This is a genomic window from uncultured Nocardioides sp., assembly GCF_947489365.1.
In the GTDB taxonomy this organism is placed as follows: Bacteria; Actinomycetota; Actinomycetes; order Propionibacteriales; family Nocardioidaceae; genus Nocardioides.
On record NZ_CANLDB010000009.1, the window covers coordinates 1 to 56,769 of the forward strand.

Genomic DNA, 56,769 nt, shown 5'->3' on the forward strand with positions numbered 1-56,769 from the left:
AACCGTTGGCCCGGCATGGCCGCGACCCTAACGGCGCGACGGTGGCGCGACCCGAAGTTGCACCCGCTTGTCCAACTTGCCAGCCCAAGCTCTTCAGCCGTCGACGACGACGGTCCGTCTGGCCCAACCTGAGGGCGCAGATGGGGGTACAAGACCGCGGTTCTTGGGCAGGTTTGTGCTCTATGCAACTAACTCGTTGCTGCCTTAAATTCGGTGCGCGCGCGAGGCCCGACTCCGGGGGGAGCGGGCCTCGCGTGCGTATCGTCAGACGGGCGCCGGCCACGCCTCGAACGGGATCAGCACCTCAGACCGCTCCCACCACACGCGCATCCCACCGCCCGGGTAGGCGACCGCGACCAGACCCCGCCAGTGGGGCTCGGCCGCGCGGGAGTGAGCGGGCCCGTCGTTCTCGACGAGGCGCAGCTCGAGCAGCAGCGCGATCATCGGCGGCTTGCGGCTGTTGGTGGACTCGTCGACCAGCCAGACGTGGCAGGGGGTCGAAGCTTGCCCAGATGGTCTGCGCCGCATCCGTCACCGGGTTTCAGAGGACTTTGTCGTGACAAAGTAAAGACGGGAGCGGCCCCGGTGTAGGGGCGACTCCCGTCTGAGCTGTCCGGCGCTAAGTCCGTGTACACACACTAGCCTACGGCCGTGGCAGCGCAACCCCTAAGTGTCCAGGATCTCGTCCCAGCTCGACTGCGAGAGCTGGTCGCCCTCAACACGCCTTGGCATAGGTCTCTCTGGCAACCAGGCTCGATCTTGATGCTGCGCGAGGTGCTCGAGTATGCGGACGGGTTTCGCGCTGGGGCGATGAACCAGGAGGGACTCAACTTCGTCTGCGCATCGGCCCGGGCCCAGGTTGAGCGAGACCATGGGCTCGGCCCACAGCCCGTGCGAGAGCAAATGCTGGCAATCCTTGCGCACGGCGCTGACAAGCAAAAAGGGGTGTTCGTCCAACACGTCGCCGACAGTCTGGCTCAACTGGTTCGGCGAAGTGAGCACGAGTACCTGAAGCGGTGGGCCGACGAGGTGAGGAGCGGTCGAGTTCGCCTTGAGGATGCGGAGATCCTGGCTCGTCTCGCGGCGGCCCATCTGCTTGACGCTGGTTTTGCTGCCCAACATGTGCACGGTTGGCTTGTGGCGAAGAAGACGGTCGCGCTCGACGAATTGCTGGAACTGGGCGACCAAATGTGCGCAGACCCAGAGCAATCTTTCGAAGTTCTCGTTCCCTTTGTCAGTCTGCCGTCCGCGGTCCGCACTGCTGCCGGGACCCGATTTCGGACTGCTGAGCAGACTGAAGCGTTCTTGGAGGAGCGCGGAGCGGAGAAACCACCGGGCAGGCAGGGAGCTGGTTCGCTGACTTTCGCAGTAACGGCTCGAGAGCCGTGGTCAGCGGTCGCCGTGGTCGATACCGAGATTCGCCGATTGAATGCCCGCGTAGCCGTGGCGCTGCGAAACAAGACGGCGACTCCGCTCGGTAAGGCCATCGTGCTGGACTCCATACACAGCAAGTGGCGCGACCTCGAACCCCGCGGTCGCGAGATTCTGGTAACTGGTATCGAACGCCATGGCCTCCTGCTTCCGGACGCGTCAGACGCCACCAAAGAACTAGACGACGCGTTCGAGTTGCTGGCGGCAGTCAGGACTTCGACCTCGTGGGCCTCCGTCGCAGCAATCTGGGCTGCGATTGAGGGGCTGTTGGGTCGCGCTACAGACAAAGGAACTTTGGCCGCGGATCGGATGGCGGCGGTTGTAGCAGCAGGTCTCGTTCGCACCGAGTTGGTGCTGCTGGCCACGCGTTACAACGAGGATGACGGCTCCGTCGGGACCATGTTGCGGGATGACAGCCGAACTTTCAGCGAGCGCGTCGACGATCTCTTCGACCTCATCAGTAGCAGGTCACCTCTGCCGGAAACCACCGTGGAGGACGATGCCGCCGTGATGCGACTCCAATCGATCGTTGATGACGCCGCAGTGCTTCGCCGCATTGAGGAGTACCTCAAGGCCGCCTTCCGGAGGCTTTATCAACAGCGCAACCTGTTGCTTCACGGTGGGCGCTTTGACTCGGTGGCATTACCGCTGACCATGCGAACGGTTCCTGCTCTAGCTGCGGCTGGCTTGGACCGCTTGGTGTTCTCTGTCTCAGAGAGGCGCGGCAGCCCTCCACTTGCGCTTGCTGCGCGGGCGCAGAATGAGATCGCGCTTCTCGGTGGCGACGGCGCTCGATCGCTGCCGCACCTACTGGACTAATGGCTTAGCGCGGCACCGGGAAGTTCTCGTTCGTCAGCCCTCCCCGCGGCATCTGCAGCTTGGTGCGGGTCTCGCCGTCGCGATGGGCGTTCCAGGCTCGGATGGTCAGCGCGAGGCCCTCGGTCTCGTTGATGCGCCCGCCGGACAGGCGTAGGCGGGTGACGCGGTTGCGCAGGACAGCGATGGGGTCGGTGGCGGCGAGGCCGTCGCCGTCTGCGACGCGGAGGAAGAAGGTCGTTGCTGCGTCGCCGTCGAGCTCGCTGAACAGCCAGTGACAGAGCCCGATCACAGAAGCGGGTAAGCGCTCCCTGGATGCGAGGCGGTTGGCGAGGTCGGCGCTGTTGCGGATCTCCGGGTGGCGGGTGAGCCAGTCGTCCATCTCGAGCGGGGTCGGTCTGATGGCTCCGGTGTTGGTGCGCATGCCCCTCTCCCACATCACGGCCCGTCGGCAGACCGCGGCGAGGGTGGCGGTGTTCTCCTCGCCGGTGAGCTTCAGAGCGTCGGAGTAGGTCCGCTTGGCGCCGGCATCGACGGTGGGCATCACGTCGGGGGTCAGACCGCGCACGATGACCATCGGCACGGTGGCACCGGCCTGCACGATCGCGTTGAGGCGGTGCTGGCCGTCGAAGAGCTGGCCATCGGCAGAGAACTTCAGCGTCTCGCCGTTGAGGCGCCAGCGGCCGGCCTCCATGTCTCTGGCGTAGCCGTCGACCACGGGCCGGCGCAGGTTGCGGTTGTTCGGGTTGCGGCTGAGCCAGGTCTCGGCGAGCGCGGGGGAGACGTCGATGATCTCGACGGCAGGTGAGTCAGGTGACTCACCTGTTAGCTCCCTAACAGATGTTGCAGATGCAACAGGTTGGTCGGTCATGGTGCCTCTCGGGGTCGGGCAGGTGTCCCGAAGCGGGACACCTCAGCGGACATGGCTCTAGCCCGCCCCGGTGTGGGGCGGGCTGATGGTGGGGCTCGCAGGGGGAGCAATGGCGTGTTCATCGCTGGGCGCTCCTGACCTCGGCGGCGGGGTAGCGCTGCTGGGCGCCGTCGTTGCGGTTGTCCCGGTCGGCGAGGTCGGCGTAGCGAGTGAGGGCCGCGGCGAGCATGCGTGCGTCTTCGGGCTCGAGCCAGGTGTCTGCCTGCATGGCGCTGCCGTCGGGGTTCTCGATCTCGGTCTGTCGGATGAGGAGCTGGACCTTCGTCGAGCCGTAGTTGCGGCCGGCCTTGGCGTAGTTGTCGTTGTGGATGAGCCGGACGGTGTTCTCGCAGGCGTCGGCGTTGGAGGGCCACATGGTGCCGAGGGAGTGGTGGGTGCCGTCGCCGGGCAGGTCCAGGACGCCGTGGGTGGGCTCGCAGGTGGAGAGCTGGCACCAGTCGGGGTGCGTGACGTCCTCGACGGTCGCGGCGGGGCGCTCCGGTGCGGTGGTCATCGCTGACGCTCCTGTCGTGAGGCGCGAGCCCGGGTGACCAGCTCGAGGAGCGCCAGGGCGTGCAGCTCCATCTGATCGGGGTGGATCAGCTCTCCGCCGCCGGCAATGCACATGACCTCGGCGTGGTGGGTCTCCTCGGGCGTCGGGGTTCCGTCGGGCAGCCCGATCATCGTGAGTGCGTAGTCCTCGCCACGGATGCGGCCGAAGTCGTCGCTGCTGTGGATGACGCAGCCCTCCCAGCTCTCGAGGTCGTCGAGGTGGGTCCGCTCGGGGACGGTGCACCAGTCGGGGCACCAGATGCGGACGGCGGTGGTCGTCATCGTGCCCCCTTGTCGTACTGCCGGCGCTGGTGTGCGACGAAGGCTCGGAGGCAGTTCTTGCAGTCCTCGGGCTCGGGCAGGGGCACGAGGCGGCCGACGGTCTGCAGGTGCTCTCGGGCGGTCGGCTTGCCGTCGATGAACTGCCAATGGCCACACAACGTGCGGCACTGAACGCCCATGTCTGCAGCGGCGTTCATGGCGCTGACCCAGAACAGGTGCTCGACTTGGCGGCGCTTGGGCCTGGCCGGTGTTGGCGTCTCGTTGGTGCCGGCCTCGGATGGGGTGGTGCAGACTTCGGTCATGGTGCTGGCCCTCCTTGGGGGCTAGTGCCTAGGCCCCGTGCGGTGGGCAAACACCGCTGCGGGGCCGTTCCAAGGAGCCGGCGCCAATGACACGATCTGGCACATACATGGCACGAGGCCGGCCCCTATTGCTAGGAACCGGCCTGTGACCTGCGTAAACGCTGGTGGGCGATACTGGGTTTGAACCAGTGACCTCTTCCGTGTCAAGGAAGCGCGCTACCGCTGCGCCAATCGCCCGTGTGGAGTTGTCGTGCAGAGGTGGGTACGGGATTTGAACCCGTGTACACGGATTTGCAGTCCGTTGCCTCGCCTCTCGGCCAACCCACCATGGAGGCCCAACCAAGAGAGTGCCTCTCCGAGCGGACGACGAGGCTCGAACTCGCGACCTCAACCTTGGCAAGGTTGCGCTCTACCAACTGAGCTACGTCCGCTTGCGGCTCCCAACCCTGCGGCTGTGAGTGCGTCAGGAACACTAGCCGATGCCTCAGGGGCCGCAAAATCACCCCCCTCCCCGAGCGCGGCGGCCCCGTCGCAGGCGGGAACGTGGCGGTCCTGACGCACCAGGTGGGTCAGGGACGACACGTCGTCCTCCTAGGGTGGCGCTCGTGCACGTGTGGGTGAACGGACAGCTGCTCGACGACCCGACCGCGCCCACGTTGCGCGTCGACGACCACGGGCTGGTGGTCGGGGACGGGGTCTTCGAGTCCGTCGAGGTGACCGACGGCAGGGCGTTCGCCCTGACCCGGCACCTCGACCGGCTGCTGGTCTCCGCCGCCGGCCTCGGTCTGGGCGGCGTCGACCTCGACGAGGTCCGCGCCGGGGTCGACGCCACCCTCGGCGCCGAGCACCTCGAGCGCGGCAAGCTGCGGATCACCGTCACGGGTGGCCCCGGCCCTCTCGGTTCCGCCCGCGGGGACGGCCCGCTCACCGTGGTGGTCGCGGCCGAGCCGATCGGCCCCAGCGACGCGTCGGCCGCGATCGTCACCGTGCCGTGGCTGCGCAACGAACGGGGTGCGCTGGCCGGCCTGAAGACCACGTCGTACGCCGACAACGTCGTCGCGCTCGCCGAGGCCCGCAAGCACGGCGCGAGCGAGGCGATCTTCGCCAACCTGGCCGGCCACCTCTGCGAGGGCACCGGCAGCAACGTCTTCTACGTCGTCGACGGCGAGCTCCGTACGCCCACCCTGGCGTCGGGCTGCCTCGCCGGCGTCACCCGCGCCCTCGTCCTCGAGTGGTACGGCGGCCGCGAGGTCGACGAGCCCATCGGGGTCGCCGAGGACGCCGACGAGGTCTTCATCGTGTCCACCACCCGGGCGGTGCAACCCGTCCACCGGTGGGGGAGCAGGGAGTGGTCGACCCCGGGTCCGGTCACCGCCGAGGCGCAGGCCGCGTGGCGTGCCCGGGAGGGGGAGGACGTCGACCCCTGAGCGATGCGTTAAGGTCGCGGTCGCCGCGCAAGCGGCTCAGCAGGGCGATTGGCGCAGTGGTAGCGCGCTTCGTTCACACCGAAGAGGTCACTGGTTCGAACCCAGTATCGCCCACCCTCCAGCCCGAGCCCCTGGTCCGACGACGCCGGTCAGGGGCTCCCGTGCTCCGTGACCGTTCGCGTGCTGCTGTGTACGGTCTGCGCCCATGGGGGAAGGACCGGAGGACGAGGCACGCCCGGACCGGCCGTCCCTCCCGCCGACCCAGCAGCGCGTGGTCGAGGCCGCCCTGCGGCTCAGCCGGGCTCGCGACGCCGTCGCCCTCCGGTACGCGGTCAGCGAGGGTGACGACCACGGTCGGGTCGTGGCCCGCGGACCGGACCTGCTCGACCACGTGATGGAGGCGTCGCGGGGGTGGCGGGACCTCGTGGCCACCCGTACGGCGGGTCCGTTGTCCTCGGCGGGGATGGTGCGCGCGCTGCAGAACAACCAGCGGATCCTCGGCGACGGCACCCGCATGCAGAGCGTCTTCGCGGACCACGGCTTCGACGACGACCTGCCGGACCTGCTCAGCGGGCACTCGACCCACTACCGCATGGGGCTCGTGCCGTTCGAGATGAAGATCCTGGACCAGCGCACGGTCATGCTCGAGGGTCCGACCGTCGACCACGGGCGCTCCGTGATGCTCGTGAGCCACCCTGCGGTGCTGTCGGCGGCCCTCGCCTACTGGTCGGCCGTACGGCGGGCCAGCGACCCGGCGGTCGCGGTCGCCGAGAGGGGTGCGGGACCGCTGAGCGTGTTCAGCGCCCGCCAGCGTGCCGTGGTCGCCCTCCTCGGACGCGGGGTGGCGGACGACCCGGCCGCCGACCTCCTCGGGATCAGCGTCCGCACGCTGCGCGCCGAGGTCGCGGCCGTGAAGGACCTGCTGGGGGTCGACACCCGGTTCGCGGCCGGCGTCGCGCTCGGTCGCCTGCACGCGGAGCGCTGACCGGCCCGCGCCCGTTGCAGGTTGCTGCAGTCCGCCCCGCTCCGGGCCGTGGTGGCCCGTCCGGTGCCGCACGATGGGACCGGCGACCCCCGCGACCCGAGATCGCGGGGCGTCCGCCGGGTGCGTCCCGGCCCGCCCTCTGTCACGGGGGTGAGGGCGGTCCGGGTCGCGGGCGCCCCGTCCGGTCCCCGAGACGCTCCTGGGCAGGTCCAATCTGGACTACGTTGGTCGACTTACACGTCCGCCGACGAAGGAGCACCAGATGACCCACCGTCCCGAGACCCTCGCCGTCCACGCGGGCCAGGAGCAGGCCGACCCCACCACCAACGCCCGCGCGGTGCCGATCTACCAGACGACGTCGTACGTCTTCGACTCCACCGAGCACGCCGCGAACCTTTTCTCGCTGGCCGAGCCGGGCAACATCTACACGCGGATCATGAACCCGACCCAGGCCGTGTTCGAGGAGCGCGTCGCCCAGCTCGAGGGCGGTGTGGGCGCCCTCGCCACCGCGTCGGGCTCCGCCGCGACGACGTACGCCGTCCTCAACCTGGCGAGCGCGGGCGACAACATCGTCGCCCTCTCCACCCTGTACGGCGGCACCTACGCGCTGTTCGCGCACACGCTCCCGCAGTTCGGCATCACGGTCCGCTTCGTCGACCCCGAGGACCCCGCCGGCCTCGCCGCGCACGTCGACGACCACACCCGCCTGGTGTTCGCCGAGACCGTCGGCAACCCGAGGATGAACGTCGTCGACATCCGCGCCTGGGCCGACGCCGCCCACGCGGCGGGTCTGCCGCTGATCGTCGACAACACGGCCCCGACGCCGTACCTGGCCCGGGTCTTCGACCACGGCGCCGACGTCGCGGTGCACTCCGCGACCAAGTTCATCGGCGGCCACGGCACCTCCGTGGGCGGCGTCATCGTGGACTCCGGCAGGTTCGACTGGGCGGCCCACGCCGACCGCTTCCCCGGCCTGACCGGGCCCGACGGCGCCTACCACGGCGTGGTGTGGACCGAGGCGGTCGGCGAGCTGGCCTACATCATCCGCGCCCGCACCGTCCTGCTCCGCAACACCGGCGCCGCGATCACCCCGCAGAACGCCTGGCTGTTCCTCCAGGGACTCGAGACGCTCCACCTGCGTATGGAGCGGCACAGCAGCAACGCACTGGCGGTCGCCGAGTACCTGTCGGGCCACCCCGAGGTGTCGTGGGTGAGCTACCCGGGCCTGCCCGACTCGCCGTACAAGGAGGTGGCGGACCGCATCCTCACCGGCAAGGGGTATGGCGGCCTGCTGAGCTTCGGCCTGAAGTCCGGCCGCGAGGGCGGCACCCGGTTCATCGAGTCGGTCGAGCTGTTCAGCCACCTGGCGAACATCGGCGACGCCAAGTCGTTGGCGATCCACAACGCGTCGACGACGCACTCGCAGCTCACCCCGGACGAGCTCGAGGCCGCGGGCGTGCCGGAGGACATGGTGCGGCTCTCGGTGGGCATCGAGCACGTCGAGGACCTGATCGCCGACCTCGACCAGGCCCTGATCGCCGCGAAGGCGTGAGCGGGCGCCACGGCGAGGAGGGCCTCGGGCTCGTCACCACCCAGCGGGCGGTGGTGGCGACGCCCGAGGACCCGCTGCGCCTGGCGCGGGGCGGGGTGCTCGAGCACGTCGAGGTCGCCTACGAGACCTACGGGACGCTGTCGCCGGCGCGGGACAACGTCGTCCTCGTCGCGCACGCGCTGACCGGTCACGCCCACGCGGCGGGCCACCACGGGGACCCGACGCGTCGCGGCTGGTGGGACTCGATGATCGGCCCGGGCCGTCCGGTCGACACCGACCGCTTCTTCGTCGTCAGCCCCAACCTGCTGGGCGGCTGCCAGGGCACGACCGGCCCGTCGAGCCCTGACCCGAGGACGGGTCGGCCCTACGGCCCCGACTTCCCGGAGCTCGAGACGACCGACCTGGTCGCCGTCCACCGCCGGCTGCTGGACGTCCTCGGGATCGGTCCGGTGCACGCCGGGGTCGGCGGCTCGATGGGCGGCATGCAGGTGCTGCAGTGGCTCGCCGACGAGCCCGGTCGCGTGCACCGGGCGGTGCTGGTTGCGGCGACCGCGCGGCTGACCGCGGAGAACATGGGGTTCTCCGCGGTCGCCCGCGAGGCCATCACGTCCGACCCCGACTTCCACGGCGGCCGGTACGCCGAGCACGGGGTGATCCCGGCGCGCGGGCTCAAGGTCGCGCGGATGCTGGCCCACCTGACCTACGTCTCCGCGGAGGGCCTCGAGGCCAAGTACGGCCGCGAGGGCATTGAGTCCTACCTGCAGGCCCAGGGCGACAGCTTCCTCGAGCGTTTCGACGCCAACACCTACCTAGTCCTGTGCCGGCTCCTCGACCGGTTCGACCCCTTCGCCGACCCGGCCTTCGCGGCGCGGGTCGCGTCGGGAGGTCCGGAGGTGCTCGCCCTGAGCTTCACTTCGGACTGGCGCTTCGGCACCGCGCACTCGGCGTACCTCGTGGAGCGGCTCGCCGCCGCCGGGCTCCCCGTCGAGCACGTGGAGCTGGCGTCGGCCTGGGGTCACGACTCGTTCCTGCTCGACCCACCCGGCTACCACGCGCGGGTCGCCGCGTTCCTGGCCCGGGCGGTCGGCTGAGCGTCAGGACGCCCGCGGGTCCTCCGCGACCGCCCGGATCTCCACCAGCGTCCCCGGGACCGCCAGCTCGGCCACCCCGATCGCCGACCAGGCCGGGTACGGCGCCGCGACGTACCGCTGCTTCACCGCCGCGAACGTCTCGAAGTGCTCCCGCAGCCCCACGTGGTACGTCGTCAGCTCGACGACGTCCGCCATGTCGGCCCCCGCGAGGGCCAGCGCCGAGGCGAGGTGGTCGAAGGCCGCCGCGAACTGCGCGGCCGGGTCGCCGTCCACGGTCCCGTCCGGTCGCGCGCCGGTCACGCCGGAGCAGAGCAGCAGGCCCCGGCTGGCCACCACGTCGGCGAAGCCCCAGCGCTCGGTGACGGCGGCGTTCGCGGGGGAGCGCAGATGGTCCATGCGGCCGATGCTGCCCGAAACCCCGTCGCCCGTCCCCGCGGGGCGCCGATACGATCGGCCCACCCACGAGCCGCGGCGCCGTATGCCGCAGCGCCACCAGGAGTGCCGCATGCCCGAGATCACCCTCGTCCACGCCGATGACCGCGAGGACCGCAGCGTCGAGGCCGGCACCCGGCTCTGGGAGCTGTTCCGCGACGCACCCGACGTCGTCGCCGCGCGCGTCGACGGCGAGCTGCGCGACCTGTCCCGCGACGTCGAGGCCGGCCAGGTCGTCGAGGGCGTCGCCATCGACAGCGCCGACGGCCTCGACATCCTCCGCCACTCCTGCGCCCACGTGATGGCGCAGGCGGTGCAGGACCTCCACCCCGACGCGAAGCTCGGCATCGGCCCGCCGATCCGCGACGGCTTCTACTACGACTTCGACGTCGAGACCCCCTTCACCCCGGACGACCTCGAGAAGATCGAGACCCGGATGCGCAAGATCATCAAGGAGGGCCAGCGCTTCGACCGCCGCGTCACCTCCGACGCCGACGCTATCGACGAGCTGAGCCACGAGCCGTACAAGATCGAGCTCATCGGCCTCAAGGGCGGCGCGGGCGTCGAGGACGCCGCGGAGGGCGCCTCCGTCGAGGTCGGTGCCGGCGAGCTCACCATCTACGACAACGTCCGCCGCGACGGCGAGGTCGCCTGGTCCGACCTGTGCCGTGGCCCGCACCTGCCCACCACCAAGCGCATCCCGGCGTTCAAGCTCATGCGATCGGCGGCGGCGTACTGGCGCGGGGACGAGAAGAACAAGCAGCTGCAGCGCCTCTACGGCACCGCGTGGCCGAGCAAGGAGGCGCTCGCCGACCACCTCCACCGCATCGAGGAGGCCGAGAAGCGCGACCACCGCCGCCTCGGGCGCGAGCTCGACCTGTACTCGTTCCCCGACGAGATCGGCTCCGGTCTGCCCGTCTTCCACCCGAAGGGCGGGGTGATCAAGCGGGTGATGGAGGACTACGTCCGCCAGCGGCACATCGAGGAGGGCTTCGAGTACGTCGGGACCCCCCACATCTCGAAGGAGCACACCTTCCGCCTGTCCGGCCACCTGCCGTACTACGCAGACGGGATGTTCCCGCCCATGGCCATGGAGGGGGCGAACTACTACCTCAAGGCCATGAACTGCCCGATGCACAACCTGATCTACCGCTCCCGCGGTCGGTCCTACCGCGAGCTGCCGCTGCGGCTGTTCGAGTTCGGGCACGTCTACCGCAACGAGAAGTCCGGCGTGATCCACGGCCTGACCCGCGTCCGCGGCTTCGCGCAGGATGACTCCCACTCCTATGTCACCAAGGAGCAGGCGCCCGGCGAGATCAAGCACCTGCTCGACTTCGTGCTCGGGCTGCTCCGCGACTTCGGGCTCGACGACTTCTACCTGGAGATCTCCACCCGCGACGACTCCAAGCCGGACAAGTTCGTCGGGGACGACGCCCAGTGGGTCGAGGCCACCGAGGTGCTCGAGCGGGTCTGCCGCGAGTCGGGGCTCGAGCTCGTGCCCGACCCGGGCGGCGCGGCGTTCTACGGGCCGAAGGTGTCCGTCCAGGCGCGGGACGCCATCGGTCGCACCTGGCAGATGTCGACCATCCAGTACGACTTCAACCAGCCCGTCGGCTTCGACCTGACCTACCAGGCCGCGGACGGCAGCCGGCAGCAGCCGGTGATGATCCACTCCGCGAAGTTCGGCTCCATCGAGCGGTTCGTCGGGGTGCTCGTCGAGCACTACGCCGGCGCCTTCCCGCCCTGGCTCGCGCCGGTCCAGGTGCAGGCCATCCCGATCGCCGAGCGGCACGCCGACTACCTGTACGACGTCGCGCGGCAGCTGAAGGCGCGCGGGCTGCGGGTCGAGGTCGACGACTCCGACGACCGGATGCAGAAGAAGATCCGCAACGCGCAGCTGCAGAAGGTGCCGTTCATGGTCATCGCCGGCGACGACGACGTCGAGGCCGGCGCGGTGTCGTTCCGCTACCGCGACGGACGCCAGGACAACCAGGTGCCGGTGGCCGAGGCCATCGAGCGCGTCGCCGCGGCGGTCGCCGCGCGCGAGCAGGTCTGATGGGCGCACGACGGGGCGCGGCGGCCGCGGCCGCCGTCCTCGTCGGTGCGCTCGCGCTGGCGGGGTGCGGCGGGTCCTCGTCGTCTCCGTCGTCCTCGTCGTCGGAGGGGGCCGGGGACGGCGGCGTCCCCAGCCCGTCCGGGGAGCCGGACCCCTCGCCGTACCCCACCCAGGCGACGCCGTCCCCGACCGACGGCGACCGCGCCGGCGAGCCGGGGGAGGGAGCGCAGGACCTCGCCGAGCAGGCGGAGGGACTGGCCGAGGAGTCCCGGATCGCGCCGCGCTCCGGCAACGTCCTGGGCAGCGACATCTCGTGGCCGCAGTGCCCGGTCGGGATGGGCATCCCGGAGAAGCGGACCCTCGGCATGCCGGGCCCGCTGCCCGCGGCGGAGTACGTCGTCGTCGGGCTGACGAACGGCCCCGGCTTCACGCCGAACCCCTGCCTGGCCGACCAGGTCGCCGACACGCGTCGGTCCGGGAAGCTGATCTCGGCGTACTCGGTCGCGAGCTACCCCGACGCCGCGCAGGTCGCCGAGCACGGCGACGACGGGCCGTACGACGGCTCGACGCCCGCCGGTGCGCTGCGCAACACCGGCTACCAGCAGGCGCTCTACAACGTGGCCTCGATGGACGCGACCGGCTTCGAGACGCCCTTCGTGTGGATCGACGTCGAGCCGGTGCCGGACTTCGAGTGGAGCAGCGACCTCGCGGCCAACGCCGAGGTCGTCCGGGGCATCGCCCGCGGCTACACCGACTCCGGCTACGGGATCGGCGTCTACTCGACCCCGGCGCTGTGGGCCGGCGTGGTCGGCACCTTCGAGCTGGGCGTGCCCGAGTGGCGCGCCGCGGGGGAGACCTCCGCGGCCGAGGCGCTGAGCCGCTGCGGCGACGACTGGGTCATCCAGGGCGGGGACGCGGTGATGGGGCAGTGGGTCGAGGCCTCCCGCGACCAGAACCTCACCTGCGACGGCGCCGCGCGCGACCTGGACCTGTACTTCCACCAGTACTGAGAGGTGCCCGTGAGGCGACGACTGGCCGGAGCGCGACCCGTCCTCGACGTCCTGATGGGGCTGGGTCTCCTCGTGATCGCGGTGCAGGTGGTGCTCGCGGTCGTGGGGGCGCCCGGTCTCTCGCCGCTCGCAGGGGTGCTCGTCACCGGGACCGGGGTCGTGCTGGTCACCGCCTGCTCGCTGCTGGTGGCGGTGGCCCCGGTGGCGGACGACGTCGGGCCCGTCGTCCTGGCCTCACCCGTCCGCGGACGGTGGGCCGCGGTGAACAGCCCCGGCCAGCGGCTGCCGAGCCACGGCACCCGGGCGCGGGGTCAGTACTGCGCGGTCGACGTCTGCGGGCCCGACACCCCCGGCACGCCGCCGGTGGTCTCGTGGTCGCTGCGGGGGAGCCGGCCGGAGGAGTACGCCTGCTTCGGGGCGCCCGTCCACGCCATGGCCGGCGGCCGGGTGGTCACGGCGTACGACGGCCGACGCGACCACCGGTCCCGCAACACGTGGCCGCTGCTCGCGTTCATGCTCGTCGTCGAGGGGCTGGCCCGGGAGGTCGCCGGCACCCGCGCGATCCTCGGCAACCACGTCGTCGTCGACCACGGTGACGGGACGTACGCGGCGTACGCCCACCTGGGGCGGGGGTCCGTCGCCGTCCGCGCCGGCGACGAGGTCGCCGTCGGCGACGTGCTCGGCCGGCTCGGGAACACCGGCAACACCTCGATGCCCCACCTGCACGTGCAGCTCATGGACCGCGCGGACCCCGACGCCGCAGCCGGGATCGCGATGACCTGGCGCGACGCCGTACCGACCGGCGAGCTCGACCCCGCCCTTGCCCGCTGGGCCAAGGACCCCCACCCCACCGCCCTGCTCGGCATGCCCCGCAACGCGGAGCTCTTCGAGACCACCACCCCTTGACCGCCGAGTCGGCACGTCTGCGCACGAATTCGGGGTCGAGTCGGCACGTCTGCGCAGTTGAACGCGGTCGAGTCGGCACGTCTGCGCAGGAATTCGGGGTCGAGTCGGCAGGTCTGCGCAGCTCACCGCACCGGTCGTACGCCGATCCGTCGCCGGGCGTCGACGACGGCCGTCCGGATCCGGGCCTCGAGCAGGACCTGGTCCGGTCCGAACAGGTCGTCGCGGACGACGACGACGAAGGTCCAGCCGTGCACGCGCGACAGGTACTCACGACGGCGCCGGTCGTGCTCGCGCTGGTCCGGGTCGGAGTGCCACTCCTCACCGTCGTACTCGACGGCCAGCTTGAGCTCGCGGTTGGCGAGGTCGAGGCGGGCGATCTCGACCCCGTCCTCGTAGACCTTCACCTGCGGCTCGAACGGCGCCTCGCCGACCTGGAGGCAGCGGAGTCGGAGGACGGACTCGGCCGGCGACTCCGCCCGGCCGTCGACCAGGGGCGCGATCTCGCGGAGCGTGGTCACCCACCGCATGCGGGCGTACCGCTCGACGCCGCCGAGCAGCTCCTCCGTCGTGAAGGCGCCGAGGCGCGCGACGGCGTCCATCCCGGCGATGGCGCGGTCGGGGTGCCTGACGCGGCCCAGGTCGTGCGCCGTACGGAGCGGGGTGGTGACGCGGACGCCGTGCACCGTGGTGACGTCGTCCGCGCGCAGGTTGCGCTCGCCCCCGTCCACGATCCCGGTGCGCACCCGCCCCCGTCCTGACGGACGGAAGAGCGACAGCGGTCGCAGGGCGAGGTGTTCCCCCGGGGCGAGCGCGCCGGTGGTCCCGAGCAGCCACGCCGCGTGCTGGTCGCACACGACGTTGTCCGGGGACGCGACCAGGGCGATCGCCTCGGCCCGCAGCGCGGGGGAGTCGCCCGCCTCGGTGGCGAGGTAGACGCCCTTGACCGGACGACGCAGCAGTCCCCGCTCGCACAACCGCGTCAGGTCACGTGCCGTGGGCAGTAGGTCGAGGGCCTCGCGCCGGGTGAAGGGCCGGTCCCGGGGGAGCGGCGAGTCGGGAGGGAGGAACGGCGCCGTGGGGGTGGCAGAGAGAAGAGTCATGGCGCAGGACTTCCCGGGCGTCGTACGACGGACACCTCGGTTCGCGGAGCCTGTGGACAACCTGCGCAGACGTGCCGACTCGACCCCGAAACGGTGCGCAGACCTGCCGACTCGACCCCGGGGAAGTGTCCGTGACGGCGTGTCTGCGACAGCGTGTCGATAATCGGGACGTGATGTCACGCATACTGCTGTACACGGGACGCGGTGTCGCGCTAACCTAACTGCGACACAGCGTCACGACACATGCGTCCCACGTCCCCGAACCACGAGGAGTGCACCATGACCGCCGTCGAGCAGGAGAACACCGGCGTCGCGTACGAGGACCGCCTGCGGATCCTCAGCGAGGCCAGCGTGGAGACGCACTTCGACGCCTTCGAAGACATCGCGTGGGACGACCCGGCGTACGCCGTGGACGCCGACGACCCGCGGTGGATCCTGCCGGAGGTCGACACCCTGGGTGGTCATCGCTGGTACCAGGCGCTGCCGCAGGAGGAGCAGATCCGCGTCGGCCTGCAGCGCCAGGCCAACGTCGCGAAGGTCGGCCTGCAGTTCGAGCAGATCCTGGTCGCGGGCCTCATGAACTACACGTTCGCGCTGCCCAACCGCTCGGCGGAGTTCCGCTACTGCACGCACGAGGCGACCGAGGAGACCCACCACACGCAGATGTTCCAGGAGTTCGTGAACCGCACCGGGGTCGACGCCCCCGGCGGTCCGCTCCTGTTCCGTCTGCTCGCGCCGTTCCTGCCGCTGTTCGCCCGCTGGACCCCGCTGCCGTTCTTCCTCGGCGTGCTCGCCGGCGAGGAGCCGATCGACCACCTCCAGAAGTCGATCCTGCGCGCCGGCAACACGATGCACCCGCTGCTGCAGCGCATCATGCAGATCCACGTCGCCGAGGAGGCGCGCCACATCGGCTTCGCCCACCAGTACGTCGAGAACCACGCGCCCCGCCTCAGCCGTGTCCGCCGCGCCGCGGTGGCGCTGATCCTGCCGATCCTCATGCGGTTCCTCTGCGACGTGATCGTCGTGCCGAGCCGCAAGGCGCAGGCGCAGATGGGTATGCCGCGCTGGGTCGTGAAGGACCTCTACTGGCGCGACCCCGCGTCGCGGAAGATGCTGCGCGACCTGTTCGCCGACGTCCGCATGCTGGCGGAGAACACGGGCCTCATGACCCGGTCCTCGCGCGTCCTGTGGCGGCTGCTGAAGATCGACGGCCGCGCCGCCCGCTTCCGCAGCGAGCCCTCCTCCGCCGCCGCCTGAGGCGGCGCCCGGCACGAGCCCCAGGAGCAAGGAACCGCGCCATGGCGTACGTCGTCACGCAACCGTGCTGCGCCGACGCCTCGTGCGTCCTGGCGTGCCCGGTCAACTGCATCCACCCCGCCCCCGGGGAGCCCGGGTTCGCGGAGGCCGAGATGGTCTACATCGACCCTCGCTCCTGCGTCGGGTGCGGCGCCTGCGCGACCGCCTGCCCCGTCGACGCGATCAAGCCGGACACGGCACTGGCGCCCGACCAGCAGGTCTTCGCCGGCATGAACGCGGACTACTACGACGTCTTCGCCCATCCTGACCGGACGCCGTTGGCGGTGGTGGGCAAGCAGCGACGGCTCCGCGGTGACCGCGGGGAGCGTGAGGTCGCCGTGGCGGTCGTCGGCGCCGGACCGGCGGGGCTCTACGCCGCCGACGAGCTGCTCAAGCACCCTGAGATCGGCGTCGACGTGCTCGACCGGCTGCCGACGCCGTACGGGCTGCTGCGCGCGGGCGTCGCCCCCGACCACCAGCACACCAAGCAGGCCGAGCGGCTGTTCGGCCAGATCGAGACACAGCCGGGGTTCCGCTACCTGCTCGGCGCCGAGGTCGGCACCGACCTGACCCACGACGAGCTCGCCGCGCGCTACGACGCCGTCGTGTACGCCGTCGGCGCGTCGGCCGACCGTCGCCTCGGCATCGAGGGCGAGGACCTCGCCGGCTCGCTCTCCGCCACCGACCTGGTCGGCTGGTACAACGGCCACCCCGACCACCAGGACCTCGGCCTCGACCTGTCCCACGAACGGGTCGTCGTGGTCGGCAACGGCAACGTCGCCCTCGACGCCGCCCGGATCCTGACCTCGGCGCCCGAGCGGCTGGTGGGCACCGACATCGCGCGCCCGGCGTACGAGGCGATCGCGGCCGGCGGGGTGCGGGAGGTCGTCGTCCTCGGACGGCGGGGTCCCGGACAGGCGGCGTTCACGGTGCCGGAGCTCGTCGGCCTGGTCGGCCTCGCGGACGCCGGCGAGATCGACGTCGTCGTCGAGCCCGGTGGCGCCGAGCTGGGCGACAGCCAGGCCGAGCGGCTGCTGGCCGACCTGCTCGCTCGTACGCCGACGCCCGGGCGCCGCCGCATCGTCCTGCGGTTCCTCACCGCGCCCGTCCGCGTGCTCGGCGAGGGTGGCCGGGTCAGCGGCCTCGAGGTCGTGCGCACCCGTCTCCAGACCGACCAGGACGGCGTGAGCCGCGCCGTGGCCACCGACGACACCGAGGTGCTGGCCACGGGCACCGTGCTGCGGTCGGTCGGCCACCAGGCCCGTCCCGTGCCCGGCCTGCCGTTCGACGACGCCCTCGGCACCGTCCCGCACCAGCGCGGCCGCGTCGCCCCTGGCACGTACGTCGTCGGCTGGATCAAGCGCGGCCCGACCGGCTTCCTCGGCACCAACAAGACCGACGCGATCGAGACCGTCACGAGCATCCTCGACGACCTCGACGCCGGCACCGCCGTCCGTCGTGACGCGTCCGCCGACCCCTCCGACCTCCCGCGGCTGCTGCGCTCCCGCGGCGTCGTGACCCACGGCCGCCGGGGATGGGACGCCATCGACGACGAGGAGCGCCGACGGGGTGCCTCCGAGGGCCGGCCGCGCAGCAAGATCACGGCGCGGGCCGAGCTCGACGACGTGGCTGCCCGGGCCAAGCGGTCGCGGCGTTACGCTGGTCTCGTCCGCGGGTGAGGCGGACGCCGCGCACCTGATCGGCACGTGGACGACATGGGGCGGCACGACGCGACCGGGACGGGGTGTGATGGCGACCAAGCAGCCCGCCGACGGGCGCCAGCTGCGCTGGAACCGCCACAACGAGGAGCGCCGCGAGCAGATCCTCGACGCCGCCCTCGAGACGCTCGAGGCCGCCGCGCCCGGCGTCGACGTCCACGTGCAGGAGATCGCCGAGCGCGCGGGCCTGTCGCGCACCGTCGTCTACCGCCACTTCGACGACCGGGCCGACCTCGACCGCGCCGTGCGCGCCGAGATCCTCGACCGGCTCTGGGCCGCGCTGATCCCGGAGGTCACGCTCGACGGCACGATCCCCGAGATCGCCGAGCGCATCGTGTCCACGTACGTCGGGTGGACCGTCGCCCACCCGTCCCTGCACCGCTTCGCCGAGACCGACTCGTCGGCGGGTGAGGAGGACCCGCTGCAGGAGGGCCTCGCGCGGATCGCCGGCCAGGTGGCCGACCTGATCACCACCGCCATCGACCTCCTCGGCCTCGAGCCGAGCGACGACGAGCGCGCCGCCGTCGACCCCCTGGTCTTCGGCCTGGTGGGTGCCGTGTTCGCCGCCGTCCGTCGCTGGATGTCGCGGCCCGTGCGCACCCCGTCGGCCCCGGTGTTCGTCTCCATGGTCACGGAGTCCGCGTGGCACCTGCTCCAGGGCTTCGGACGACGCCTCGGCATCGAGCTCGACCCCGACCAGCGGGTCGAGGACCTGCTCGCCGCCGCGGGCCAGGCGACGTGAGCACCGGCGACGTGAGCACCGGCGACGGGCAGGAGGACGAGACCCTCGTCCAGGACGGCATCGGCGAGCCCGACGACCTCGACCGGCTGTGGACGCCGCACCGGATGGCGTACATCCGCGGCGAGAACAAGCCGTCCGACGCCAGCGAGGGGGAGTGCCCCTTCTGCCGCATCCCGACGGCGGGGGAGGACGGCCTGGTCGTCCTGCGCGGCGAGCTGTGCTTCGTGGTGCTCAACCTCTACCCGTACGCGCCCGGCCACCTCATGGTCTGCCCCTACCGGCACATCGCGGACTACACCGAGACCACCGACCCCGAGGCCGCCGAGATCGCCGACCTGACCCGGCAGGCGATGCGGACCCTGCGGGCGGTCTCCGGGGCGGCGGGGTTCAACCTCGGCATGAACCAGGGCGCCATCGCCGGCGCCGGGATCTCCGCCCACCTGCACCAGCACGTCGTCCCGCGCTGGCCGGGGGACCAGAACTTCATGCCGGTCATCGGGCGCACCAAGACCCTGCCCGAGCTCCTCACCGACACCCGCGACCTGCTCGCCGCCTCCTGGGTCGGCGCCTGAGGCCGGCTCGGTGACGAGCCGGGCCCCTCGCTAGCCTCCTCCCACCATGCTCGAACGCTTCCGCGGGTTCTGGACCCGCCTGGTCTCGCCGATCGCGCACCTGCTGATCCGGCTCGGGGTCAGCCCGGACGCCGTCACGGTCGTCGGCACGCTCGGCGTCGTGGCCGGTGCCCTCGTCTTCTTCCCTCAGGGCATGCTCCTGACCGGCGTCCTGGTCATCACGGCCTTCGTGTTCTCCGACCTCGTCGACGGCCACATGGCCCGGCTCACCGGTCGGACCAGCCCCTTCGGCGCCTTCCTGGACTCCACGCTCGACCGGGTCGGCGACGGCGCGATCTTCGGCGGGCTGGCGCTGTACTTCGCCGGGCCCGGCGACTCGACCCTCTACCTCGTGCTCAGCCTGGTGTGCCTCGTGATGGGCTCGGTGACGTCGTACGCGCGGGCGAAGGCCGAGTCGCTCGGCTACCAGGCCAAGGGCGGCATCGCCGAGCGCGCCGACCGGCTGGTCGCGATCCTCGTCATGACCGGGTTGTCGGCCATCTTCTCGCTGCCGTTCCTGCTGTTCCTCACCCTGTGGGTGCTGGCCGCGGCGAGCACGGTCACCGTCGTGCAGCGGGTCCTGCTCGTCCGCGGGCAGGCGCTCGCGGGCCCTGCCGGCGACGCGGCCTGACCGGCGCCAGGGCAAAATCTCGTCACGTCACGGTAAAAACCCCACGGAAACCGCCGCACGCAGGTAGGTGATACATCACCCTGGATGTGCGCCCGGGACGTCTCGGTTCCCGGCACTACCTGGGGGGGTACGCGTGGTGAACACGCACGTCAAGAGGGGGATGCTGGCCGGAGGAGCGGCGGTCCTGCTGCTCGGAGGCGCCGGCTCGCTGGCCTACTGGAACAGCACCGACGTGGTGCCGGGAGGACAGCTGGACAGCGGTCGGCTGGCCATCGACGCCGCCGAGTGCGACAGCGCGGGCTGGTTCGTCAGCAACACGGTGGAGGGCGTCTCGGGGGAGGCGTTCGACCCGGACACGGACCGGCTCGTGCCGGGCGACGAGGTCAGCCGCAGCTGCACGATCAGGGTGGACGCCGAGGGCGACAACCTGCGGTCCGTCTTCGGCGTGACCGGCGGTGGGCTGGGCGGGACCACGATGGCCGTCGACGACCTGCAGGTCGAGGGCGGTCTGTCCCGCGGGGGACAGGAGGTCGACTTCGGGCAGCCGGTGCTGCTCGAGGACGGCGACGCCCTCGAGGCCAGCATCACGATCGCCGTGCCGCTCAAGGCCGACGAGGTCGACAACGACTCCATGCTGAGGTCGATCCGGCTCGGCGACATCACGCTGACGGCGACGCAGGCGACGACTGCGCGAGCCTCCGGCTGACCGCGGTGGCCGGCCGGAACAGGGCCGGCCACCGCGCCCCGGCGGGGGCGGGCGCCCGCCTCGCGCGGGCGCTGGGGGTGTCGCTGCTCCTGCTCGCCGGGATCGTGGTGGTCGTTGCCGTCGTGGTCCCGCGAGTGACCGGGTCGACGCCGTACACCGTCCTCACGGGGTCGATGACCCCCGAGCTGCCGGTCGGCACGCTGGTCGTCGTCAGGCCGGTGGCGCCCGCCGACATCGAGATCGGCACGGTGCTGACCTACCAGCTGCGCTCCGGCGAGCCCGAGGTCGTGACGCACCGGGTCATCGGCACCCGCCGGGGGGACGACGGCCGGGTGTTCCTCACCCAGGGCGACGCCAACCCGGTCCCGGATGCCGCTCCCGTGCTCGAGCAGCAGGTCCGTGGCGAGGTCTGGTACGCCGTTCCCTGGTTGGGGTACGTCTCCCAGGCCCTCGCCCACGAGCAGCGGAGGCTGCTCACGACCGTCCTGGCCGGTGGGCTCGGGACCTACGCCCTGGTGTCGTTCGCGAGAGCCGGTGCGAGCCGGCGCCGCGACCGGCCCGCCCGCCGTGCCGGCCCGGGGGTGCCGGCGTGAGCGGGCGGCACCGCGCGGCCCGGACCGCAGGGGGGCGGTCCGGGTCGCGTCCGGGGAGCCGGGCCGCGCCGTTGGCGGCGGGCGTCGGTGCGGTGCTGCTCCTGGTCCCCACGGCGGGCACGACCCTGGCCGCCTGGACCGACCGGTCCACCGTGGCCGGCGACGGGTTCACCTCCGGACGGCTCGACCTCGTGGTCGACGGGCGGACGGGGCTGGACACCACCCACGCCCGACCGGACCTGGCGTTGGAGGGCATGGTGCCGGGGGAGAGCACGGCGGCGACGCTGAGCGTGGCCAACGGCGGGGACGCCGACCTCGACTGGACCCCGACCGTGACCACCGGGGGTGGACTCGGCCCGGCGCTGACCGTCGAGCTGTGGTTGGGCGGGCGTGCCTCCGCGGACGACACCACCTACCCGCGGACCGAGACGTGCACCGGCGGCACGCGGCTCCTCCCGGGCCGGTCGGTGCGTGCCGACCGGGGGAGCACGCGGGACCTCTGCGTCCTCGCGACCCTGCCCACCAGCACCGACGACGCCTACCAGGGCCGGACGTCGGGCTCGGTCACGGTGCGGCTGGACGCCACCCAGGTGACCACGCCGTGACCTCCCGCGCGGGGTTGTCGGCCCTCGTGGTCACCCTGCTCCTGGTCGGGCTCGGCTGGGTCCCCGCGACCCGGGCGGCCTTCACCGACCGTGCGAGCGTCGACAGCGGCACCGTCACGTCGGGGTCGATGACGACGCCGGCGACGCCGACGGTCGCGCAGCGGTCCGGCACCGGACTGACCCGGGTCAGCTGGGCGGCGTCCCGTGTGGGCACCCTGGGTGGCGTGCCGACGGCCTACGAGGTCTACCGGTACGCGGGGGCGACCGGTGGCACGCCGGTCCTGACCTGCTCGGTGACGGTCGCCGACGGCGCGGCCCTCGCGTGCGACGACCCGTCCCGTGTCGGGGGCACCGTCCACTACGCCGTGCGGGCGACGTTCGGCGACCACTGGCGGGCGGAGTCGTCCAGGCGCACGTTCGCCGCCGACCGCACCGGTCCCGTCGTGGCGGTGGGCGAGCCGCCGGACGGCTTCCGCGGCGGGGCGAACGCCCTGCGCCGCGAGGTCAGCCGCGGCTGCGGGTCCGACGTGCCCGCCTGCGGGACCGCGACGGACGCCGCCGGCGTCTCCTCGGTGGTCTGGGCGCTGACGGTCGTCGGGACCGGTCCCCGGGCCACGACGCGCTGCTGGAACGGCACGCGGTTCACGGACCAGCCCGCGAGCGGCTCCTGTCCCCAGGCGGCGGCGACGACCAGCACGACGAGGGACGGCCTTCGGTGGACGGTCCCGGGCTCGGTCGAGGACGTCTACCGGGACCGCGGTGAGTACACCCTCACCGTCGTGGCCACCGACGCCTTCGCGAACGTGACGACCACGACAGTGAGCGTCACCGCCACCTGACGGACCCAATCATGTGCTCACCACAAGTTTTACCCGGAAGACGCTGACAGAGATAGTTGTATCGGCCTACCTTTGGGCACCTGCCGCGCGCCCGGAGTCGCGCGGCCCGATCCCGGGAGCGCCCGATGAGAAAGTCCACCAAGTCCGTCCTGGCGGCCGGAGCAGCGGTCGTCGTCCTCACGGGGGGTGCGGGCTCGCTGGCCTACTGGAACGCCACGGCCGACGTCGAGGGCGGTCAGGTCGAGGCTGGCGAGCTCGCGCTCGATGCGGTCGGCACCGGGGTCTGGGAGCTCAACGGGACCGCCGTGGACGACCCGGACACCGACGTCGTGCTCGTCCCCGGCGACGTCCTGACCTACACCGCCGACTACACGGTCGTCGCGGTGGGCAACAACATCCAGGCCACGCTGTCCGCGGTCGGTGGCGACGGGTCCGGCACCCTGGCGCCCTTCGTCGAGACGGAGCTGACGGCCACCGATGCGGCCGGCGACCCCGTGACCACCATCGGCGGCGGGGACAACAACAGCACCCTCAACGTCGACCTCGAGATCGACTTCCCGTTCGGGGCCGCCGTCGACAACGACTCCCAGGAGCAGGTCCTCGACCTCTCCGGCGTCTCGATCGTGCTGACCCAGACCGACGCGACCCCCTGAGGTCGGCACGGTCCCGACCCGGCTGACGATGACGACCACGGCCCCGGCGCCCGCCGTGCCGACCGGCGACGCCGTCCCCTCCCCCCGGACGGCGTCGCACGGCCGGCACCGGCGGCGTCGGGTGCTGTCCGTGCTCTGGTCCGGTGCGTGCTGGACGGTCGTCCTGGCCGCTGCCGCCGTCGTCGTGGTGGCCGTGCTCGTGCCCAGGGCCGCGGGCGCGACGCCGTACACGGTGCTGACCGGGTCGATGACGCCCACCTACCCGCCGGGCACGCTCGTCGTCGTCCGGCCGGAGCGGGCCGAGGACCTCGCGGTCGGCGACGTCATCACCTACCAGCGCTCCTCGGGCGAGTCGACCGTGGTCACGCACCGGATCGTGGCGGTCGCGACCGGCACGGTCGACGGCGAGCGCTTCTTCCGCACCCGCGGCGACGCGAACGACGCCGTCGACACCGACCCGGTCCAGCCGGTGCAGGTCAAGGGCGCGGTCTGGTACGCCGTGCCGTGGCTGGGGCACCTGAACAGCTGGCTGTCCGGAGGTCAGCGCCAGTGGGCGTCGTACGGCGTCGGCGCGGGGCTGGTCGTCTACGCCCTCGTCATGGGCGTCGGCGGCTTCCGCGACCGCCGTCGCCGGCGGCGGGGGGCCACGTCGTGAGGCCCGCGCTCCTCCTCGTGCCCCTGCTCGCGGCGCTCCTCCTCGCGGCCCCCGGGACGGCGTACGCCGACCCCGTCGACGGGCCCGTCGGGCTCAGCGCCGACGGCCAGGACTACGCCGACGCACTGGAGGGGCCGCTCTTCGCGGCGTCGCTCCGCTGGGTCCCGGGGGACCGGCGCAGCACCTCGTGGTGGGTCCGCAACGAGGCCACCGACCCCGCCCTGCTCGCCGTCGAGGTGCCGGAGAACGCGGTCCTGCCGTCCTGGCTCACGGTCGAGGCCCGCGCCGGGTCGACCGGGTCGACCGGGTCGACCGGGTCGACCTGGACGCCGCTCGCGACGGGCCGGTCCCTGGAGGCCGGGATCCTCGATCCCGGCGCCACCCGGAGGGTCGACGTACGCGTCGGGATGCGGTCCGACGCCGGCAACCGCACGATGACGGAGGCCGCCGACCTGCGGCTGCGCGTCCGGCTCACCGAGGACGACCGGGGCCTCGGCCCGGGTGGCGAGGGGCCCGGCGGGCCCGGTGGCGAGGGCCCGGGCAGCGGTGGACCGGGCGCCGAGAGCGCCGACCAGGACGGGTCCGGGGACGGCCTGCTGCCCGGGACCGGCTCCTCCCTCGGGCTGCTGTCCCTGCTCCTCGGGCTGCTGATGGTGGGGGTCGGCCTCGCCCTCCTCCGACGCCGCGACGACGACCCGCACCCCGAGCACGACAGTCCCGTCCCCGACCGCGAGAGACAGGAGGTGGCACCGTGAGCCGCCACCGCGCGGAGACGCGCACCCGCCCGGGGGGCTCCCGTCACCGGACGGCCCTCGCCCTCGCCCTCGTGGCCGCCCTCGGGGTCGGCGCCGGCGGCGCGGGGACGTACGCCTTCTGGAACGACACGGCGAACGTCACGACCGGGACGCTGCGCGCCGGCACGCTGGACCTGCGCGTCGACGACAACCAGGCCACCGGGCTCAACACGGGCTGGACGAAGAGCAGCATCGCGTTCGCCGGACGGACCCCGGGCGAGTACGAGGCCTACCCCCTGACCCTGCGCAACGTGGGGGACCCGCCCGGCACCTACACCCTGGCCGTCCTGCGCGGCTCGACCTGGACCTACCTCAACGACGCCGTGCTCGTGCAGGCGTACACCGGCGCGCCCGTCGAGGACACGACGTACCCGGTGCAGGACACCTGCTCCGGCACCGCCGTCGGGCCCGAGCGGCTCGTGAGCACCACCGCCGAGCTCCCGCTCCTGACCGCGTCCCGGTCGCTGGCCGCCGGCGGCTCGGACACGCTGTGCCTGCGCATCGGGCTGGCCACGACCGCCGGTGACGGCAACCAGGACAAGTCCGGCACGCTGGTGTTCCGGGCCGTCCTCACCCAGACGTCGTGACGCCCGTCCGCCGCCCGGCGCCCGTGGCGCTGGCCGCCCTCCTGGCGGGGGTGCTCCTCCTCGTGGTGCCGGCCGTCGTCCGACCGACCGGGGCGCTGTTCACCGACACGGCCGCCACCACGACCGGGGTGGTCGGGGCGGGGACGTTCCGACCCGCCCCTGCGAATGCGGTGTCCTGCTCGACGACCGGGCCCGTGCTGAACCCGGCGTCGACGATCACGTTCACCACCCCGCTCGTGGCCGCCCCGCCGCGGGGCACGGTCGAGTACGTCGTCCGGATCTACCGGACCGACGTGGCGCCCGAGCAGAAGATCGGCGCGGACGTCCTGATGACCGTCGGCGCCACGACGGCGACGGCGAGCTGGAGCGGCGGCGGTCTCACCCTGCTGCAGAACACCAGCTACCAGGCGCGGGTCACCACCCGCCTGACCGGGGCGGTGCTCGAGTCGAGCCCGATCAGGACCCGGAGCTTCACCAACACCGGCCTGCTGATCGCCAACTTCGTCTGCGGCACGGGCACGTGAGGCTCCCCGGTGGCCGGTCGGAGCGGCCTCGGGCTCGGCCCGCCGGTCGGTAGGATCGTCGGACACGGCGGGGGTCGGTGACCCCGGCCGACGCGCCGCGACGACGAAGGGACGAGGGATGTCAGGCCACTCCAAGTGGGCGACCACGAAGCACAAGAAGGCCGTCGTCGACCAGCGGCGCAGCAAGATGAACACCAAGCTCGTCAAGAACATCGAGGTCGCGGCCCGGATGGGCGGCGGTGACCCGGCGGGCAACCCGACGCTGTACGACGCCATCCAGAAGGCCAAGAAGTCCTCGGTGACGAAGGACAACATCGAGCGCGCCGTGCAGCGCGGCTCCGGCGCCGAGGCGGGTGGCGCCGACTACCAGACGATCATGTACGAGGGCTACGGCCCGGGCGGTGTCGCGCTGCTCGTGGAGTGCCTGACCGACAACAAGAACCGGGCCGCCATGGAGGTCCGCACCGCCATGACCCGCAACGGCGGCACGCTCGCCGACCCGGGGTCGGTGTCCTTCCTCTTCCACCGCAAGGGCGTCGTCGTCGTCCCGCAGGAGCAGGACGGCCGCACCCTCGCCGAGGACGACGTCCTCGAGGCGACGCTCGAGGCCGGCGCCGACGACATCAACGACCTGGGGGAGTCCTTCGAGGTCATCTCGGAGGCCACCGACCTCCTCGGCGTCCGCACCGCCCTGCAGGCGGCCGGGTTCGACTACGACTCCGCCGACGCCTCCTTCGTCCCCGACGCCCAGGTCGAGCTCGACGCCGAGGCCGCCCCGAAGGTGTTCCGGCTGGTGGAGGCCCTCGAGGACCTCGACGACGTCCAGAACGTCTACGCGAACTTCGACGTCTCCGACGAGGTGATGGCGACCGTCGACGCCTGAGCGCGTGTCGTGCCGGCGGCGTCGGCGCGGGCCGCTAGCGTGTGCGAACAGGTGTTCGTACGGCGAGAGGTGGCGCATGCGCGTGCTCGGGATCGACCCCGGGCTGACCCGGTGCGGGGTCGGCGTGGTCGAGGGGGACGTCGGACGACCGCTGCGGCTGGTCGACGCGAACGTCATCCGCACCTCGGCGGGCGTCCCGATCGCCACCCGTCTCGTCACCATCGAGGCCGGCCTGGCGGAGTGGATCGAGGAGCACCGCCCCGACGCCGTCGCCGTGGAGCGGGTCTTCGCGCGCTCCGACGTCTCGACGGTGATGGGCACCGCCCAGGCCAGCGGCATCGCCCTGGTCGTCGCGGCGCGTCGCGGCATCCCGGTGGCCACCCACACCCCGAGCGAGGTCAAGGCCGCGGTGTCCGGCAACGGCCGCGCCGACAAGGCGCAGGTCGGCATGATGGTCGCCCGCATCCTCCGGATCCCCGAGGCCCCGAAGCCCGCCGACGCGGCGGACGCCGTCGCGCTCGCCATCACCCACATCTGGCGCGGAGGCGCCCAGGCGCGGCTCGACGCCGCCCTCGCCCGCTCGGGAGGAGCACGATGATCAGCAGCGTCCGCGGCCCCGTCCTCGCCGTGTCGTTGACCGGAGCCGTCGTCGAGGTCGGAGGCATCGGCCTGCACCTCGCCTGCACCCCCGGCACCCTCGCGGGGCTGCGCGTCGGCCAGGAGGCCACGCTGGCGACGTCGCTCGTCGTCCGGGAGGACTCCCTGACGCTGTTCGGCTTCGCCACCGACGACGAGCGGGACTGCTTCGAGCTCGCCCAGACCGCCTCCGGGGTCGGCCCCAAGGTGGCCCAGGCGATGCTCGCGGTCCTGGGTCCGGACGACCTGCGCCGCGCCATCGCCGGCGAGGACGTCAAGCGCCTCACCGCCGTCCCCGGGATCGGCCAGAAGGGCGCCCAGCGCATCATCCTCGAGCTGAAGGACCGCATCGGCCCGCCCACCGGCGTGGTCGCGACCACCGGCGCGGGCGTCGCGGTCGCCCCCGGCGACGCGTGGCGCAGCCAGGTCCACGAGGGCCTCGTGGGGCTCGGCTGGTCCGCCAAGGAGGCCGACCGCGCCGTCGACGTCGTCGCCGACCAGGCCGGACCGACCCCCGACGTCGGCGCGCTGCTCCGCGCCGCGCTCCGCGCGCTGAGCAGGGCCTGACCCGGTGGACCGGACCGGGCCCGACCCCGACCTCGACGCGCTCGTGGCGGCCGAGACCGGCCACCTGCGTTCCCTCGTGTCGGCCGACGCCGACGGGGACGAGCGGGCCGTCGAGGCGGCGCTGCGTCCGCGCTCCCTCGACGAGGTCGTCGGTCAGGTGCGGGTGCGCGAGCAGCTCGGGCTCGTCCTCGAGGCCGCCCGCATGCGCGGCCGCGCCCCCGACCACGTGCTCCTCTCCGGCCCGCCCGGGCTCGGCAAGACCACGCTGGCGATGATCATCGCCGCCGAGATGGGCGCACCCCTGCGCATCACCAGCGGCCCTGCCCTCACCCACGCGGGCGACCTCGCCGCGATCCTGTCGGGCATGAACGAGGGCGACGTCCTCTTCATCGACGAGATCCACCGCACGGCCCGCCCGGCCGAGGAGATGCTGTACGTCGCGATGGAGGACTTCCGCGTCGACGTCGTCATCGGCAAGGGCCCCGGCGCCACCGCGATCCCGCTGGAGATCCCGCCGTTCACGCTGGTCGGCGCCACCACCCGGGCCGGGCTGCTGCCCGGTCCGCTGCGCGACCGCTTCGGGTTCACGGCGCACCTCGAGTTCTACGAGCCGGCCGAGCTCGACCTCATCGTCCGCCGCTCCGCGGACCTGCTGGGCGTCGACGTCACCCCGGAGGGGACCGCCGAGATCGCCTCCCGCTCCCGCGGCACGCCCCGCATCGCCAACCGGCTCCTGCGCCGGGTCCGGGACTGGGCGCAGGTCAAGGCGGACGGCGTCGTCGACGAGCGTGCGGCCCGGGCCGCCCTGGAGCTCTACGAGGTCGACGAGTCCGGCCTCGACCGCCTCGACCGCGGCGTGCTCGACGTGCTCTGCCGCCGCTTCGGCGGCGGCCCCGTCGGGGTCTCCACCCTCGCCGTCGCGGTCGGCGAGGAGCGCGAGACCGTCGAGGAGGTCGCCGAGCCCTTCCTCGTCCGGCAGGGCCTGCTCGCCCGCACCCCCCGCGGCCGGGTCGCCACCCCCGCGGCCTGGGCCCACCTCGGCCTCACCCCGCCCGTCGTCACCGGCGGCGACAGCACGCTCTTCGAGGGCTGAGCACCCGCTCGACCGAGACCGGTTCGCGTGAACGGAGGCGATCACTGTCGCTGACAGGCAGTGATCGCCTCCGTCGTCGCTCCGGGGGGTCGTACGGCGATGCGGGGCGCGGACAGCCCTCTCCTAGACTCGGACGGTCCCGCCCGCTTGTGAGAGGTCTACCCGTGGAGCAGTTCTCGGCCCTTCTGCCGATCATCGCGATCGTCGCGATCTTCTACCTGCTGGTGATCCGGCCGCAGTCCAAGCGCGCCAAGCAGCAGCGCCAGATGCAGTCGGCGCTGTCCGTCGGCTCCGAGGTGATGCTGACGTCCGGCATCTTCGGGACGCTGGCCGCCACCGACGACCCCGAGCGGGTCGACGTCCGCATCGCCGACGGCGTCGTCGTCACCGTGGCCCGGGCGGCCATCGCGTCCGTCGTGCCCGAGAAGGCGCCGCTGGACGAGCCGGCACCCGACGCGCACGTCGAGACCACCGACGACACCCGCAAGGAGCTCTGAGTGAGCGACCGCGGCACCGACGCCGCAGCCGCGCTCGACCGGGCGCAGGAGGCGATGGGGCGGCTCGTCGTCGACGTCCCCGACTTCCCCACGACGGGTGTCGTCTTCAAGGACATCACCCCGCTGCTCGCCGACCCGGCGGCGCTCGGTGACGTCGTCGAGGCCCTCGCCGCGGCCGGCCGCGACGCCGACGGCGCCACGAACGTGGACGCCGTCGTCGGCATGGAGGCCCGCGGGTTCCTGCTCGCCGCCCCCGTGGCGCTCGCGCTCGGCGTCCCCCTGGTCCCCGTCCGGAAGGCCGGCAAGCTGCCGCGGGAGACGTACGCCGTCTCCTACTCCCTCGAGTACGGCGAGGCCACCCTCGAGATCCACACCGACGCCCTCGGCGCGGGCGACCGCGTCCTCCTCGTGGACGACGTCCTGGCGACCGGCGGCACGCTCGCGGCGACCCGCGAGCTCGTCGACCGGTGCGGTGCGGCGACCACCTCGGTGGCGATGCTGATGGAGCTGACGTTCCTCCCGGGGCGCGAGTCGCTGGGCGACATCCCGCTCACCTGCCTGCTCGCGGTCTGAGCGTCCGGGACGCGCCTACACTGGAGGCGTGACCGACGACACCGGGCGCGCTCCCTCCGGGACCGCCACCGAGCCGCGGGACACCACTGCGCACGACGCGACCCGGGGAGCGGCTCCCGAGCCGCCGCGGCCCGCCCCGGAGCCGGTCACCTCCGCCCGCGGCATGCGCGCCCGCCTCGCGCGGATCGGCACGCGGAGCGGCGCGGGCGACAACCCGGTGCTCGGCCCGCTGTTCAAGGCGGTCAAGGTCCACCACCCCAAGGCCGACCTGGCCCTGCTCGAGCGGGCGTACACCACCGCCGAGCGGCTGCACGCCCACCAGACCCGCAAGAGCGGCGACGCCTACATCACCCACCCGCTCGCGGTGACGACGATCCTCGCCGAGATCGGCATGACCGAGCCGACGCTGGTGGCGTCGCTGCTCCACGACACCGTCGAGGACACCGAGTACACCCTCGAGCAGCTGCGCAAGGAGTACGGCGACGAGGTCGCGCAGCTCGTGGACGGCGTCACCAAGCTCGACAAGGTCAAGTACGGCGACTCCGCGCAGGCCGAGACGCTGCGCAAGATGATCGTGGCGATGGCCCGGGACATCCGGGTGCTCGTCATCAAGCTGGCCGACCGCCTGCACAACATGCGCACACTGCGCTACGTCAAGCCGGAGACGCAGGAGCGCAAGGCCCGCGAGACCCTCGACATCTACGCCCCGCTGGCGCACCGGCTGGGCATGAACACCCTCAAGTGGGAGCTCGAGGACCTCGCGTTCGCGACCCTGCACCCGAAGATCTACGACGAGATCGTGCGCCTGGTCGCCGAGCGCGCGCCGTCCCGCGACCAGTTCCTCGCCCAGGTGATCAGCGAGGTCGAGGCCGACCTCAAGGCCGCGGGCATCAAGGCGACCGTGACCGGCCGGCCGAAGCACTACTACTCGATCTACCAGAAGATGATCGTCGGCGGCCGCGAGTTCACCGACATCTACGACCTGGTCGGCATCCGCGTCCTCGTCGAGCAGGACCGCGACTGCTACGCCGTGCTCGGCGTCCTGCACCACCGCTGGAACCCGGTGGTCGGCCGCTTCAAGGACTTCGTGGCGCTGCCGAAGTTCAACATGTACCAGTCCCTGCACACCACGGTCATCGGCCCGCAGGGCAAGCCGGTCGAGCTCCAGATCCGGACCTACGGCATGCACCGCCGGGCGGAGTACGGCGTCGCGGCGCACTGGAAGTACAAGGAGGACGGCCGCTCGGGTGCCGACACCGAGCGTCGCGGCGACCTCGACGACATGACGTGGGTCAAGCAGCTGCTCGACTGGCAGAGCGACGTCGCCGACCCGGGGGAGTTCCTCGAGTCCCTCCGCTTCGAGGTCAACCAGACCGAGGTCTACGTCTTCACCCCGCGGGGCGACGTGATCGCGCTGCCCGCCGGCGCCACCCCCGTCGACTTCGCGTACGCCGTCCACACCGAGGTCGGCCACCACACGATCGGCGCGCGCGTCAACGGCCGTCTGGTGCCGCTGGAGTCGCAGCTCGACAACGGCGACAACGTCGAGGTCTTCACCTCGAAGGCGGCGAACGCGGGACCGTCGCGCGACTGGCTCGGCTTCGTGAAGTCGCCGCGGGCCCGCTCGAAGATCCGGCAGTGGTTCACCAAGGAGCGCCGCGACGAGGCCATCGAGCGCGGCAAGGACCAGATCGCCCGCCTCATGCGCAAGGAGGGCCTGCCCCTCAAGCGGCTGATGTCCCACGAGACCCTCACCGAGGCCGCGACCCACTTCCACCTGGGCGACGTCACGGCGCTGTACGCCGCCGTCGGCGAGGCGAACCTCTCCGCACAGGCCGTCGTACGTCGCGTGATCGAGCTGCACGGCGGCGACGCCGGGGCCGCCGAGGACCTCGCCGAGGCCGTCACGATCACCGGCCGCCGCGGCCGGTCGAAGCCCGCGGCGGCGGGGGACCCGGGCGTCATCGTCGCCGGTGCCCCCGACGTGTGGGTCAAGCTCGCCAAGTGCTGCACCCCGGTGCCCCCGGACCCGATCCTGGGGTTCGTGACCAAGGGCGGCGGGGTCTCGGTGCACCGCGGCGACTGCACCAACGCCAGCGCGCTGACCAGCAAGCCGGAGCGGCTGCTGGCGGTGGAGTGGGCGCCGACCGCGCAGTCGGTGTTCCTGGTGAACATCCAGGTGGAGGCGCTCGACCGTGCCCGTCTGCTCTCGGACATCACGATGGCGCTCTCCGACGTCCACGTGAACATCCTGTCGGCGAGCCTGTCGACCACCCGCGACCGCGTCGCGAAGAGCCGGTTCACCTTCGAGATGGCCGACGCGAAGCACCTCGACTCGGTGCTGCGCGCGGTCCGCACCGTCCCCGGCGTCTTCGACGCCTACCGCGTCACGGCCTGAGCGCCGCCGGTCCGGCTCCGGGCCGGTCCCGTGGGCTCACCCACCTAGCGTGGTGAGTCGCCGGTGAGCGAGGTGAGCCCACCGCGCCAGGCGTCGGCTCACCCACCTAGCGTGGTGAGCCGCAGGGTGCCCCGCTCACGCCGGGATCACCCTCGCCAGGAACTTCTTCCTCACCATCACCCAGATGATCGCCAGCACGACGGTGTGCACGAGGAAGCCCTGCCACCAGCTGGTGCGGTCGAGGCCGGGGACGTTGCCGACGGCGAGCACGAAGAAGACGTGGACGATGAAGACGTACAGGCTCACCCGGCCCAGCGGGACCAGGAACCAGCCGGCGACGCCGGCGATCGGCTTCCAGACGCAGGTCAGCAGCGCGTAGGCGACGACGATGACGAGCGCCAGGTCGAGCAGCCGCCCGCCCTGCAGCTCGGTGCGCTGGTAGAGGTTCGGGTAGAGCCAGTCGTACGCCGACCCGTGCTGCAGCCACAGCACGCCGAGGGTCGCGGCGTACGCACCGAGCGCGACCGTCACGGCGACGACGCCGGCCCGGCTGGTGAGCGCCCGGGTGATCTCGCGGCGGTAGCGGCCGACGACGAGGCCGACGCAGAACGGGACCTGCCAGATCGCCAGCGGGAAGACGTCGTCGAACTGCGACGGCAGGAGGTCGAGGCCCACCCAGCGGTCGAGCCCGTAGAGCGCGGCGCTGCCGAGCAGCACGGCCCACCAGTAGCCGCGCTGGATCAGCCACATCAGCGCGGGGACGAACAGCGACAGCACGACGAACAGGCCCATGATGTTGAAGACCCAGGGGCCCATCTCGAGCAGCAGGAGCTGGCGGACGGCGTACCAGGGCGGCGGGTAGTCGAACAGCCGCGGCGCGTTGACGTACAGGTCGTAGACCTGGCCGCTGGCCTCCGGCCCGCCGGAGCCGGTGCCGCGGTCGGTGAAGGTCGTGATCACCGAGGCGTCGACGAACGGCAGCAGGGAGATCAGGAAGACCAGCACGACGACGACCAGGGCCGTCAGGTACTGCTTGCGGGCGCGGAGCAGGGCCTGGACGGCGGCGACGTACTCACCCTGGCGGCGGACGGCGACGGGGTAGACCATCCCGAGCACGATCCCGGACAGCAGCACGAACAGCTCGGCGCCGGTGATGGCGCCGATGGCGTTGCGGGCCACGTAGCTGTACGGCCCGGCGACCTCGATGTGGGTCACGACGACGGCGACGATGATCCAGCCGCGCAGCAGGTCGAGCCGCTGGTCGCGGGGGTCGTCGGGGGTGGGGTAGCGCCACGACGGGACGAACCGGCCGACCAGCCCCGAGACCAGCAGCGTCACGAACGCGAGGACGACGAGGGCGGTGATCCACCCCATCTGGTCCCCGGCGTCGATGCCGTCGAGCAGGTACTGGTTGCTCGCCTCGTTCGACGTCTGCTGGTCGATGACGCGGGTGACCGGGCCGAGGTCGACGTCCGCGGCGCGCAGGTCACCCAGCAGCGCGTCGGCGAGCGTGGACGTGTGGGTGACCCGCCAGTCGACGACGGAGTCGCCGGTCTCGGCCTCGGCGCGGCGGACCTCGAGCCAGCTGACCAGCGCGATCCGCGGGTACGACGACCGCAGGTCGGGGTCGATGACCTGGCGCCACCAGGTGCGCTTGATGTCCAGGGGTCCGTCGTCGCCGGAGGCGTCGGGGTCGTAGAACGCGCCGGTGCGGACCGCCATCGGCTTGTCGAGGGCCTCGGCGAACCGGGAGTAGAAGCTCTCACGGACCCGGTCGTCGCCGTACCCGGCGGCCTCGTCGAGCCGGGCCGCGTAGGCGCCGGGCTCGGGGACGGTGTTGGTCTCCTCGTCGAGGCCCTCGTCCTCGTCGTCGCGCTCGCCGGTGTCGAGCCGCACCCCGTAGTGGTAGATCGACAGGCCCACCCAGTCGACGGCGTCGGTGCCCGGGAAGTAGGGCCCGTACGGGTCGTCGGCGGCGTCGACCAGGCCGTCGCCGGTGGTGTCGAGCCGCTCCAGGTCGCGGTCGCCCAGGCCCTCGATGCGCCCCGAGCTGCCTGTGAACGGGTAGCCCGAGCCGTACGACGGCGCCCAGACCATGGCCGCGTCCGGGGCGGAGGCGTGGACCACGTCCGCGACCTCGCGGAAGGCGTCGACGTACGCGCCGGGCTCCTGGCCCCACGGGGTCCAGGAGCCGTTCATCTCGGGCGCGAACCGCAGCAGCACCGTGGAGTCGTACTGCTCGTGGACGTCGACGAGCGTGTCGACGAGGTCCTCGGCGTCCTCGGCCGTGAGCTCCTCGAGGGGCACCGACGGCTCGAGCGTCAGCTCGGCGAGCGCACCCTGCTGCGCCGCCTGCTGCGCGAACTGCTCCAGCACCGTGACGTCGGGCGCGGCGAGCGGGTAGGCGACCTGCTGGGCGTAGACGGACGGCCGGGCGCCCAGGCGGTCGGCGTACTGGGAGGCGGAGTCGTCGGTCCAGTCGAGCTGAGGACCGAAGTAGGGCCCGTCCGACGGGGGCTCGACCGGGTCGGCCGCCGCGGCGGGGGTCACCGGCGCCAGCACGAGCAGCAGGAGAGGGGCGAGCAGCACGCCCAGCAGACGGACCGGCAGGCGGGCGAGCAGCCGGGGGAGGGCGGTGGTCACGGGAGGTCCCCCCGCTGCCAGCGCAGCCGCCACCGGTTCGTCTCGCCGTCGCGCCGGTAGTGCAGCTCGTCGGTGACCAGGACGGCCAGGGCGAGGCCGCGCCCGCCGGTGGCGTCCGCGGCGGGCATGGTCGCGCCGGCAGGGTCGACCTCCAGCGCGGACCCGTCGTCGGCGACCTCGGCGAGGATCTCGCGAGCGTTGACGTGGAGCTCGACGACGACCTCGCTGCCGCCGCGGCCGGCGAGGGCGTGCTCGACGACGTTGCCGACCACCTCCACCAGCGCCGTCTCGACGCGCGTGCGGTCGGCGGAGGAGACGTCGGGGACGTCGCGCCACACCTCGGCGAGCTCCTGCCCGACGGTGTCCACGCTCTCGACCCGGCCCGGGAGCCGGATCGAGCGCACGAGCTCGGCGTCCATCAGAACGCGTCCGCCACGCTGTCCCGGGGGCGCAGGACCTTGTCGAGGTTGGTCAGCGACAGGATGGTCAGGACCTGCTCGGTGGGCGCGGCGAGCCGCAGGTCGCCGCCCGCCTGGCGGGCCGACTTGAGGCCGGCGATCAGTGCGCCCAGTCCGGACGAGTCGACGAAGCCGGTGCCGGACAGGTCGACGACGATCCGCGACGTGCCGCCGCCGATCAGGTCGGCCACGTGGCCGGTGAACCGCTTGGCCGACACCATGGTGAGCCGGTCGAGCGGGCGGACGACACCGACGCCGTCGTCGGTGACCGTGACCTCGAAGTCGCTCACGGGGCGCTCCCTTCCTTGGGCTGGGGCTGGGTCTGGGGTTCGGTCTCGGGTTCCGGACCGCGGTAGAGCACGGCCTGGATGACGACGCTGAAGATGAGGAGGTCGTAGAGGACCCAGGCCACGTTGGCCCAGATCCCGAGGGGGTCGGCCTGGCCGACGGCGAGCCGGACCATGCCGAGACCGACGGCGACGACGAGCGCCCCCATCACGATCAGCTGCGGCTTCACCAGGTGCCACTGGGGTCCGTCGGTGACGGGCCGCTCCTTCGGCGTCACCGAGAAGTCGAGGTGGCGGCCCAGGAACACGTTGCCGAACGCCGAGGTCACCGACTTGATCCAGGTCGGGAACAGCACCAGCGAGTACTGCTGCCCGCGCCAGGTCGGCACCCCCTTGCCCACGACCAGGAACATCAGCTGGTTGACGAGGAGGAACGGGATCAGCCGGGCGAAGAACTCGCTCGACAGCGACTGCACCGGCAGCACGCCGAAGGTGAGGTACAGCACCGGCGCGGTCACGTAGACCACGGCCGCGAAGCCGGACAGGTAGCTCCACATCGTGGAGAAGTACATGAGCCGCTGGGGGATCGAGAGCCCCTTCACGACCAGGGGGTTCTCCCGGAACATCACCTGCATCGTGCCCTGGGCCCAGCGCAGCCGCTGGGTGAGCATCGAGCCGAGGTCCTCGGGCGCGAGGCCGTGGGCGAGGACCTCGTGGTGGTAGACCGAGCGCCAGCCCATCGCGTGCATGCGCATGGCGGTGGCCATGTCCTCGGTCACGGAGATCGTCGCCAGCGGCATGACCGGCTGCGCCTCGTCGTCGCGGCTCATGTCGACCGCGCCGATGAGCGTCCGGACCGTCTCCAGCGCCCCGAGCGGCGACCAGGCCCGCCGCGAGACCCGGTCGAGCGCGACCTCGTCGAGGACGGCGAGCGGGCTCGACTCCTGGGCGATCGCGCCCTCGAGGCCGGCGATGACCTCGAGGTCGGCGCGGACGGCGGTGAGGTCGTCGGCCACGAGCCGGTCGCTGACGACGTCGATGCGCTGCTGGAAGCCGTAGGTGACGTCGGCCAGGGCCACGCCCTGGTCGAGCTCGGCGCGGGCGTGCCGCACCTCGGCGGCGACCTCGTCGATGGCCGCGACCAGCCGCTCGTCGTCCTCGTCGAGCTCCTCGCGCGCCGAGCGCAGCACCCGGTCGGAGGTCTTGAGCGCCCGTCGTACGGCGGTCTCGACCTCGGCGGCGTACCGCGAGACCCCGAGCTGCATGAGCGCCTCGCGGCGCAGCACGGCGTTGGAGCCGCAGAAGAACGCGGCGTTCCAGCCGTCCTTGCCCTGCTGGATGGGGCCGTAGAACAGCGGCGCCTGGCTGCCGAGCGGGTCGTGCTTCGGCACGTTCACGAAGTACTGCGGGGTCTGCACCAGCGCGACCTCGGGGTCGGTGAACCAGCCGAGCGTCTTGTCGAGGATCTCCGGGACGGGCACCTGGTCGGCGTCGAGGATGAGCAGGAACTCGCCCTCGGTCTGCATCAGCGCGTTGTTGATGTTGCCGGCCTTGGCGTGCCGCGGACGGTCCACCCAGTCCTCGCTGCGGCGGATCCAGCCGATCCCGTGCGCCGCGGCCCAGTCACGGAGCTCGGTGCGCGAGCCGTCGTCCAGGATCCAGGTGCGGTGCGGGTGGTGGATGTCGCGGGCGGCCAGCGCGGTGTTCTGCACCAGGTCCAGCGGCTCGTTGTACGTCGTGACGAAGACGTCGACCGTCGCGTCCGGCGGCGGCGGTGGGGCCGCCCCGCGCCGCTTGACCTTCCAGACGGTCGTCCCGAACAGCAGCGCGTCGATGATGCTGTAGGTCTCGGCCACGATCAGCGGGACCGCGATCCACCACGCGTTCCAGTTGACGGAGAAGAGCCAGCGCCACACGACGTAGTTCACGCCGAGGACGACGGTGAGCAGCACCGCGACCCGGATGAGCCACTGGGGTGCGGGGGAGGGGGGACTGTCCCGAGACACCCCTCGACCCTAGGTACCTACAAGGACCTTGTACGCCGAATCGCGAGAACGGTGACGTCGTCCCGCGCGGGGTCGGTGTCGGCCAGCGCGCGGACCTGCTGCACCAGGGCGGCCGGGTCCGCCGAGGCCAGGGCCAGCCGGGCGATCTCGTCCACCTGCTCGAAGGTGCCGCCGAGGAGGTCGAGCAGGCCGTCGCTGGTGAGGACGAACCAGTCGCCCGGAGCCAGCGAGACCCGCGACTCGGTCCAGGTCCAGTCGCTGGTGATCCCCAGCGGCAGGTCGCCGCCGCGGAGCGGCTCGACGGTGCCGTCGGAGCGGCAGACCATGGCGAGGCCGTGACCGGCGTCGACCCAGCGCAGGTCGCCGCTGGCAGGGTCGAGCCACCCCACGAACCCGGTCACGAAGGCGTCGCTCGCGGCGAGGTCGCTGACGAGCAGCGCGTTCACCGCCGAGACCACCGTGCCGAGGTCGGCACCGGCCTCGTGCCGCCCCACGCGGCCCTGCGCGTACGCCGTCGCCTCGGCGCGCAGCGAGGCGCGCACGGTGGCGGTGAGGATCGCCGCGCCGGTGCCCTTGCCCATGACGTCGGCGAGCGCGAGGAGGTGCCCGGTGTCGCCGAAGCCCGCGTGGTCGTAGAAGTCGCCGGCGACGACGGAGGTCGGCAGGCAGACGGCCGCGGCGTCGTACCCGTCGAGCACCAGCGGCGGCGGCAGCAGTGCCTCCTGGACGGCGCTCGCGCGCTGCGCCTCGCCCTCGGTCTGCAGCTCGGTGTCCACCCAGCGGGCGAGCTCCCGCAGCAGCTGGGCGTCGCGACCCTCCCAGGGCCGCAGCCGTCGGTCGGCCAGCGCCAGCGTCCCGATCGCGGTGCCGTTGGCATCGTGCACGGGCTGACCGGCCCAGAACCGGACCCGCGGCGCACCGGTGACCGTGGGCGCCCCGGCGTACGTCGGGTCCTCACGGGCGTCGGGCACCACCAGCAGCTCCCCGGACTCGACGCACGCCAGGGAGAAGTCGTCGGTCGCCGGCGGCTCCGGCACCTGCGGGATGCGCGTCAGCGACTTGAAGAACGTCCGCTCGCCGTCGACGAGCGTGATCGAGGCGATCGGGACGTCGAAGAGCACCAGCGCGAGACGGGTGAACCGGTCGAAGCGCTCCTCGGCCGGGGTGTCGAGGAGGTCCAGGGCGTCGAGGCCGCGGCTGCGCCGCTCGGGCTCGGCTCCCGGGTCGGGCGTCACGAGAAGTCCGCGGACGCCCGCCTCGCCGCCTCCAGGAACGCCCGGCGCGAGGCGAGGTCCGCCTCGATGCGCTCGACCCGACGGCCGTCCCCGGCCGCCCGGGCCTGCTCCTGGTCGGCCTCGAGGGCGGTGATGGCGGACTCGAGCTTGGAGACCATGTCCCCGGCCCGCGCGGACTTCTCGGGGTCCGACCGCGACCACTGCTGGTCCTCGGCGCCGCGGATCGCGGTCTCGACGGCGCGGAAGCGGCCCTCGAGCTCCTTCATCCGGTCCCGGGGCACCTTGCCGGCCTCGTCCCAGCGGTCCGCCAGGTCGCGCAGCGCCCGCTTGGCGGCGTCGAGGTCGGTGACGGGCACCAGCGCCTCGGCCTCGCGCAGGATGCCCTCCTTGACGACCGCGTTCGCGCCGAACTCCTCGTCCTGCGCGCGGTTCGCGGCGTCCCGGGCGCCGAAGAACTGGTCCTGGGCCCCGCGGAAGCGGCGCCACAGCGCCTCGTCGACGTCGCGCGGCGCCGGGCCGGCGGCCTTCCAGTCCCGCATCAGGTCGCGGTAGCGACCCGACGTCGGGCCCCAGTCGGTGGAGTCGGCGAGCGACTCCGCCTCGGCGGCCAGCCGCTCCTTGACGGCCCGGGAGCCCTCACGCTTGGAGTCCTGCTCCGCGAAGTGGGCCTTGCGCGCCTTCGTGTACGCCGTCCGCGCGCCCGAGAACCGCTTCCACAGCGCGTCGTCGGTCGGCCGGTCCAGCCGGGGTAGGGCCTTCCACTTCTCCAGCAGGTCGCGCAGCCGGTTGGCCCCGTGGCGCCAGTCGGTGCCGGCGGCGATCTGCTCCGCGGAGACGACGATCTCCTCCTTGCCGGCGCGGGCCTCCTCCTGCGCCTTCGCCTTCTCCGCCCGCTTGGCCTCCCGCTGGGTGGCGATGACGGCGCCGAGGGCGTCGAGGCGCGCCAGCAGCCCGTCGAGGTCGCCGACGGCGTTCGCCCCCGCGACCTGGCCGCGCACCCGGGCGACGGCGGCCGCGGCTTCGTCCGGCCCGACCACCCCACCGGTGACCCGCTTCTCGGTCAGCTCGACCTCGAAGGCGAGTCCGTCGTAGCGCTCGGTGAAGAACGCAAGGGCCTCCTGGGGTGTGCCGGCCGGGTAGGAACCGACGGCGCGCTCGCCGTCCGCGGTCCTCACGAAGACGGTCCCGTCCTCGTCCACCCGACCCCACTCGTGGCTGGTCACGGGCTCACTCTACTGAGGTCGCGGCCGGTGGGCGTCGCCTCCGTCCGGCGGCCCGGTCGGTAGTGTGCGGCGGGTGCTGATCGCAGGCTTCCCCGCCGGACCCTGGGGCACCAATTGCTACGTCGTGGCCACCGCCGACCGCAGCGAGTGCGTGGTGGTGGACCCGGGCAAGGACGCCGCCGAGGGCGTCGCGCAGGTGGTGCGCGAGCGCGGCCTGAAGCCCGTCGCGGTGCTGGCCACCCACGGCCACCTCGACCACGTCTGGTGCGTGACCCCGGTCGCCGGCGCCTACGACGCCACCGCCTGGATCCACGGCGAGGACCGCCACCTGCTCACCGACCCGCTCGCGGGGATGAGCGAGGACACCCGCCTGATGATGCCGCAGCTCCTGGGCGGCAAGGAGCACACCTGGGTGGAGCCGGACGACGTCCGGCTGCTCGACGACACCACCACGCTCGAGCTCGCGGGGATCACCTTCACCGTCGACCACACCCCCGGCCACACCCGCGGCTCGGTCACCTTCCGCACGCCCCACCCCGGGGACGGCGTCTCCGAGGTGCTGTTCGCCGGCGACCTGCTGTTCGCGGGCTCGATCGGGCGCACCGACCTGCCCGGCGGCGACCACGACACGATGCTGCGCACGCTGGCCGACAAGGTGCTGCCGCTGGACGACGAGGTCGTCGTGCTGCCCGGCCACGGCGAGCAGACCTCGATCGGCCGCGAGCGCGCCACCAACCCCTACCTGCTCGACCTCCAGCGCGGGGACGACGCGGGACGAGTCACCCGAGGTCTGTGAGCCCATGAGCAAGCCCACCCCGCTCAGCGGGTTCCCCGAGCTGCTGCCCGAGCAGCGGGCCGTCGAGCAGCAGGTGCTCGACACCCTGCGCGAGGTCTTCGAGCTGCACGGCTTCGGCGGCATCGAGACGCGTGCGGTCGAGCCCCTCGACGTCCTGCTGCGCAAGGGCGACACCGCCAAGGAGGTCTACCTCCTGCGGCGCCTGCACGAGACCGCGGAGGAGGGGCACGCCGGGTTCGGGCTGCACTTCGACCTCACGGTGCCGTTCGCCCGCTACGTGCTGGAGCACGCGGGGCACCTCGACTTCCCCTTCCGTCGCCACCAGATCCAGAAGGTGTGGCGGGGCGAGCGACCGCAGGACGGGCGCTTCCGGGAGTTCACCCAGGCCGACATCGACGTCGTCGGGCGCGACGTGCTGCCCGCCCACCACGACGTCGAGGTCACCCGGGTGATGGTGGACGCGCTGCGGCGCCTCGACTTCCTGCCCGGATTCACCCTCCAGGTCAACAACCGCAAGCTGGTCGTCGGCGCGTACGCCGCGCTCGGGATCACCGAGCCCGCCCTCGTCGACGAGGTGATGCGGCAGGTCGACAAGCTCGACAAGCTGCCGGCCGACGCCGTGCGCGACGCCCTCGTCGGCGCCGGCCTCGACGGCCCCACCGCCGACACCGTCCTCGCGCTGGCCGCGATCGCGACGCCGGACACCTCCTTCACCGCCGAGGTGGCCCGCGTGCTCGGGGACGACGCCCGCGAGCGCAGCCCGCTGCTGGCCGAGGGGCTCGACGAGCTCGCCGCCCTGCTCGCCGGCGTCGCCGACCTGGTCGACGACCGCACCCGCGTGGTGGCGGACCTCTCGATCGCCCGCGGCCTCGACTACTACACGGGGACCGTGTTCGAGACCCGCCTCGACGGCTTCGAGTCGCTGGGCTCCATCTGCTCCGGCGGCCGGTACGACGCGCTCGCCACCGACGGTCGCACCACCTACCCGGGCGTCGGCATCTCGTTCGGCGTCAGCCGGGTCGTCGTCCCGCTGGTGACCCGCACCGGCCTGCGCACCGACCGGTCGGTGCCCAGCGCCGTCCTCGTCGCCCTCACCGACGAGGCCTCGCGTCCCGCGAGCGACGCCGTCGCGGCGGCGCTGCGGGCCCGTGGCGTGCCCTGCGAGGTCGTCGCGTCCGCGCAGCGGTTCGGCAAGCAGATCCGCTACGCCGAGCGCCGCGGCATCCCGTACGTCTGGTTCCCCGCGGACGCCGAGGGCGGCACGCACCAGGTCAAGGACATCCGTTCCGGCGACCAGCAGGACGCCGACCCCGCCACCTGGACCCCACCCACCGAGGACCTGCGCCCCCGCGTGCAGGCGAAGGAGCAGCAGTGATCCGCACCCACGACGCCGGGAGCCTCCGCACCGAGCACGTCGGCCAGACCGTCACCCTCGCCGGCTGGGTCGCGCGACGCCGCGACCACGGCGGCGTGGCCTTCCTCGACCTGCGCGAGGCCTCCGGGGTGGTGCAGGTCGTCGTCCGCGACGAGGAGGTCGCCGGCGCGCTGCGCAGCGAGTACTGCGTGAAGGTGGTCGGCGAGGTCGTCGCCCGCAAGGAGGGCAACGAGAACCCGACCCTCGCCACCGGCGAGATCGAGGTCGTCGCCACCGACCTCGAGGTGCTGAGCGCCAGCGCGCCGCTGCCGTTCCCCGTCGACGACGCGTCCGGGCACGCCGGGGGAGAGGTGGGCGAGGAGGCCCGGCTGCGGCACCGCTACCTCGACCTGCGCCGCGCCGGACCCGCTCACGCGCTGCGGCTGCGCAGCAAGGTCAACGCCGCCGCCCGCGGCGTCCTCGCCGCCCACGACTTCGTCGAGGTCGAGACCCCGACGCTGACCCGCTCCACCCCCGAGGGGGCCCGGGACTTCCTGGTGCCCGCCCGGCTGCGGCCCGGGTCCTGGTACGCGCTGCCCCAGAGCCCCCAGCTGTTCAAGCAGCTGCTGATGGTCGGCGGGCTCGAGCGGTACTACCAGATCGCCCGCTGCTACCGCGACGAGGACTTCCGCGCCGACCGCCAGCCCGAGTTCACCCAGCTCGACGTCGAGATGAGCTTCGTCGACCAGGACGACGTCATCGCCCTGTCCGAGGAGATCCTCGTCGCGCTGTGGCGCCTGGTCGGCCACGACGTGCCGACCCCGCTGCCGCGGATGGCGTACGCCGAGGCGATGGCGCGCTTCGGCTCCGACAAGCCCGACCTGCGCATGGGCCAGGAGCTCGTCGACTGCACGGCGTTCTTCGCCGACACCCCGTTCCGCGTCTTCCAGGCGCCGTACGTCGGTGCCGTCGTCATGCCCGGCGGCGCCGACCAGCCCCGTCGCCAGCTCGACGCCTGGCAGGACTGGGCCAAGCAGCGCGGCGCCAAGGGCCTCGCCTACGTCCTGGTGCAGCCGGACGGCGAGCTCACCGGCCCGGTCAGCAAGAACATCAGCGAGGACGAGAAGGCCGGGCTGGCCGCCCACGTCGGGGCACAGCCCGGCGACTGCGTCTTCTTCGCCGCCGGTCCGCCCAAGTCCTCCCGCGCCCTGCTGGGCGCCGCGCGGCTCGAGATCGGCCACCGCCTGGGCCTCATCGACATTGACGCGTGGAGCTTCGTCTGGGTCGTCGACGCCCCGCTGTTCGAGCCCGCCTCCGAGGCCCAGGCCGCGGGCGACGTGGCCGTCGGCTCGGGCGCCTGGACCGCCGTCCACCACGCCTTCACCAGCCCGCAGGACCTCGAGACCTTCGACGTCGACCCCGGCGAGGCGCCGGCGTGGGCCTACGACATCGTCTGCAACGGCAACGAGATCGGCGGCGGGTCGATCCGTATCCACCGCGAGGACGTCCAGAAGCGGGTCTTCGCCGTCATGGGGCTCTCCGAGGAGGAGGCGACCGAGAAGTTCGGCTTCCTGCTCGACGCCTTCGCCTTCGGCGCGCCGCCCCACGGCGGCATCGCGTTCGGCTGGGACCGGATCGTGGCGCTGCTGGCCGGAGCGGACTCGATCCGCGAGGTCATCGCGTTCCCGAAGTCCGGCGGCGGCTACGACCCGCTGACCGCGGCGCCGGCGCCCATCAGCCCCGAGCAGCGGCGCGAGGCCGGCGTCGACGCGCAGCCGAAGGCGGCCCCTCGACCCGCCACCGACCCCGCCGCACCGACGGACGTCTCAGCAGGCTCATAGCGAGTCACGACGCGAGACGCAATCGTTATTCCGCAGTGATCCACCGCCCGTTCACTCTGACCTAGGCTCACCACGCGCTCCGCTCGGGGCGGAGTCATTCGGGTGACGGACACGAGGTGAGCATGACCCTGCCGCAGGCGGAGGTGCAGACCGAGTCGACGGCGGCCCCCGGGGCGCCGAAGAAGGCACCCAAGGCCATCGCCGGCAAGTCGCCGACGCGGATCGCGTTCGACCGGCTCCGTCGCGACTGGCTCGCCATGGCGTCGCTGGTCGTGGTGCTCGGCTTCGCGGTGATCGCGGTCTTCGCGGGGCAGATCGCGAGCCTGCTGGGCGTCTCGCTCGAGACGCCGCTGGCCAGTGAGCGGATCAACCTGATCAGCCAGCTCCCGCTGGAGGGACCGCCCTTCGGCGGCTACGACCCGGAGCACCCCTTCGGCGTGGCGCCCCGTGTCGGCACCGACAACCTCGCCGTGTGGCTCTACGGCGCTCGCACCTCGATGATCATCGCCTCGACCGCCGCGGTGCTCTCCACCGTGGTCGGCGTCATCGTCGGGCTGCTGGCCGGCTACCTCGGCGGTGTCGTCGACCGGGTGCTCATGTTCGTCACCGACCTGTTCCTGACGATCCCGTTCCTGCTCGCCGCCCTCGCGCTGGCGCCGATCCTGTCCGACCGGTTCGGCACGAACCCGGAGCGGCTCGGCGAGGTGCAGTTCTACTCGGTGATCGCCGTCCTGGTGATCTTCGGCTGGATGACGATGGCCCGCCTGATCCGCGGCGAGGTGCTGTCGCTGCGCGAGCGCGAGTTCATCCAGGCTGCGCGCGCCATCGGCGTCCCGACGCACCGGATCCTGCGCAAGGAGATCCTCCCCAACCTGGTCGCCCCCATCGTGGTGGCCTTCTCCCTGGCCCTGCCGGCGTACGTCGCCGCGGAGGCCGGGCTGTCGTACCTCGGCATCGGCGTCACCGACCGGCCCTCCTGGGGCCAGACCGTGGCCGGCGCGGTGACCTGGTTCGACGTCTACCCCCAGTACCTCTGGCAGCCGGTGATCGGGATCGTCCTCCTGGTCATCGCCCTCAACCTCCTCGGCGACGCGATCCGCGACGCCCTGGACCCCAAGACCAGGCGCTGACGCCTGCACCACTTCGAGGCGTCAACCGCGCTCTCGGGAACGCGGAAGCGGCCACCACGCCGCGACCGACCATCACGACAGGAAGGCTGGACATGAAGCGCAGCAAGTCCATGGCTGCGGTCGCAGGAGCGGCGGCGTTGTTCACGCTCGCGGCCTGCGGCGGCGGAGGCGGTGGAGGCGACCAGCCTCAGACCGGCGGCGAGTTCCAGGAGGGCGGTGCGGCGGGCGAGCTCAAGGACCCCGACGCGCAGGGCCCGGCGGACCCGATCGAGGGTGCGGAGGAGGGCGGCACGCTGAACGTGCTGCTCCCGCTGCCCGACGAGGGCCCGACCACGCTGGACCCGACGGCGGGTTGGTCGGTCACCGACAACTCGATCCTGCAGAACCTCGTCTTCCGGTCGCTCACGACCTTCAAGTACGACTACGAGACCGACGAGATGGTGCTGGTCCCCGACCTCGCCACCGACCTCGGCACGCCCAACGAGGACTTCACCGAGTGGACGTTCACGATCAAGGACGGCATCCGCTGGGAGAACGGTGACCCCGTCACCGCCGAGGACGTCGCCTTCGGCATGAAGCGCTCCATGGCCGAGTCCGCCGACCTCCAGGGCCCCGGCACGAAGTACTCCAAGACCTACTTCGAGGGCGCCGAGGACTACGCCGGCCCCTACGTGGACGGCGAGGACTTCCCCGGCATCACCGTCGACGGCAGCGACATCACGATCCAGATGTCCCAGCCGTTCCCGGAGATGGACTACTGGGGCTCCTTCATGGCCATGGGCCCGGTCCCGTCCGGTCCCGAGGGCGAGGCGCCCGGCTACGGCAACGCGCCGCTGGCCACCGGCCCCTACAAGGTCGCCGAGTTCCGCTCCGGCGAGATCCTGCGCCTCGAGCGCAACGACGAGTGGGACCCCGAGACCGACGCCTCGCGCCACCAGTACCCGGACGAGTACGTCTTCGAGTTCGCCCAGGACACCACGTCCAGCGACCAGGTCATGCTGAACAACACCGAGCAGTCGCAGACCACGGTCCTGACCGCGCTGCAGGGCTCGTCGTACCAGCAGGCCACCGAGGCCCTCGGTGACCGCGTCGTGCCGGCCTCGCAGGCCTGCACCTCGTTCTGGAACCCGGACTACGAGAAGATCCCCGAGAAGGAGGTCCGCCAGGCGCTCGCCTTCGCGTACCCCTACGAGGACGCCGCTGCCGCGGCCGGTGAGATCCCCGGCCTGACCCGTACCTTCGGCGAGCCGATCCTGCCCCCGGGCATGGCCGGTCGCGAGGACTACGAGGCCATCGAGGGCGAGACCATCGAGACCGACCCGGAGCGCGCCCGGGAGCTGCTCGCCGAGGCCGGCTTCGAGCCCGGCGAGTACGAGATCCGCTTCTCCTTCACCAACTCCACCCCGGAGGGCCGTGCGGCCAAGGAGCAGATCGAGACCGCTCTCGAGGACGCGGGCTTCGCGACCCAGGCGTTCGGCTACGGCGGCTCGCCGTACGACGTCTGGACCGACCCGGACAACAACATCTACAAGGAGCTGAACGTCCGCGGCGTCGCCTGGTGCTCGGACTGGCCGTCGGCCTCGACGTTCATCCCGGCGCTGTTCGAGACCGGCCAGGAGTACAACACCGGCAACTTCTCCGAGCAGGCGGTCGACGACCGCATCGGTGAGATCTCCGGTCTCCCCGTGGAGGAGCAGCCCGCCGCGTGGGCCGACCTCGACCGCACCATCCGTCAGGACTACTTCCCGACCCTGACGCTCGGCTACCTCAACAACCTGTTCGCCTACGGCGAGCGGGTGGGCAACTTCCAGAACGACGCCGCCCAGGGCTTCCCGAACTGGCGCGACATGTACGTCGTCCCGGAGTGACCCTGCTGAGCTAGCAGCACCACCCCGCACCAACCCCGTCGTGTCCCCCTCGGCCTGGCCGAGGGGGGCACGACGACCGTCGACCGGGCGGGCCACCGCGATCCTCGTGATCCTCCGTGTCCCGCCCGGTCGTACCGAGTCCCCCCAGGAGCGACATGTTCGCGTTCATCGTGAAGCGCCTGCTGGCCGGCCTCCTCGTGCTCGGCACGCTGGTCGTCAGCATCTTCGTGCTGTTCTGGTACGGCCCGCGCAGCCCCGTCCAGGGCCTGTGCGAGCAGCGCACCAACAACCGCTGCACCAGTGAGTTCCGAGCCCAGCTCGAGGAGAACTTCGGCTACAACAACCCGATGCTCTCCGAGCTCGGGAAGTACGTCGGCGGCATCTTCACCGGCCGCGACATCCAGCTCGGCGCCAGCACCTTCGTCGAGTGCTCCGCCCCGTGCCTCGGCCTGTCCTACCGGACCTTCGTGCCTGCGTTCGACGAGCTGATCCGCCGGCTGCCCGCGACCATCAGCCTCGCCGTGGGCGCCGCGGTGATCATCCTGCTCGTCGGCGTGACCAGCGGCGTGCTCGCCGCCCGCCGTCGCGGCACCGTCGCCGACAAGGCGCTGGTCAGCGCGACCCTGCTGATGAGCTCGATCCCCTACGTGCTCTTCGCCCTGCTGATCTACCTCTACCTGAACGTCATCAACGAGGTGTTCCCGGAGGCCGGCTACACGCCGCTGACGGAGAACCCGGTGGCGTGGCTGAGCGGCCTGCTGCTCCCGTGGCTGGCGCTCGGTCTCTACAACTCGACGCAGTACACCCGCTTCTCCCGCGGCGCGATGATCGACGCCCTGTCGGAGGACTACATCCGCACCGCGCGGGCGAAGGGCCTGAGCTCGCGGACCGTCACGTTCAAGCACGGCCTGCGCTCCGCGCTCGTGCCCATCGTGACGATCTTCGGCATCGACTTCGCGTTCCTGCTCGCCGGTACGATCTTCACGGAGATCATCTTCGGCATCAACGGCATCGGTCGCTGGGGCCTGGAGGCCATCCAGATCGAGGACTTCCCGGTCGTGCAGACCACCGTGCTCTTCGGTGCCATCGTGGTGATCGTGGCCAACATCGTGGTCGACATCCTCTACGGGGTGCTCGACCCCCGAGTGAGGATCTCGTGAGCACCGACACCGGCGTCACCACCAGCAAGTCCGCGTCGTCCGCGGCCGGCGAGCGCCTGCTCGAGGTCGAGCACCTCACGGTCAAGTTCCCGACGGCCGACGGCCTCGTCAACGCGGTCACCGACCTGTCGTACGGCGTGGCCCGCGGCCAGACCCTCGGCATCGTGGGGGAGTCAGGCTCGGGGAAGTCGGTGTCGTCCATGGCCGTCCTCGGCCTGCACGACCCCCGCCGTACCCGCATCGAGGGCTCCATCCGGATCGACGGCCAGGAGGTCATCGGGCTCTCCGAGTCCCGCCTGCGCAAGATCCGCGGCAACAGCGCGGCGATGATCTTCCAGGACGCGCTGGCCTCGCTGCACCCGTTCTACCGGGTCGGCAAGCAGCTCTCCGAGGCGTACGGCGCGCACCACCCGAAGGCCAGCGCGCGTGACGGGCGCCGCAAGGCGATCGAGATGCTCGACCTGGTCGGCATCCCGCAGCCCGACCGGCGCGTCGACGACTTCCCGCACCAGTTCTCCGGCGGCATGCGCCAGCGCGCCATGATCGCGATGGGCCTGATCAACGACCCGTCGCTGCTCATCGCCGACGAGCCCACCACCGCGCTCGACGTGACGGTGCAGGCGCAGATCCTGGACCTGCTCGGCGACCTCCAGCGGGAGTTCGACTCGGCGATCATCATCATCACCCACGACCTCGGCGTGATCGCCGAGATGGCCGACGAGGTGCTGGTGATGTACGCCGGCCGTGCCGTGGAGTACGGCGCGACCCGGGAGCTGCTGACGCACCCCGAGATGCCCTACACCTGGGGCCTGCTGTCGAGCGTCCCCGACGTGTCGGCCGACCCGGACGCCCGCCTGCTGCCGATCCCGGGCAACCCCCCGAGCCTCCTGGACCCGCCGACCGGCTGCTCGTTCCACCCCCGGTGCGTCCACGTCGACAAGGTCCCCGGTGACCTGTGCTCGACGTCGACGCCCGAGCTCACCCCCGGGGGACGCGGTCCCGGCCACCTCAAGCGGTGCCACCTCGCCGACCCCGACCGGATCTACGCCACCGAGGTCCTGCCCGAGATCGCGCCCGACCTCGCGGACGGCTCCGCCACCCCGGCTCCGTCGACGGCCACGCCCTCGACGACGCCCCCGACCACGAAGGAGGCGTGAATGGTCTCCGTGCAGAAGGAGTCCGACGCCACGCTCACCCGGCACCGCAGCGGGGGGCAGCCGGTCCTCGAGGTCGAGGACCTCAAGATGTACTTCCCCGTGAAGTCCTCGGGGCTCGTGCGTCGCACGGTCGGCCACGTGCAGGCGGTCGACGGGGTCTCCTTCCAGGTCCCCGCCGGCGGCGCGCTCGGCCTGGTGGGGGAGTCCGGCTGCGGCAAGTCGACGACCGGTCGGCTGATCACCCGGCTGCACGACCCGACGTCCGGCGCGATCCGCTTCGAGGGCACCGACCTGGCCAGGCTCAGCCCCCGGCAGATGAAGCCGATGCGGCGCGACGTCCAGATGATCTTCCAGGACCCGTTCAGCTCGCTGAACCCGCGCCACACCGTGGGTGCGATCGTGTCCAGCCCGCTGGTCACCCACTCGATGGTGCCGAAGGACAAGGTCCTCTCGCGGGTGCAGGAGCTGCTGGAGGTCGTCGGGCTGAACCCCGAGCACTACAACCGCTACCCGAACGAGTTCTCCGGTGGTCAGCGGCAGCGCATCGGCATCGCCCGCGCGCTGGCGCTGCAGCCGAAGCTGCTGGTGGCGGACGAGCCCGTCTCGGCGCTGGACGTGTCGATCCAGGCGCAGGTGGTGAACCTCCTGGAGGACCTCCAGAAGGAGTTCGGGATCGCGTTCCTCTTCATCGCCCACGACCTGGGCGTGGTCCGGCACTTCTGCCCCGAGGTCGCGGTGATGTACCTCGGCAAGATCGTGGAGATCGCGGACCGCGACACCCTGTACGACCGCCCTCACCACCCGTACACGCAGGCCCTGCTGTCCGCGGTGCCCGACGTGAAGCAGGCGGCGATCGGCGGTCGCCGTGAGCGCATCCGCATCGAGGGCGACGTCCCGAGCCCCATCAACCCGCCGTCGGGCTGCCGCTTCCGCACCCGGTGCTTCCACGCCAAGGAGATCTGCGCGCGGGTCGAGCCCCCGCTGATGCAGATCGGGCGCCGCCACAAGGTGGCCTGCCACTTCCCCGGCGAGCTCGGCAAGCACCCCGAGGAGCCGGTGACCGCCCGCCTCCTGGGCGTCGACGACCAGGGCAGCCCTGACCCGGGCGGCTCCCCGACCGACCTGGGCAACCCGCCCGGCTTCTCCGACACCTGGTTCGACCTGGAGAAGCGGACGATGGCCGGCGCGCGCACCACCCCGGGCGCGTCCGCGAACGACACCGCGAGGGACGCGGGCTGAGCGGCGACGGACTGTTCGACGTCCCGGGCGCCCCCTCGTCGGGGTCGTCCGGGACCGCCGGGTCCCTGGGGTCGAGCGACCACGCGGCGGCGCCGCTCGCCGTCCGGATGCGACCGCGGACGCTCGAGGAGCTCGCCGGGCAGCGCCAGCTCCGCGACGCGGGGTCACCGCTGCACCAGCTCGTCGAGGGCGACGCGTCGATGTCGCTGCTGCTGTGGGGCCCGCCCGGCACCGGCAAGACGACGATCGCCTCGATCCTGTCGCGCCAGACCGACCGCCGGTTCGTGGAGATCTCGGCGGTCGCCGCCGGCGTCAAGGAGGTCCGCGCCGCCATCGACCTGGCGCGCCGCGAGCTCGTCGCCAGCGGCAAGGAGACGGTGCTCTTCGTCGACGAGGTCCACCGCTTCAGCAAGGCCCAGCAGGACGCACTCCTGCCCGGGGTCGAGAACCGCTGGGTGACCCTGGTCGCCGCCACCACCGAGAACCCGTTCTTCTCCGTCATCTCGCCGCTGCTGTCGCGCAGCCTGCTGCTGCGCCTCGAGTCCCTGACGGACGCCGACGTGGCCGGCGTCCTCGCCTCGGCGCTGGTCGACGCGCGCGGGCTCGCCGGCGCGGTCACGCTGGCCGACGACGCCCGGGACCACCTGGTCCGCCTCGCCGGGGGCGACGCGCGGCGGGGCCTGACCTACCTCGAGGCCGCGGCCCGTACCGCGGCGACGCGGGGCCTGGACGAGATCGACCTGACCACTGCCGAGGCGGCCGTCGACGTCGCCGCCGTCCGCTACGACCGCCAGGGCGACCAGCACTACGACGTCACCAGCGCCTTCATCAAGTCGGTCCGCGGCTCCGACGTCGACGCGGCGCTGCACTACCTCGCCCGGATGATGGAGGCGGGGGAGGACCCCCGCTTCATCGCCCGGCGGTTGATCATCCTGGCCAGCGAGGACGTCGGCCTCGCGGACCCCACCGCGCTGCCCACCGCCGTGGCCGCGGCCCAGGCGGTCGCACTGATCGGGATGCCGGAGGGCCGGCTCACCCTCGCCCAGGCCACCATCGCCATCGCCGTGGCCCCGAAGTCGAACGCCGTCACCACCGCGATCGGCGCCGCCAGCGCCGACGTCCGGGCCGGCAAGGTCGGCCCCGTCCCCGCCCACCTCCGCGACGCCCACTACGGCGGCGCGAAGAAGCTCGGCCACGGCGCCTCGTACGTCTACAGCCACGACGCGCCGTACGGCATCGCCCAGCAGCAGTACGCCCCCGACGTGGTCGCCGACGCCATCTACTACCGCCCCACCTCCCTCGGCGCCGAGGCCGGCGTCAAGGAGCGCTGGCAGCGCGTGCGCCGGCTCATCCGGGGCTCCTAGGTCGAGTCGGCACGTCTGCGCAGGTGTGCGGCGTCGAGTCGGCACGTCTGCGCAGCTGTGGGACGTCGAGTCGGCACGTCTGCGCAGCTGTGGGACGTCGAGTCGGCACGTCTGCGCAGCTGTGGGACGTCGAGTCGGCACGTCTGCGCAGGTGTGCGGCGTCGAGTCGGCACGTCCGCGCAGGTGGACCGGGTACGTCGGCCGCTCGCGGTCTCCTGCGCTCATCGGCCCACCCGGGCTCCAGACCAACCCGCTCCGGCCGGTCGGCGCCTGACCCACCCGCCGTCCCTCCCGATCGCCGAGTCGGCAGAAGCCGCCCTCACTCGCCAGGGCTCGCTCGGTGCGTTTCAGCCGACTCGGCTCGGGTGCCACTCGATCCGGGCGGTCGTGTCGCCGGGTGCCACTCGATGTGGGTGGTCGTCGGCCCACTCGGGCTCCAGACCAACCCGCTCCGGCCGGTCGGCGCCTGCCCACCCGCCGTCCCTCCCGATCGCCGAGTCGGCAGAAGCCGCCCTCACTCGCCAGGGCTCGCTCGGTGCGTTTCAGCCGACTCGGCTCGGGTGCCACGCGATGCGGGCGCTGTTCTCGCCGGGTGCCACGCGATGTGGGCGCTGTTCTCGTCGGGTGCCAGGCGATGTGGGCGGTCGTGTCGCCGGGTGCCACCCGGGGCGACGGCGCGGGGCGTGGGGCGCGGGTAGGGTGACGCGTCATGGACGTCGCGCTGGTGGTGTGCGCCGGGATCGCCCTCGTGGCCGGTCTCGCGGCGCTGCTGCTCGCGGCGAGGACCCGCGCCGCGGGGCGCCGGGAGCTCGAGTCCGCCCGCGCCGAGGGCGCCGAGCTGCGTCGACGGGTCGACGAGCTCGAGCGGTCCCGCGCCGCCGCGAGGACCGAGCCCGTCGTCACCCCGAGCGTCCCGGTCCCACGCACCGGCGGGGAGCCGGTCGAGGTCGAGGCGCAGACGCTGCCCGCCCCGGTGTTCACCGACATGGTGGTGCGGGAGTCCGTCATCCGACTGGCCTCCCTCACCCACGGCGTACGACGCGCGCTGGGGGCCGAGACCCGCAACCGGGTCCGCTTCGAGATGCGCCGCGAGGTACGACGCTCCCGCAAGCAGCGCCGCAGCGACATGAAGGCCGCGCTGCGCCGGATGCAGGCCGAGGAGCGGGAGGCCGCCTGATGCCCAGGACCCTGTGGTTCGTCGCGGGGGCCGGTGCGGGGGTCTACGCGGTCGCCCGCGCCCGCCGCCTGGCGGAGTCGCTGACCGCCGACGGCCTGAGGGACCGCATCGGCGCCGTCGCGCTGGGCGCCCGCATCATGGCCGACGAGGTCCGTGCCGGCGCCGCCGAGCGCGAGGTCGAGCTGCGTGAGCGCTACGGGGTGGCCGAGCCCGGCCACCGGGCGCTGGAGTCGGGCCCCCGGACGGGCCCGACATCGAGAGAGGACCAGGACTGATGGACACCGCGGAGATCCGCCGCCGGTTCACCGCCCACTTCGAGCAGGACACGACGGTGGGCCCGCACACGGTCGTCCCGTCGGCGTCGCTGCTGGCCGACGACCCGACGCTGCTGTTCGTCAACGCCGGCATGGTGCCCTTCAAGCCCTACTTCCTGGGCCAGCAGACCCCGCCGTACGACCGGGCGACCACGGTGCAGAAGTGCATCCGCACCCCGGACATCGAGGAGGTCGGCAAGACCACCCGCCACGGCACGTTCTTCGAGATGTGCGGCAACTTCTCCTTCGGCGACTACTTCAAGTCCGGCGCCGCGCGCCTGGCCTGGGACCTGGCGACGAAGTCCGTCGCCGACGGCGGCTTCGGGTTCGACGAGGGCCGGCTCTACCCCTCCATCCTCGACGGCGACGAGGAGGCCCTCGCGGTCTGGCGCGACGAGGTCGGCGTGCCCGACAGCCGGATCGTGCGGCTGGGCAACAAGGAGAACTACTGGTCCATGGGCGTGCCCGGGCCCGGCGGCCCGTGCTCCGAGATCCTCTACGACCGCGGCCCCGCGTACGGCCCCGACGCGGACTGGGCCGCCATGGGCACGGAGATGGACCCCCGCCTCGAGGACCGCTACCTCGAGTTCTGGAACCTCGTCTTCATGCAGGACGAGCTGTCCGCCGTCCGCTCCAAGTCCGACTTCGACGTCGCCGGCTCGCTGCCGCAGCGCAACATCGACACCGGCATGGGCCTCGAGCGCGTCGCCTACCTGATGCAGGGCGTCGAGAACATGTACGAGATCGACGTCATGTTCCCGGTCATCGCCCGCGCCCAGGAGCTGACCGGACGCCGGTACGGCGCCGACCACGGCGACGACGTCCGCTTCCGGGTGGTCGCCGACCACGTCCGCTCCTCGATGATGCTCATCAACGACGGCGTCACCCCGGGCAACGAGGGCCGCGGCTACGTCTTGCGCCGCCTGCTGCGTCGCGCGGTGCGCTCCATGCGCCTGCTCGGGTACGGCGACCCCGCGCTGCCGGAGCTCATGCCGGTCAGCCGCGACAAGATGGGCGAGACCTACACCGACCTCGTCACCGGCTGGGACCGCATCGCCCGGGTCGCGTACGCCGAGGAGGAGGCGTTCCGCAGCACCCTGCGCTCCGGCACCCAGATCTTCGACCTCGCCGCCGGCGAGGTGTCCTCCCGCGGCGGGACCGTCCTGCCGGGCGACCGGGCGTTCGCGCTGCACGACACCTACGGCTTCCCGATCGACCTGACCCTCGAGATGGCCGCCGAGCAGGGCCTCGGCGTCGACGAGGACGGCTTCCGCCGCCTCATGTCCGAGCAGCGCGAGCGCGCCCGCGCCGACGCGCGCGCCAAGAAGGGCGGCCACGCCGACACCGGCGTCTACCGCACGGTCCTCGACGCCCACGGGCCGACCGAGTGGCTGGCGTACTCGACCCTCGAGACCGAGTCGAGGCCCGTCGCGCTGCTGCGTGAGGGCCGGCAGGTCGCCTCCCTCGCCGAGGGCGAGATCGGCGAGCTCGTGCTCGACCGGACCCCCTTCTACGCCGAGTCCGGGGGCCAGGTCGCCGACGCGGGCACCATCGTCAGCGGGGGCGCCCGCCTCGAGGTCGTCGACGTCCAGCGGCCCGTGCGCGGCCTGGTCGTGCACCAGGTGCGCGTGGTCGAGGGCGAGCTGGACCCGTCCGCGGGCGTGCTCGCGACCGTCGACCGCGAGTGGCGGACCGGCGCGCGCCAGGCGCACTCCGGCACCCACGTCGTCCACGCCGCGCTCCGGGAGGTGCTCGGCCCCACCGCGCTGCAGGCCGGCTCGTACAACCGGCCCGGCTACCTCCGTCTCGACTTCGGGTGGACCAGCGCACTGTCGCCCGAGCAGGTCCGCGACATCGAGACCGTCTCGCAGCAGGCGCTGCGCGCCGACCTCCCCGTCGGCTGGAGCTACATGACGCTGGCGCAGGCCCGCGACGAGGGGGCGCTCGCCCTGTTCGGCGAGACGTACGACGACCAGCAGGTCCGCGTCGTCGAGATCGGCGGCCCCTGGTCGCGCGAGCTGTGCGGCGGCACCCACGTCGACCACTCCTCCCAGATCGGCACCATCGTCGTCACCGGAGAGGCCTCCGTCGGCTCCGGCAACCGCCGCATCGAGGCCTTCACCGGCGTCGAGGGGTTCGCCTACCTCGCCCGCGAGCGCGACGTCGTCGGCGAGCTGACCACGATGCTGAAGGCGCGACCCGACGACCTCGTCGGCCGCGTCTCGGAGATGGTCGAGCGGCTCCGGGCCGCCGAGAAGGAGCTGGAGCGGGTCCGCGCCGCCCAGGTCCTGGCCGCGGCCGGCTCGCTCGCCGCGGGCGCCGAGCAGGTCGGGCGCGTCAAGGTCGTGGCCCACCGCGCCGACGGTCTCGGGGGCGGCGACGTGCGCCAGCTCGCCCTCGACGTCCGCGGCCGGCTGCCCGCCGACGAGCCCGGGGTGGTGGTCGTCCTCGGTGTCGACGGCGGCAAGGTCGCCTTCGTCGCCGCCACCAACGACGCGGCCCGCGCCCTCGGCGCGGACGCCGGGGCGCTCGTGCGGGCGGTCGGCGAAGTCGTCGGCGGCCGCGGCGGCGGCAAGCCGGACGTGGCCCAGGGCGGCGGCACCGACGTCTCCCGCGCCGACGACGCCGTGGGGGTCGTGGCCACCGAGGTGTCCCGGCAGGTCGGCGGGGCCTAGACGTGCGAGCGGGCACGCGCCTCGGCATCGACCCCGGCAAGGCCCGGATCGGTGTCGCGCGCAGCGACCCGTCGGGCATCCTCGCGACCCCGGTCGAGACGGTCCGCCGTGGCAAGGACGACATGGCACGCCTGGTCGCCCTCGTCGCCGAGACCGAGGCGGTGGAGGTCGTCGTCGGACTGCCACGGTCCCTGAACGGGGGCGAGGGCCCCGCCGCGGGGGAGTCCCGACGGTTCGCCCGACGCCTGGCGCGCCAGGTTGCCCCCGTCCCCGTCAGGCTGTGTGATGAACGCCTGACCACCGTGTCGGCAGAATCTATGCTGCGGGAGCAGGGACGGTACGGCCGCGACCGACGGGCCGTGGTCGACCAGGCCGCCGCGGTGCTGATC

General features: G+C 72.4%; 55 protein-coding genes and 4 tRNA genes (1 of these 59 only partly in view). 43 read left to right on the forward strand and 16 right to left on the reverse strand.

Features of this window, described 5'->3' with window-relative positions; genetic code table 11:
• Positions 1–264: 264 nt before the first annotated feature.
• Positions 265–528, reverse strand: coding sequence for a hypothetical protein (locus tag Q0858_RS19470; RefSeq protein WP_299057985.1), 264 nt, complete (start codon positions 526–528; stop codon positions 265–267).
• 234 nt (positions 529–762) lie between these two features.
• Here Q0858_RS19470 and Q0858_RS19475 point away from each other — a divergent pair, with 234 nt between their 5' ends.
• Positions 763–2,250: a hypothetical protein gene (locus Q0858_RS19475; RefSeq protein WP_299057987.1), complete on the forward strand. Its 1,488-nt coding sequence runs from the start codon at positions 763–765 to the stop codon at positions 2,248–2,250.
• Between the two features lie 4 nt (positions 2,251–2,254).
• Here the strand turns inward: Q0858_RS19475 and Q0858_RS19480 are convergent, their stop codons facing one another.
• The 7 genes from Q0858_RS19480 to Q0858_RS19510 form a co-directional block, all read right to left on the reverse strand.
• A complete protein-coding gene (locus Q0858_RS19480) occupies positions 2,255–3,118 on the reverse strand; it encodes a hypothetical protein (protein ID WP_299057989.1) in 864 nt (287 codons plus the stop codon).
• A 118-nt stretch (positions 3,119–3,236) separates the two neighbouring features.
• Positions 3,237–3,671, reverse strand: coding sequence for a hypothetical protein (locus Q0858_RS19485; protein ID WP_299057991.1), 435 nt, complete (start codon positions 3,669–3,671; stop codon positions 3,237–3,239).
• A complete protein-coding gene (locus Q0858_RS19490; RefSeq protein ID WP_299057993.1) occupies positions 3,668–3,991 on the reverse strand; it encodes a hypothetical protein in 324 nt (107 codons plus the stop codon). The genes Q0858_RS19485 and Q0858_RS19490 overlap by 4 nt, the downstream gene beginning before the upstream one ends.
• On the reverse strand, positions 3,988–4,293 hold the full coding sequence (locus tag Q0858_RS19495) for a hypothetical protein (RefSeq protein ID WP_299057995.1): 306 nt from the start codon (positions 4,291–4,293) through the stop codon (positions 3,988–3,990). The genes Q0858_RS19490 and Q0858_RS19495 overlap by 4 nt, the downstream gene beginning before the upstream one ends.
• A 162-nt stretch (positions 4,294–4,455) precedes the next feature.
• Positions 4,456–4,530, reverse strand: a tRNA-Val gene (locus Q0858_RS19500).
• Positions 4,531–4,549: 19 nt separating this feature from the next.
• Positions 4,550–4,620 (reverse strand) — tRNA-Cys (locus Q0858_RS19505).
• 31 nt (positions 4,621–4,651) lie between these two features.
• Positions 4,652–4,724, reverse strand: a tRNA-Gly gene (locus Q0858_RS19510).
• A gap of 174 nt (positions 4,725–4,898) precedes the next feature.
• On the opposite strand from Q0858_RS19510, the gene Q0858_RS19515 reads away from it, so the two are divergent.
• The 5 genes from Q0858_RS19515 to Q0858_RS19535 all read left to right on the forward strand — a co-directional run bounded on the left by Q0858_RS19515 (position 4,899) and on the right by Q0858_RS19535 (position 9,348).
• Positions 4,899–5,720, forward strand: a complete 822-nt coding sequence (locus Q0858_RS19515; RefSeq protein WP_299057997.1) for an aminotransferase class IV — start codon at positions 4,899–4,901, stop codon at positions 5,718–5,720.
• A gap of 42 nt (positions 5,721–5,762) precedes the next feature.
• Positions 5,763–5,834, forward strand: a tRNA-Val gene (locus Q0858_RS19520).
• A 91-nt stretch (positions 5,835–5,925) separates the two neighbouring features.
• Positions 5,926–6,705, forward strand: a complete 780-nt coding sequence (locus Q0858_RS19525; protein ID WP_299057999.1) for a hypothetical protein — start codon at positions 5,926–5,928, stop codon at positions 6,703–6,705.
• A 262-nt stretch (positions 6,706–6,967) separates the two neighbouring features.
• On the forward strand, positions 6,968–8,257 hold the full coding sequence (locus Q0858_RS19530) for an O-acetylhomoserine aminocarboxypropyltransferase/cysteine synthase family protein (protein ID WP_299058001.1): 1,290 nt from the start codon (positions 6,968–6,970) through the stop codon (positions 8,255–8,257).
• Entirely contained in the window at positions 8,254–9,348 is a 1,095-nt protein-coding gene (locus Q0858_RS19535) for a homoserine O-acetyltransferase (RefSeq protein ID WP_299058003.1), read from the forward strand. The genes Q0858_RS19530 and Q0858_RS19535 overlap by 4 nt, the downstream gene beginning before the upstream one ends.
• 3 nt (positions 9,349–9,351) lie before the next feature.
• Here the strand turns inward: Q0858_RS19535 and Q0858_RS19540 are convergent, their stop codons facing one another.
• Positions 9,352–9,744 carry a Rid family hydrolase gene (locus tag Q0858_RS19540; RefSeq protein WP_299058004.1) on the reverse strand — a complete coding sequence of 131 codons (393 nt, stop codon included), beginning with the start codon at positions 9,742–9,744 and terminating at the stop codon, positions 9,352–9,354.
• Between the two features lie 109 nt (positions 9,745–9,853).
• Between Q0858_RS19540 and thrS the strand changes: the two genes are divergently transcribed.
• From thrS to Q0858_RS19555, 3 genes are read left to right on the forward strand one after another with little or no spacing between them, the layout of a single operon-like run.
• Positions 9,854–11,836, forward strand: a complete 1,983-nt coding sequence (gene thrS, locus Q0858_RS19545) for a threonine--tRNA ligase (RefSeq protein WP_299058006.1) — start codon at positions 9,854–9,856, stop codon at positions 11,834–11,836.
• On the forward strand, positions 11,836–12,846 hold the full coding sequence (locus Q0858_RS19550; protein ID WP_299058007.1) for a hypothetical protein: 1,011 nt from the start codon (positions 11,836–11,838) through the stop codon (positions 12,844–12,846). The genes thrS and Q0858_RS19550 overlap by 1 nt, the downstream gene beginning before the upstream one ends.
• A gap of 9 nt (positions 12,847–12,855) precedes the next feature.
• A complete protein-coding gene (locus Q0858_RS19555; protein WP_299058009.1) occupies positions 12,856–13,752 on the forward strand; it encodes a M23 family metallopeptidase in 897 nt (298 codons plus the stop codon).
• A 122-nt stretch (positions 13,753–13,874) separates the two neighbouring features.
• Here the strand turns inward: Q0858_RS19555 and Q0858_RS19560 are convergent, their stop codons facing one another.
• The gene (locus Q0858_RS19560; RefSeq protein WP_299058011.1) at positions 13,875–14,852 is read right to left on the reverse strand and encodes a hypothetical protein; all 978 of its coding nucleotides are present in this window, start codon (positions 14,850–14,852) and stop codon (positions 13,875–13,877) included.
• A 279-nt stretch (positions 14,853–15,131) separates the two neighbouring features.
• On the opposite strand from Q0858_RS19560, the gene Q0858_RS19565 reads away from it, so the two are divergent.
• The 21 genes from Q0858_RS19565 (at position 15,132) to Q0858_RS19665 (ending at position 32,453) form a co-directional block, all read left to right on the forward strand.
• A complete protein-coding gene (locus tag Q0858_RS19565) occupies positions 15,132–16,109 on the forward strand; it encodes a diiron oxygenase (RefSeq protein ID WP_299058013.1) in 978 nt (325 codons plus the stop codon).
• A 41-nt stretch (positions 16,110–16,150) separates the two neighbouring features.
• Positions 16,151–17,827 carry an FAD-dependent oxidoreductase gene (locus Q0858_RS19570; RefSeq protein WP_299058015.1) on the forward strand — a complete coding sequence of 559 codons (1,677 nt, stop codon included), beginning with the start codon at positions 16,151–16,153 and terminating at the stop codon, positions 17,825–17,827.
• A 70-nt stretch (positions 17,828–17,897) separates the two neighbouring features.
• The gene (locus tag Q0858_RS19575) at positions 17,898–18,608 is read left to right on the forward strand and encodes a TetR/AcrR family transcriptional regulator (RefSeq protein ID WP_299058017.1); all 711 of its coding nucleotides are present in this window, start codon (positions 17,898–17,900) and stop codon (positions 18,606–18,608) included.
• Positions 18,609–18,619: 11 nt separating this feature from the next.
• Positions 18,620–19,180: an HIT domain-containing protein gene (locus tag Q0858_RS19580; RefSeq protein WP_299058019.1), complete on the forward strand. Its 561-nt coding sequence runs from the start codon at positions 18,620–18,622 to the stop codon at positions 19,178–19,180.
• Positions 19,181–19,226: 46 nt separating this feature from the next.
• Entirely contained in the window at positions 19,227–19,850 is a 624-nt protein-coding gene (gene pgsA / locus Q0858_RS19585) for a phosphatidylinositol phosphate synthase (RefSeq protein ID WP_299058021.1), read from the forward strand.
• 133 nt (positions 19,851–19,983) lie between these two features.
• A complete protein-coding gene (locus tag Q0858_RS19590; protein ID WP_299058023.1) occupies positions 19,984–20,556 on the forward strand; it encodes an alternate-type signal peptide domain-containing protein in 573 nt (190 codons plus the stop codon).
• Between the two features lie 5 nt (positions 20,557–20,561).
• Positions 20,562–21,149, forward strand: coding sequence for a signal peptidase I (locus Q0858_RS19595; protein WP_299058024.1), 588 nt, complete (start codon positions 20,562–20,564; stop codon positions 21,147–21,149).
• Entirely contained in the window at positions 21,146–21,754 is a 609-nt protein-coding gene (locus Q0858_RS19600; RefSeq protein ID WP_299058025.1) for a hypothetical protein, read from the forward strand. The genes Q0858_RS19595 and Q0858_RS19600 overlap by 4 nt, the downstream gene beginning before the upstream one ends.
• Complete coding sequence (locus tag Q0858_RS19605) at positions 21,751–22,593, forward strand: hypothetical protein (protein WP_299058027.1); 843 nt, start codon at positions 21,751–21,753, stop codon at positions 22,591–22,593. The genes Q0858_RS19600 and Q0858_RS19605 overlap by 4 nt, the downstream gene beginning before the upstream one ends.
• Before the next feature lie 125 nt (positions 22,594–22,718).
• On the forward strand, positions 22,719–23,246 hold the full coding sequence (locus Q0858_RS19610) for an alternate-type signal peptide domain-containing protein (RefSeq protein ID WP_299058029.1): 528 nt from the start codon (positions 22,719–22,721) through the stop codon (positions 23,244–23,246).
• Between the two features lie 28 nt (positions 23,247–23,274).
• Complete coding sequence (locus Q0858_RS19615; protein WP_299058031.1) at positions 23,275–23,901, forward strand: signal peptidase I; 627 nt, start codon at positions 23,275–23,277, stop codon at positions 23,899–23,901.
• On the forward strand, positions 23,898–24,656 hold the full coding sequence (locus Q0858_RS19620) for a hypothetical protein (protein ID WP_299058034.1): 759 nt from the start codon (positions 23,898–23,900) through the stop codon (positions 24,654–24,656). Before Q0858_RS19615 ends, Q0858_RS19620 begins: the two co-directional genes overlap by 4 nt.
• Positions 24,653–25,282, forward strand: a complete 630-nt coding sequence (locus Q0858_RS19625) for a TasA family protein (RefSeq protein WP_299058036.1) — start codon at positions 24,653–24,655, stop codon at positions 25,280–25,282. Before Q0858_RS19620 ends, Q0858_RS19625 begins: the two co-directional genes overlap by 4 nt.
• On the forward strand, positions 25,279–25,806 hold the full coding sequence (locus Q0858_RS19630; RefSeq protein ID WP_299058038.1) for a hypothetical protein: 528 nt from the start codon (positions 25,279–25,281) through the stop codon (positions 25,804–25,806). Before Q0858_RS19625 ends, Q0858_RS19630 begins: the two co-directional genes overlap by 4 nt.
• A gap of 118 nt (positions 25,807–25,924) precedes the next feature.
• A complete protein-coding gene (locus Q0858_RS19635; protein ID WP_299058041.1) occupies positions 25,925–26,689 on the forward strand; it encodes a YebC/PmpR family DNA-binding transcriptional regulator in 765 nt (254 codons plus the stop codon).
• 76 nt (positions 26,690–26,765) lie between these two features.
• Complete coding sequence (gene ruvC / locus Q0858_RS19640; protein ID WP_299058043.1) at positions 26,766–27,287, forward strand: crossover junction endodeoxyribonuclease RuvC; 522 nt, start codon at positions 26,766–26,768, stop codon at positions 27,285–27,287.
• Positions 27,284–27,892, forward strand: coding sequence for a Holliday junction branch migration protein RuvA (gene ruvA, locus Q0858_RS19645; RefSeq protein ID WP_299058045.1), 609 nt, complete (start codon positions 27,284–27,286; stop codon positions 27,890–27,892). The genes ruvC and ruvA overlap by 4 nt, the downstream gene beginning before the upstream one ends.
• Before the next feature lie 43 nt (positions 27,893–27,935).
• Positions 27,936–28,985 (forward strand): Holliday junction branch migration DNA helicase RuvB, encoded by a 1,050-nt coding sequence (gene ruvB, locus Q0858_RS19650; RefSeq protein WP_299058151.1) that lies wholly within the window; start codon positions 27,936–27,938, stop codon positions 28,983–28,985.
• 164 nt (positions 28,986–29,149) lie between these two features.
• Complete coding sequence (gene yajC, locus Q0858_RS19655) at positions 29,150–29,482, forward strand: preprotein translocase subunit YajC (RefSeq protein WP_299058047.1); 333 nt, start codon at positions 29,150–29,152, stop codon at positions 29,480–29,482.
• A gap of 54 nt (positions 29,483–29,536) precedes the next feature.
• The gene (locus tag Q0858_RS19660) at positions 29,537–30,055 is read left to right on the forward strand and encodes an adenine phosphoribosyltransferase (protein ID WP_299058152.1); all 519 of its coding nucleotides are present in this window, start codon (positions 29,537–29,539) and stop codon (positions 30,053–30,055) included.
• 163 nt (positions 30,056–30,218) lie between these two features.
• Positions 30,219–32,453, forward strand: a complete 2,235-nt coding sequence (locus Q0858_RS19665) for a bifunctional (p)ppGpp synthetase/guanosine-3',5'-bis(diphosphate) 3'-pyrophosphohydrolase (protein WP_299058153.1) — start codon at positions 30,219–30,221, stop codon at positions 32,451–32,453.
• 135 nt (positions 32,454–32,588) lie between these two features.
• Here the strand turns inward: Q0858_RS19665 and opgC are convergent, their stop codons facing one another.
• The 6 genes from opgC to Q0858_RS19695 are packed head-to-tail and all read right to left on the reverse strand — an operon-like array spanning position 32,589 to position 40,305.
• Entirely contained in the window at positions 32,589–35,096 is a 2,508-nt protein-coding gene (opgC, locus tag Q0858_RS19670) for an OpgC domain-containing protein (RefSeq protein ID WP_299058049.1), read from the reverse strand.
• A complete protein-coding gene (locus Q0858_RS19675) occupies positions 35,093–35,515 on the reverse strand; it encodes an ATP-binding protein (RefSeq protein WP_299058051.1) in 423 nt (140 codons plus the stop codon). The genes opgC and Q0858_RS19675 overlap by 4 nt, the downstream gene beginning before the upstream one ends.
• A complete protein-coding gene (locus Q0858_RS19680; protein WP_299058053.1) occupies positions 35,515–35,844 on the reverse strand; it encodes an STAS domain-containing protein in 330 nt (109 codons plus the stop codon). The genes Q0858_RS19675 and Q0858_RS19680 overlap by 1 nt, the downstream gene beginning before the upstream one ends.
• Complete coding sequence (locus Q0858_RS19685) at positions 35,841–37,847, reverse strand: glycosyltransferase family 2 protein (RefSeq protein ID WP_299058055.1); 2,007 nt, start codon at positions 37,845–37,847, stop codon at positions 35,841–35,843. The genes Q0858_RS19680 and Q0858_RS19685 overlap by 4 nt, the downstream gene beginning before the upstream one ends.
• 17 nt (positions 37,848–37,864) lie before the next feature.
• Positions 37,865–39,082, reverse strand: a complete 1,218-nt coding sequence (locus Q0858_RS19690; RefSeq protein ID WP_299058057.1) for a GAF domain-containing SpoIIE family protein phosphatase — start codon at positions 39,080–39,082, stop codon at positions 37,865–37,867.
• Positions 39,079–40,305 carry a DUF349 domain-containing protein gene (locus Q0858_RS19695; RefSeq protein ID WP_299058058.1) on the reverse strand — a complete coding sequence of 409 codons (1,227 nt, stop codon included), beginning with the start codon at positions 40,303–40,305 and terminating at the stop codon, positions 39,079–39,081. Before Q0858_RS19695 ends, Q0858_RS19690 begins: the two co-directional genes overlap by 4 nt.
• 73 nt (positions 40,306–40,378) lie before the next feature.
• On the opposite strand from Q0858_RS19695, the gene Q0858_RS19700 reads away from it, so the two are divergent.
• The 13 genes from Q0858_RS19700 to ruvX all read left to right on the forward strand — a co-directional run.
• Entirely contained in the window at positions 40,379–41,101 is a 723-nt protein-coding gene (locus tag Q0858_RS19700; protein ID WP_299058060.1) for an MBL fold metallo-hydrolase, read from the forward strand.
• Positions 41,102–41,105: 4 nt separating this feature from the next.
• Positions 41,106–42,476 carry a histidine--tRNA ligase gene (gene hisS / locus Q0858_RS19705; RefSeq protein ID WP_299058062.1) on the forward strand — a complete coding sequence of 457 codons (1,371 nt, stop codon included), beginning with the start codon at positions 41,106–41,108 and terminating at the stop codon, positions 42,474–42,476.
• Positions 42,473–44,296 (forward strand): aspartate--tRNA ligase, encoded by a 1,824-nt coding sequence (aspS, locus tag Q0858_RS19710; RefSeq protein WP_299058064.1) that lies wholly within the window; start codon positions 42,473–42,475, stop codon positions 44,294–44,296. Before hisS ends, aspS begins: the two co-directional genes overlap by 4 nt.
• Before the next feature lie 122 nt (positions 44,297–44,418).
• Entirely contained in the window at positions 44,419–45,426 is a 1,008-nt protein-coding gene (locus tag Q0858_RS19715) for an ABC transporter permease (protein ID WP_299058066.1), read from the forward strand.
• A gap of 92 nt (positions 45,427–45,518) precedes the next feature.
• A complete protein-coding gene (locus Q0858_RS19720) occupies positions 45,519–47,294 on the forward strand; it encodes an ABC transporter substrate-binding protein (RefSeq protein ID WP_299058068.1) in 1,776 nt (591 codons plus the stop codon).
• A 155-nt stretch (positions 47,295–47,449) separates the two neighbouring features.
• Entirely contained in the window at positions 47,450–48,454 is a 1,005-nt protein-coding gene (locus Q0858_RS19725) for an ABC transporter permease (RefSeq protein WP_299058069.1), read from the forward strand.
• A gap of 56 nt (positions 48,455–48,510) precedes the next feature.
• Positions 48,511–49,611, forward strand: a complete 1,101-nt coding sequence (locus tag Q0858_RS19730; RefSeq protein ID WP_299058154.1) for an ABC transporter ATP-binding protein — start codon at positions 48,511–48,513, stop codon at positions 49,609–49,611.
• On the forward strand, positions 49,612–50,850 hold the full coding sequence (locus Q0858_RS19735; protein WP_299058070.1) for a dipeptide ABC transporter ATP-binding protein: 1,239 nt from the start codon (positions 49,612–49,614) through the stop codon (positions 50,848–50,850).
• 107 nt (positions 50,851–50,957) lie between these two features.
• Positions 50,958–52,214, forward strand: coding sequence for a replication-associated recombination protein A (locus tag Q0858_RS19740; protein ID WP_366916028.1), 1,257 nt, complete (start codon positions 50,958–50,960; stop codon positions 52,212–52,214).
• 709 nt (positions 52,215–52,923) lie between these two features.
• On the forward strand, positions 52,924–53,391 hold the full coding sequence (locus Q0858_RS19745; protein ID WP_299058071.1) for a hypothetical protein: 468 nt from the start codon (positions 52,924–52,926) through the stop codon (positions 53,389–53,391).
• Positions 53,391–53,666 (forward strand): DUF6167 family protein, encoded by a 276-nt coding sequence (locus Q0858_RS19750; RefSeq protein WP_299058072.1) that lies wholly within the window; start codon positions 53,391–53,393, stop codon positions 53,664–53,666. The genes Q0858_RS19745 and Q0858_RS19750 overlap by 1 nt, the downstream gene beginning before the upstream one ends.
• A complete protein-coding gene (gene alaS / locus Q0858_RS19755) occupies positions 53,666–56,380 on the forward strand; it encodes an alanine--tRNA ligase (protein WP_299058073.1) in 2,715 nt (904 codons plus the stop codon). Before Q0858_RS19750 ends, alaS begins: the two co-directional genes overlap by 1 nt.
• Before the next feature lie 2 nt (positions 56,381–56,382).
• Positions 56,383–56,769, forward strand: the 5' portion of a protein-coding gene (gene ruvX, locus Q0858_RS19760) for a Holliday junction resolvase RuvX (protein WP_299058074.1). It continues 147 nt past the right edge of the window; only the first 387 of its 534 coding nucleotides appear in the window; its start codon is at positions 56,383–56,385; its stop codon lies off the right edge, out of view.

What these genes read in the sequence shown, in the direction of transcription:
- Q0858_RS19525 (WP_299057999.1), top strand. Translation starts at nt 5,926, where the DNA reads ATGGGGGAAGGACCGGAGGACGAGGCACGCCCGGACCGGCCGTCCCTC.
- hisS (WP_299058062.1), top strand. Translation starts at nt 41,106, where the DNA reads ATGAGCAAGCCCACCCCGCTCAGCGGGTTCCCCGAGCTGCTGCCCGAG.
- Q0858_RS19750 (WP_299058072.1), top strand. Translation starts at nt 53,391, where the DNA reads ATGCCCAGGACCCTGTGGTTCGTCGCGGGGGCCGGTGCGGGGGTCTAC.
- Q0858_RS19740 (WP_366916028.1), top strand. Translation starts at nt 50,958, where the DNA reads ATGCGACCGCGGACGCTCGAGGAGCTCGCCGGGCAGCGCCAGCTCCGC.
- Q0858_RS19550 (WP_299058007.1), top strand. Translation starts at nt 11,836, where the DNA reads ATGGGCGCACGACGGGGCGCGGCGGCCGCGGCCGCCGTCCTCGTCGGT.
- thrS (WP_299058006.1), top strand. Translation starts at nt 9,854, where the DNA reads ATGCCCGAGATCACCCTCGTCCACGCCGATGACCGCGAGGACCGCAGC.
- Q0858_RS19475 (WP_299057987.1), top strand. Translation starts at nt 763, where the DNA reads ATGCTGCGCGAGGTGCTCGAGTATGCGGACGGGTTTCGCGCTGGGGCG.
- Q0858_RS19745 (WP_299058071.1), top strand. Translation starts at nt 52,924, where the DNA reads ATGGACGTCGCGCTGGTGGTGTGCGCCGGGATCGCCCTCGTGGCCGGT.
- Q0858_RS19490 (WP_299057993.1), bottom strand. Translation starts at nt 3,991, where the DNA reads ATGACGACCACCGCCGTCCGCATCTGGTGCCCCGACTGGTGCACCGTC.
- Q0858_RS19735 (WP_299058070.1), top strand. Translation starts at nt 49,612, where the DNA reads ATGGTCTCCGTGCAGAAGGAGTCCGACGCCACGCTCACCCGGCACCGC.
- Q0858_RS19565 (WP_299058013.1), top strand. Translation starts at nt 15,132, where the DNA reads ATGACCGCCGTCGAGCAGGAGAACACCGGCGTCGCGTACGAGGACCGC.
- pgsA (WP_299058021.1), top strand. Translation starts at nt 19,227, where the DNA reads ATGCTCGAACGCTTCCGCGGGTTCTGGACCCGCCTGGTCTCGCCGATC.
- Q0858_RS19530 (WP_299058001.1), top strand. Translation starts at nt 6,968, where the DNA reads ATGACCCACCGTCCCGAGACCCTCGCCGTCCACGCGGGCCAGGAGCAG.
- Q0858_RS19470 (WP_299057985.1), bottom strand. Translation starts at nt 528, where the DNA reads ATGCGGCGCAGACCATCTGGGCAAGCTTCGACCCCCTGCCACGTCTGG.
- Q0858_RS19495 (WP_299057995.1), bottom strand. Translation starts at nt 4,293, where the DNA reads ATGACCGAAGTCTGCACCACCCCATCCGAGGCCGGCACCAACGAGACG.
- Q0858_RS19615 (WP_299058031.1), top strand. Translation starts at nt 23,275, where the DNA reads ATGACGACCACGGCCCCGGCGCCCGCCGTGCCGACCGGCGACGCCGTC.
- Q0858_RS19610 (WP_299058029.1), top strand. Translation starts at nt 22,719, where the DNA reads ATGAGAAAGTCCACCAAGTCCGTCCTGGCGGCCGGAGCAGCGGTCGTC.
- Q0858_RS19480 (WP_299057989.1), bottom strand. Translation starts at nt 3,118, where the DNA reads ATGACCGACCAACCTGTTGCATCTGCAACATCTGTTAGGGAGCTAACA.
- Q0858_RS19720 (WP_299058068.1), top strand. Translation starts at nt 45,519, where the DNA reads ATGAAGCGCAGCAAGTCCATGGCTGCGGTCGCAGGAGCGGCGGCGTTG.
- Q0858_RS19570 (WP_299058015.1), top strand. Translation starts at nt 16,151, where the DNA reads ATGGCGTACGTCGTCACGCAACCGTGCTGCGCCGACGCCTCGTGCGTC.
- Q0858_RS19560 (WP_299058011.1), bottom strand. Translation starts at nt 14,852, where the DNA reads ATGACTCTTCTCTCTGCCACCCCCACGGCGCCGTTCCTCCCTCCCGAC.
- Q0858_RS19540 (WP_299058004.1), bottom strand. Translation starts at nt 9,744, where the DNA reads ATGGACCATCTGCGCTCCCCCGCGAACGCCGCCGTCACCGAGCGCTGG.
- Q0858_RS19715 (WP_299058066.1), top strand. Translation starts at nt 44,419, where the DNA reads ATGACCCTGCCGCAGGCGGAGGTGCAGACCGAGTCGACGGCGGCCCCC.
- Q0858_RS19660 (WP_299058152.1), top strand. Translation starts at nt 29,537, where the DNA reads ATGGGGCGGCTCGTCGTCGACGTCCCCGACTTCCCCACGACGGGTGTC.
- ruvA (WP_299058045.1), top strand. Translation starts at nt 27,284, where the DNA reads ATGATCAGCAGCGTCCGCGGCCCCGTCCTCGCCGTGTCGTTGACCGGA.
- Q0858_RS19635 (WP_299058041.1), top strand. Translation starts at nt 25,925, where the DNA reads ATGTCAGGCCACTCCAAGTGGGCGACCACGAAGCACAAGAAGGCCGTC.
- Q0858_RS19725 (WP_299058069.1), top strand. Translation starts at nt 47,450, where the DNA reads ATGTTCGCGTTCATCGTGAAGCGCCTGCTGGCCGGCCTCCTCGTGCTC.
- Q0858_RS19665 (WP_299058153.1), top strand. Translation starts at nt 30,219, where the DNA reads ATGCGCGCCCGCCTCGCGCGGATCGGCACGCGGAGCGGCGCGGGCGAC.
- Q0858_RS19575 (WP_299058017.1), top strand. Translation starts at nt 17,898, where the DNA reads ATGGCGACCAAGCAGCCCGCCGACGGGCGCCAGCTGCGCTGGAACCGC.
- alaS (WP_299058073.1), top strand. Translation starts at nt 53,666, where the DNA reads ATGGACACCGCGGAGATCCGCCGCCGGTTCACCGCCCACTTCGAGCAG.
- Q0858_RS19675 (WP_299058051.1), bottom strand. Translation starts at nt 35,515, where the DNA reads ATGGACGCCGAGCTCGTGCGCTCGATCCGGCTCCCGGGCCGGGTCGAG.
- Q0858_RS19485 (WP_299057991.1), bottom strand. Translation starts at nt 3,671, where the DNA reads ATGACCACCGCACCGGAGCGCCCCGCCGCGACCGTCGAGGACGTCACG.
- ruvC (WP_299058043.1), top strand. Translation starts at nt 26,766, where the DNA reads ATGCGCGTGCTCGGGATCGACCCCGGGCTGACCCGGTGCGGGGTCGGC.